Genomic DNA, 57,671 nt, shown 5'->3' with positions numbered 1-57,671 from the left:
GGGCGCTCGAGGACGAACTCGGCGTCGAGCTGTTCAAGCGAACCGCGCGCGGCGCCGAACTCACCGTTGCCGGCGAGGTGTTCGCGGAAGAGGCGCGGCGCGTGCTCGACGACGCCGAGCGTGCTGCCCGTGCGGCGAAGCGGGCGGCACGCGGCGAAATCGGGCAGCTGCGCGTCGGCTTCACCGGGACGGCGGCGTTCAATTCGAAAGTCGCCGACCTGATCCGCCGCTTTCGCGAGGCGTTTCCGGATACCGAGCTGACGCTGCTGGAGGCGACCTCCGGCGTGCTGTTCGACGCGCTCGAAGCTGGCCGGCTCGACGTCGGGATCGTGCGTCCGGAGCGCCGCATCGCCGATACGCTGCACGCCGCGGACTGGGACGAGGAGCCGATGTTCGTCGCGCTGCCGGTCGCGCATCGGCTCGCGCGGCGCCGTCGGATCGAGCTTGCCGAACTCGCCGACGAGGCGTTCGTGCAGGTGCCGCGCGAAGCGGGCAGCGCGCTGTTCGACGACATCGTCGCCGCCTGCAATGCCGCCGGCTTCCAGCCGCGCATGGCGCAGCCGGCACCGCAGATCGCGTCGGCGGTGACGCTCGTCGCGGCCGGGCTCGGCGTGTCGATCGTGCCGATGGCGATCACGCAGGTGCAGGTCGCGGGCGTCGTCTATCGGCCGGTGGCCGGCGACGGCCTGCGCGCGCGGCTCGCGATCGCCTCGCGGCGCGACGCGCAGTCGCCGGTGGTGCGCAACTTTCTCGCGTTGGCGTGGTAGCCGGCGTGCCGCGACGCGCGGGCCGAATTGGCATCGACTCGCGGCTGCCTGCACGCCGTGCACCGTGCGGTGAATATGCCGATTGACGAACCGGCGAGTTTGTCCGGAACGAACGCTGTCGCGGTTGCGGCGCGGCGCGCGTGGTAGGCATCCGGGTTTCGATGCGTAGGTCCGCGACGCGGCGTGGACTATAAATGGAGACGTGTACCGGTGCTTGTCGGGCGTACGCGCGTGCCGCGCGGCTCCGCGCCGCGATCGCCCGGGGGAGGTGCACCGTGGTTCGCCAGACGCTTGCTCGCGCCGTGCTTCACGGCGCGTTGATCGGCGCCGTATTCGCGTGGTCGTGCGCGCCGTCGCCGCTCGTTGCCGGGACCGTCGCGCCGCCGCGCACGCCGCCCGGCATGAAGGTCAGGACGGCCGCGCCGCCGTATTCGATGCCGGTCGATTTCCCCGCGATCGTCGATCGCTACGGGCCGGCCGTCGTGACCGTCTCGACGGCCGCGGCGGAGCCGCAATCCGGCGGCCCGTCGTTCATGGAACTCGATCCCGACGATCCGCTTGCCGCATTCTTTCGCCGCGCAGCGCCGCCGCCGGCCGCGCCACGCGCGCAGACGCCGGCGCAGCCTTCCGATGCGTTGCCGCGCGCGATCGCCGGCAGCGGGTCGGGTTTCATCGTGAGCGCCGACGGGCTGATCCTGACGTCCGCGCACGTGGTGGCCGATGCGACCGACGTGACGGTGCGGCTGGCCGATCGCCGGATGCTCAAGGGCACGGTGCTGGCCGTCGATCCGCAGAGCGACGTCGCGGTGCTGCACGTCGACGCGACGAAGCTGCCGGTCGTGCGTCTCGGCGACTCGTCGCGGGTGCGCGCCGGCGAACCGGTGATGACGATCGGCGCGCCGGACGGCGCGGGCAATACGGTCACGGCCGGCATCGTCAGCGCGACGTCGCATCTGTTGCCGGACGGCGGCGCGTTTCCGTTCTTCCAGACCGACATCGCGGTGAACCACGACAACTCCGGCGGCCCGGTGTTCAACCGCGCGGGCGACGTGATCGGGATCGCGATGCAGGTCTACACGGACGCCGATCGCTACGCGAGCACGACGTTCGCGATTCCGATCGCGCTCGCCGTGAAGGTGCGCGCGCAAGTACAGGCGCAGATGCGCAGCAATGCGCAGGCGCAGCGCGCGGCGTCGGGGGATGGGGCGGGCAATGGGTCGGCTAATGGATCGGCTAATGCACTGGGTGTGGACGTGCAGGATGTCGGCGTCGGACTCGCGGCCGCGTTCGGGTTGCCGCGCGCGGCGGGCGCGCTCGTGAACACCGTCGATCCCGGCTCACCGGCCGCGTTGGCCGGCGTGAAGCCGGGCGACGTGATCGTGAAGTTCGGCGACCGGCCGATCGGCCGCGCGGCGGAGTTGAACGATCTGGCCGCGGCGTTGCCGGCGGGCGGGAAGGCGACGCTGCGGGCGATCCGCAATCGCGTGCCGAAGACGCTGGTGGTCACGGGCGCGGCCACGGGCGCCGACGACGCGATCGACGATGCGGCGTCGGCAGGCGTGCCAGGTGCTACGGGGCCGGTCGCCGCCGCCGGTGCGACGGCGCTGACGGTGGCCGCCGCGCGGCCGGCCGACGGCGGCGATCGGCTCGGACTGACGATGCATCCGCTGAGCGACGCGGAACGCCGATCGACCGGGCTCGCCGTCGGAATGATGGTGGATGCGGTGCACGGGCCGGCTGCGCGCGCCGGCATCCGGCCCGGCGACGTGGTGCTCGAACTCAACGATACGTTGCTCGAAACGCCGGAAGACGTGCCGGCGCTGGAAGCGCACGGCGGCAACGCGATCGCGGTGCTGATCCAGCGCGACAACGCGCGCAGATTCGTGTCGGTGCGGGCGCGGTAGTGCGTTGACCGCCAAGCGGTCGAGCAACTAACATCGTTCGACATCGCTGCCCGCGATTCGGGCATTCGGAGCCATACGGAATGAACGCGGCAATCTTTTTCGTAGTAGTACACAGGCGCAGGGTCCGGTAGCGACATCGCGCCGGCACCCATGCGCCCCCGACTTGCTCGGGGGCTTTTTTTGGCATCGCGCACGGCCGCACGGCGCATGTGCGGGAGGGCATCCACTTGCAACCAGACCTGTCGAATGCTTCGGCCGCCGCGGCGCCGCGATATGCGACGTTGATCGCGCTGTGCGTGCTCTCGGTGCTGCCGTTGAGCTTGTTTCTGCCGTCGTTGCCCGCGATCGCGCGCGAACTGCGCGCCGACTACGCGCTGGTCGCCCTTTCCGTCGCCGGCTACGCGGCCGTCGCCGCAGCGCTGGAGTTCGTCATGGGGCCGCTGTCCGACCGGTTCGGGCGCCGGCCCATCGTGCTGCTGAGCGTAGGGGCGTTCACGCTCGGCTCGCTCGGTTGTGCGCTCGCAACCGACATTCGCGTGTTTCTCGCTTGCCGTCTGCTGCAGGCCGCGATTACGTCCGTCTACCCGGTGTCGATGGCGACGATTCGCGACACCGGCGGGGGCGAGCATGCGGCCGGGCGGATCGGCTATGCGGCGATGGCGGCGGCGTTCGCGCCGATGATCGGGCCGACGCTGGGCGGCGTGCTCGATCAGACCGTCGGCTGGCGCGCGAGCTTCGGGCTGCTCGCCGCAGCCGGCATTGCGCTGCTCGGCTGGTGTGCGGCCGATCTCGTCGAGACGCATTCGCCCCACGTCCGGACGCTCGCGCAACAGCTGCGCGCGTATCCGGCACTGCTGCGCGCGCGTCGGTTCTGGGCCTATGCGCTTTGCATGGCGTTTTCCACCGGCGCGTTCTATGCGTTCCTGGCCGGTGCGCCGCTCGCCGCCAAAGTGGTGTTCGGTATCCCGCCCGTGCAAATCGGCTTGTGCATGGGTGTGGTCACGGCCGGCTTCATATGCGGCAGCTTCGTCGCTGCGCGACGCGCACACCGGCATGCGCTTGCGACGACGATCCTGTGCGGGCGCGCGGTCGCCTGCATGGGGCCGGCGATCGCGCTTGCATTGTTGCTCGGCGGCGTGACGCATCCGCTTGCATGGTTCGGCCCGTGCGTCTTGATCGGCGTCGGAAACGGGCTGTCGAATCCGGCGGCGCACGCGGGCGCGATGGCGGTACGGCCGGATCTGGCGGGCAGCGCATCGGGGCTGGCCGGCGCCGCGACCATCGCCGGCGGCGCCGCGCTCGCGTCGTTGACCGGCGCCGTCCTGACCACCGGCAATGCGGCGTATGCGCCGCTCGCGATGATGTCGCTGTCGACGCTCATCGCGTTGGCGGCGGCAATGTGCATCCGGGCCTTCGATGCCCGCGCGTGAGTCATGTGCGCCGCCGCGCGCGGCCGGCGCGCCGATCGGGCGCAATGTGCGCGCCGTGCCGACCGGAGCCAAACGACGCGACGCGCAGCCGTTCCCGCCGGCGCCCGCGCATTGCCACTACAGCCGTTACGGCTTCGCGCCGACCACGAACTCGAACGTCGCGACGCCGTCCACCCCGCCCGTCACGCGATCGCCCGGCTGCAGCGCGCCCACGCCGGCCGGCGTGCCGGTGAAGATCAGGTCGCCGGCCTTCAACGCGACCGAGCGCGACACGTAGGCGATCACGTCGGGCACGGCCCAGATCATGTCGGCGAGATCGCCTTGCTGACGCGTGTCGCCGTTCACCGCGAGCCAGATCCGTCCGCTCGCCGGGTGGCCGGTCGCGCTCGCGGCGCGCAGCGGGCTCATCGGCCCCGACGCGTCGAAGCCCTTCGCCCAGTCCCACGGGCGGCCCAGCTTCTTGGCTTCGGCCTGCAGGTCGCGACGCGTGAGGTCGACGCCGACGCCGTAACCCCACACGTGCGACAGCGCGTCGGCCGGCTCGATCGAGCGGCCGTCCTTGCCGATCGCGACGACCAGCTCGATCTCGTGATGGAGGTCGTTCGTCAGCGGCGGATACGGGACGGTGCCGGCGGCCGGCACGACCGCATCGGCCGGCTTCGTGAAGAAGAACGGCGGTTCGCGGTCGGGATCGGCGCCCATTTCCCGCGCGTGGTCGGCGTAGTTGCGGCCCACGCAGAACACGCGGCGTACCGGAAAGCGCGCGGACGATTGATCGACTTCGACGGAAGGACGCTCGGGAGCGTCGATGACGTATGCGGACATCGGATGGCCTCGTTCGAATGGAAGACGGATACCGGCCGCCACCCGACGGCGGCGGCCCGGCATGCCTGCAACGATACCGGAGCGCCGCGCGCCGAGATGCGACGCAACTGCGCTTTAACCGGACAAATCTACGCGTCCGCGGCCGGCGCCGCGTCGGTTGCATCGGCCGCATCGGCCGCGCCGACTGCATCGGGCAGCGCGGCGTTCGCGTCGCGGTACGCCTTCGGCGACACGCCGACGCGCGCGCGAAAGCGCCGCGCGAAATACCCTTCGTCGCGGAAGCCGACTGCACGGGCGATGTCCGCGATGCGCCGGCTCGTATGCGCGAGCAGCGATTGCGCGAGCGCGATCCGGCGCTCGGTCACCAGATCGGTGAAGGTGCTGCCGGTCTCCTTGCGCACCAGATGCGCGAGGTAGTTCGGCGACAGGAACGCGGCCTCGGCGGTGGCCGCAAGCGTCAGATCTTCGCGCGTGAGGTTGGCGCGCACATGGCGCAGCACGCGTGCGAGCGCGTCGCGCCGGCCCGCGCGCTGGGCGCCGCGCTGCGCGAGCTTGTCGAGCGCGCCGGCGTACTGCGTGCAGACGAGCCCGATCAGCTGCAGCAGATAGCCGCGCAGCAGCGTGGTCGACCCGAAGGTGCGGACCCGGTCGGCGTCGAGCATGCACAGCGCGAGGCGGCGTGCTTCGTCGAACGCGTCGCCGGTCAGGATGAAGTCGAGATGCTCCTGGAAGCGAAACGGCGTCAGTTCGGGGACGCGGTGCGCGGGCACGTCCTCGAGATCGAGCGGATCGACGTCGAGATCGGTGCGCAGGAACGCCTGGCTGAAGTTGATCACGATGAAGTGAGCGCCTTCCGGATGCGGAATCAGGTGTTCGCGATGCGGCAGCACGAACGCGAGCGCGCCGCGCGGAAACGGCCGCGTGACGCCGCCGATCCGCTGCTCGGTGTCGCCGCCGAGATTGAACTGGATCTGGAAGTAGGTGTGCCGGTGCGGTTCGGTGATCGCCTGGCGCGACGCCTGGTCGCGGATGTAGAAATCGAGCCGGTCGCTGCGTTCGGGCATCCCGTACAGGCGCGGCGGGGCGGAGGAGGGCATGAAGAATTCGGCTGGTCGAGACGCGGTTGAGCCGCGATGGTACAGCGAACCGGGCGCCGCCGGAATCGGCGGGCGCCGGGCGATGGTCGCGTGGGGCGGCTCGACGCTTCGCGCCTCGCTGCACCGGATCGGCTATGCGTCCGGATGGAAGCCGAGATAGCGCACGCGCGGGCCGGCAAGCGCGGCGGCGCTGCGGCTCGCCCCGCCCACCGCCGCGAGCGCGTCGATCGTGGCGGTGCGATTCGACGTCAGCGTCCACTCTGTCGCTTGCGCGTCGTCGGCGGCCGGCGCCGCGCGCACGGCCGTCAGCGCGGCGAGCAGCGCATCCGCGGGCGGCGCATGAACCGCGAAGCCCTCGTTCGCGACGGCCGCCGTATCGATGCCGAGCATCTCGCACAGCCGCGCCCGCAGCGGCGTCTCGGTCTCGCTGGCCGTTCGCGAACGTGCGACGTGCTCGGCCGTTGCCGCGTCGACGAGCGTGCCGCCGCGCAGCAGCGGCGCCTGCTGCCATGCGTCCGACGGGCATTGCTTGCCGGGCGGCGCGAGCGGCACGAACGGGTTGACTTCGGCCGGGTAGATGCGGCATACGAGCGGCCGATCGTCGTAGATCCCGCAGCGGAGGTCGTCGCGCAGGTTGGGGCACGGCCCGGCATGCGATGCGACGAGCACGGCCGTCACACGCAGCGGCAGCGTGCCGCTCGAGGCGGGCGTCGAGCGCGCCCGCTTGTACGCGGCGAACGCGTTGCCGGCCTCGGGCTCCTCGAGCCACGGCATCGCGTCGCACAGCAGTTCGACGTGGCCGCCGCGGCGCAGCCACGCGATCGCTTCGTCGATCGTCAACGGAATGCGCAGGTCGCGGCAGCAGCCGCCGCAGCCGGTGCACGCGAAATCGAGGTCGGCCGGCGTGTCGTTCATGCGCATGTGTCGGGTGCCGCGTTCAAGCGGGAAAGGATGGCGCCGCAGCCGGCGGCCCGGTTCATGCGTCGCGCGCCAGCAGCGGCGCGACGCGCCGGCGCAGCTCGGGCACGACCTCGGCGTCGAACCACGGATGATGCTTGAACCATCCCTGGTTGCGCGGCGACGGATGCGGCAGCGGCAGCACACCGGGCCCGTAGTCGCGCCACGCTTGCACGGTGTCGGTCAGCGTCGCCTTGCGCGCGTCGCGCAGAAAATGTCGCTGCGCATACTGGCCGATCAGCAGCGTCAGCCGGATCGACGGCAATTCGGCCAGCAGCCGGTCGAGCCACAGCGCCGCGCATTCCGGCCGCGGCGGGTTGTCGCCGCTCGCGCCGCGGCCGGGATAGCAGAACCCCATCGGCACGATCGCGAAGCGCGTCTCGTCGTAGAACGTGTCGGCATCGACGCCGAGCCAGTCGCGCAGCCGCTTGCCGCTCGCGTCGTCCCACGGGATGCCGCTCGCATGGACGCGCGCGCCGGGAGCCTGGCCGACGATCAGCACGCGCGCGTCGCGATGGGCGCGCAGCACCGGGCGCGGCCCGAGCGGCAGCTCGGCTTCGCATGTGCGGCACGCGCGGATTTCGGTGAGCAGCACGTCGAGCGACGTGCGCGTTCGTTTCGGCATCGATTCGGTAACGGGGACGGAGTGGCGATACGGGTACAGCGGTACGGGCATTGGGCGCCCGCGCATTGCGCTGGGCGGCGGGCCGGCCGCCGCCGCATCTCCGGGGAGGGAGTCAGCGGCCGGCCGTACCGTCTTCGGCGACGGCAGCATCATACAACGCCGTCTGCGCGATCGCCGCGGCGATCTGCGCGTCGTCCTGCGTGCCCTCGAGCATGCCCCAGCGCCGGTATTGCGACAGGAACCACCGCGCCTCCTGCGGATCCGGCCGGTTCACGCCGCCGCCATCGTGGAAACGGATCGGCAGCGGCGGCTGCGCGAACGGGCCGGCGCCGTAGTCGCCGAGCAGGCGCGGCGCGATCAGGCGGGCCGGCACGCCGAGCGCGTCGGGCGACGCGAGCCAGTCGGCGGCGTCGCGGCGGTGCGCCGGGTCGTCGAGCCACGCGCACGCATCGACGACGGTGCGGATCAGCGCGCGCGCGGTCGCCGGATACAGCGCGACGAAATCGCGCCGCGTCGCCAGCACCTTCTCCGGATGATCGGGCCAGATCTCGCTGGTGACGGCGACGGTGCGGCCCGCGCCGCAAGCCTCGGCCACCGCGTGCCACGGCTCGCCGGCGCAGAAGCCGTCGAGTTCGCCGCCCGCGAGCGCCGCGACCATCTCGGGCGGCGGGATCACGACGCTGCGCACGTCGCGCAGCGGATCGACGCCGTGCGACGCGAGCCAGTGGTTCAGCCACATCGCGTGCGTGCCGGTCGGGAAGGTCTGCGCGAGCAGCGGCTTGCGGCCGAGCGTCGCGAACGCGGCGCGGACGTCGCCGCTGGCGCGGTAGGCGTCGGCGAGGCCGCGCGCGAACGTGATCGCCTGGCCGTTGCGGTTCAGCACCATCAGCGCGGCCATGTCGGCCTGCGGGCCGCCGATGCCGAGCTGCAGCCCGCAGACGAGCCCGTACAGCGCGTGCGCGGCGTCGAGTTCGCCGCTCAGCAGCTTGTCGCGCACGGCGGCCCACGACGGCTGGCGGTGCAGCTCGAGCGTCAGCCCGTGGCGCGCGCCGAGATTCAGGCGCTGCGCGACGATCAGCGGGGCCGCATCGCTCAACGCGACGAAACCGAGACGAAGATGCGCGCGTTCGGGCGCGGCGGGAATCGGAGGGTTCATGGTGGTCATTGTGAAGGCGCGTCGAGCAGTTGCCGCGCGACGTCGACGATGCGCAGCCCCTGATCCATCGCGCGCTTGCGCAGCTGCGCGTAAGCATCGTGTTCGGACAGGCTGCGCCTGTCCATCAGCAGGCGTTTCGCGCGATCGATCAGCTTGCGTTCGGCCAGCTCGCGCTCGACGTCGGCGAGCCGGCGACGCAGCGCATCGTCGTGGGAGAAGCGCGCGAGCGCGACTTCGAGAATCGGCGCGAGGCGCTCGGCCGACAGCCCTTCGACCAGATAGGCGCTGACGCCGGCGCCGACGGCCGCATGAATCAGCGCCTGATCGGCGTCGTGGCTGAACATCAGCACGGGGCGCGGCGCGGTCGCATGCATCACGGCCAGTTGCTCGAGCGTGTCGCGCGACGGCGAATCGGTATCGATGATCACGACGTCGGGGCGCTGCTCCTCCACGGCGGCGGGTAGGCGCGCCGGCGTCGCGACGTCGTTGAGCATCTCGTAGCCGAGGCGTGCGAGCGCGTCGCCGAGCTCGCCGATCGGCTTGTCGGTATCGGTGACGAGCAGCACGCGCAGGCGGGCGGGCGGAACGGACGAACTCATGACGCGAACGGGGACGGACGGGCTTCGGTACAACGGTTGAACGGATCGGCCGACGTCCGCGCGGAGCTTGCCGCAGCGGACGCGTCGAGCACGTCGGGCAAGCCGCACCGGCAGCCGGCGCGAGCGCGCCTGCCGTGAGCGCAATGGTGATGCGGACGATGCCGCGCGGCGCAGCCCATCACGCGGCCCACGACATCGGTGCGGCTGCGGTGTCGGGATCGGTGTCGGTGCGCTGCGCGCACGCTGCACCGATCGCGCCGCCCACGAGGATCACGGCCGGGCTGCCGAGCCGCGCGTCGTCGATGCCGCGCGCGAGGCTGCCGAGCGTGCCGGTCCAGCGGCGTTCGTGCGGCGTGCCGGCCCATTGCACGGCGGCGGCCGGCGTCGCGGCGGGCAGCGCGGCGAGCAGGCCCGTCGCGATGCTGTCGACGCGGCTCATGCCCATATAGATCGCGAGCGTGGTGCCGGTGGCCGCCAGCGCGGCCCAGTCGGGCTCGCCGTGATCCTGGCGGTGCGCCGTGACGAACGTGACGCCCTGGCAATGTTCGCGATGCGTGAGCGAGATGCCGAGGCTCGCGGCGGCCGCGAACCCCGACGAGATGCCGTTGACGATCTCGACCGGGATCGCGGCGGCGCGCAGCGTCGCGAGCTCCTCGCCGGCGCGGCCGAACAGCAGTGCGTCGCCGCCTTTCACGCGCACGACGTGCGCGCCGCGCAGCGCGTAGCGACGCATCAGTTTCTCGATGAACGCCTGCGGCGTGGAGCGGCAGCCGCCGCGCTTGCCGACGCGGATCACGCGCGCCTGCGGCGCAAGCTCGACGATGCCCGGCGCGACGAGATCGTCGAGCAGCAGCACGTCGGCGGCGGCCAGCGCCTTCGCGGCCTTCAGGGTGAGCAGATCGGGGTCGCCGGGGCCGGCGCCCAGCAGCGTGACTTTTCCAGTCGTCATGTCGTGTTCCTGTGCCGCATGCGGCGGCGATAACGCGTTGTTGCTCGCGGCAGCGGGCGGTCGAGGCGACCACGGCGTCCCGCCGTGCCGAGCACGGGCTGGACGCCGTTGTCCACGTCGGTTCTGCCGGCCCCGCCTGGATCGGCCGGGACGGCATGGGGAAAGACCGCCCACCGGCGCCGTTGCCGGTGTCGATAACGGATTCAGCAATAAACGGGCCAAGCGTCGCGTCGCGGCCCGCGCCCGCGGCGACGTGCGGCGCACGACGCCGCCGCGGCACGCGAACGCATGCACTCGCATGCGGCGGCGCCGCGCATGCGATGCCCGCACGACGTGCATCGCGACGCACCGGCACGCACCGCGACGTCGCACGGCGATAGTGCTGCAGCGCACCACATCTGTGCCGCGATGCCTCCCGACGTATCGCGGCCGATTCCGCGCAAGACGGCCGACGGCGCCCGGCGAGCCTTGTACGACAGGGCGCTCGCGGAGATTTCGCGTTGCATGGCACGCCGCTTGCGTTAGCTGGCTCGGGCGAATCAATGGCGATTCGTCCGCAGTACCGAATACTGACGCGCCCGGCAACGGGCTTCATGGGCAACGGCGTCCTACACATCGGGTCTCGACGAGATCGGATGTGCAGGACGCCGTTTTTCGTTTGGCGGATGACATGACCGACAAAGCTACCCGTATCGATCTCTTCAGCTTCCGCAGCGCGCCGATGCGTGCGTTCCACATGACGTGGATGGCGTTTTTCGTGTGCTTCTTCGCGTGGTTCGCGTGTGCGCCGTTGATGCCGCTGATCTCGCGCGAATTCCATCTCACCGCGGCGCAGGTCGCGAACATCAACATCGCCGCGGTGGCCGCGACCATCGCGGTGCGCCTGCTGGTCGGCCCGCTGTGCGACCGCTTCGGCCCACGCCGCGTGTACGTCGGCCTGCTGCTGCTCGGCGCGATCCCCGTGTTCGCGGTGTCGTTCGTGCACGACTACCTGTCGTTCCTGATCTGCCGGCTCGGCATCGGCGCGATCGGCGCCGGCTTCGTGATCACGCAGTACCACACGTCGGTGATGTTCGCGCCGAACGTGGTCGGCACCGCGAACGCGACGACGGCCGGCTGGGGCAACGCGGGCGCAGGCGCGACGCAGGCGATGATGCCGCTGCTCGTCGCGGCCGGCCTGCTGCTCGGCTTCGGCGACGACGCGTCGTGGCGCATCGCGCTCGTCGTGCCGGGCATCGCGATGCTCGCGATGGCGTGGGCGTACTGGCGCTTCACGCAGGACTGCCCGCAAGGCGACTTCGTCGCGCTGCGCAAGCAGGGCGTGACGGTCGACAGCGGCAAGAAGGGCGGCTGGGCGAGCTTCTTCGCCGCGTGCGGCAACTATCGCGTGTGGATGCTGTTCGTCACCTACGGCGCGTGTTTCGGCGTCGAGGTGTTCATCCACAACATCGCCGCGCTGTACTACGTCGACCACTTCAAGCTGTCGCTGAAGGACGCCGGCTTCGCGGTCGGCCTGTTCGGGCTGCTCGCGCTGTTCGCCCGCGCGCTCGGCGGCTGGCTGTCGGACCGGATCGCCGCGCGGCGCAGCCTCGACGTGCGCGCGACGCTGCTGTGCGCGCTGATCATCGGCGAAGGGCTCGGGCTCTTGTGGTTCTCGCATGCGCAAGGCATCGGCATGGCGCTCGTCGCGATGCTGACGTTCGGCCTCTTCACGCACATGGCATGCGGCGCGACCTATGCGCTCGTGCCGTTCATTGACCGCCGCGCGCTCGGCGGCGTCGCGGGGATCGTCGGCGCGGGCGGCAACGTCGGCGCGGTGGCCGCGGCGTTCCTGCTGAAGGGCGTCGGCGACGTGCAGCACGCGCTGAGCCTGCTCGGGCTCGTCGTCACCGCGACGGCGCTGTGCGCGATGGCCGTGCGCTTCAGCGCAGAACACAAGGCACGCGAGGCCGAGCTGCGCGACCGCGCGCTGGCCACCGCGAATGCCGCGAACTGATCGACCGAGGGAAACGTCATCATGAAACTGATCGTCATCGGCCACGGGATGGTCGGCCACAAGCTGCTCGAATGCCTCGCCGCGCAAGCGGACGCGGCCGGCACGCTGCAGGTCACGGTGCTCGGCGAGGAGCCGCGCCCGGCTTACGACCGCGTGCACCTGTCGGAATTCTTCGCGGGCAAGTCGGCCGACGACCTGTCGCTGGTCGAGCCCGGCTTCTTCGAACGGCATCGGCAGTTCGACCTGCGGCTGAACGCGCGCGTCGCGTCGATCGACCGCGCCGCGCATACGGTCACGCTCGCATCCGGCGCAACGCTCGCGTACGACAAGCTGGTGCTCGCGACCGGCTCGCGGCCGTTCGTGCCGCCGGTGCCCGGCCACGAGCGTGACGGCTGCTTCGTGTACCGGACCATCGAGGATCTCGAAGCGATGCAGGCGCGCGGCGCGCACGCGACGCGCGGCGTGGTGGTCGGCGGCGGGCTGCTCGGCCTCGAATGCGCGAAGGCGTTGCGCGACATGGGGCTCGACACGCACGTCGTCGAATTCGCGCCGCGGCTGATGGCGGTGCAGGTCGACGACGGCGGCGGCCGGATGCTGCGCGCGAAGATCGAGTCGCTCGGCGTGACCGTGCATACGGGCAAGAACACGCTGGAGATCGTCGACGGCGAGCAGCACGCGCACCGGATGGCGTTCGCCGACGGCTCGCATCTCGATGCCGACATGATCGTGTTCTCGGCCGGCATCCGCGCGCGCGACGAACTCGCGCGCGCGTGCGGCCTCGAGATCGGCCCGCGCGGCGGCGTCGCGATCGACGACGCATGCCGCACGAGCGACGCCGACATCTATGCGATCGGCGAGTGCGCGGCGTGGAACGGCATGGTGTACGGCCTCGTCGCGCCCGGCTACGACATGGCGCGCGTGGTGGCGAAGCAGCTGGGCGGCAAGATGACCGATGCGGCCGATGCCGCATTCGCTGGCGCCGACATGAGCACCAAGCTGAAGCTGATGGGCGTCGACGTGGCGAGCATCGGCGACGCGCACGGCGCGACGGCCGGCAGCCGCACCTACCAGTACGCGGACGAGCGCCGCCAGGTCTACAAGAAGCTGGTGGTGTCCGACTGCGGCAAGTTCCTGCACGGCGCGGTGATGGTGGGCGACGCGACCGAATACGGCACGCTTCTGCAGATGATGCTGAACCGCATCGAGCTGCCGGCGCAGCCGGAGTTCCTGATCCTGCCGTCGTCGGACGGCGCGGCGAAGCCCGCGCTCGGCGTCGACGCGCTGCCGGACGGCGCGCAGATCTGCTCGTGCAACAACGTGTCGAAGTCGCAGATCTGCGCGGCGGTGGCCGACGGCGCGACGAGCCTCGGCGCGCTGAAGTCGTGCACGGGCGCGGGCACGTCGTGCGGCGGCTGCGTGCCGCTCGTCACGCAGATCATGAAGGCCGAGATGAAGAAGCAGGGCCTCGCGGTCAACAATCATCTGTGCGAGCACTTCGCGCATTCGCGCCAGGAGCTGTTCCATCTGATCCGCGTCGAGCGCATCACGACGTTCGACGAACTGCTGCACAAGCACGGTCGCGGCCTCGGCTGCGACGTGTGCAAGCCGGCCGTCGCCGGCATCCTCGCATCGTGCTTCAACGAGTTCGTGCTGAAGAAGGAGCATGCGGGGCTGCAGGACTCGAACGACTACTACCTCGCGAACATCCAGCGCGACGGCACGTACTCGGTCGTGCCGCGCATGGCGGGCGGCGAGGTGACGCCGGAAGGGCTGATCGCCGTTGGCCAGGTCGCGAAGAAGTACGGCCTGTACACCAAGATCACCGGCGGCCAGCGCGTCGACCTGTTCGGCGCGCGCGTCGAACAGCTGCCGTCGATCTGGGAGGAACTGATCGCGGCCGGCTTCGAATCGGGCCACGCATACGGCAAGGCGGTGCGCACGGTGAAGTCGTGCGTCGGCTCGACGTGGTGTCGCTACGGCGTCGACGATTCGGTCGGCCTCGCCATCGACATCGAAAACCGCTACAAGGGCCTGCGCGCGCCGCACAAGATCAAGTTCGGCGTATCGGGCTGCACGCGCGAATGCGCGGAAGCGCAGGGCAAGGACGTCGGCATCATCGCGACCGAGAAGGGCTGGAACCTGTACGTATGCGGCAACGGTGGGATGAAGCCGCGCCATGCCGAGCTGCTCGCGTCCGACCTCGATCGCGCCACGCTGATCCGCTACATCGACCGCTTCCTGATGTTCTACGTGCGCACCGCCGACCGGCTGCAGCGCACCAGCGTGTGGCGCGACAACCTCGAAGGCGGGCTCGACTACCTGATCGATGTGGTCGTGCACGACCGGCTCGGGATCGCGGCCGAGCTCGAGGCCGACATGCAGCACGTGGTCGACACCTACGAATGCGAATGGAAGAAGGCCGTCACCGATCCCGAGACGCGCAAGCGCTTCCGCCACTTCGTGAACAGCGATGCGCCCGACACGACCATCGCGTTCGTCGAGACGCGCGGCCAGATCCGCCCCGCGACGCCCGACGAGCGCCCCGGCGGCAAGCCGGTCGCGATCCCGGTCGTCGCGGAACCCGCCACCGTCTGAGCTGGCCGACGCCAGCGCCTCATTCAAGGAGCCCATCATGAACGATCGTCTTCCGCTGTCCTGGACCCGCGTATGCCCGCTCGACGACATCGTGCCGAACACGGGCGTATGCGCGCTCGTCAACGGCGAGCAGGTCGCCGTGTTCCACGTCGCGCACGCCGAAGCCGGCGGCGTGTTCGCGATCGACAACGTCGATCCGGTGTCGCAGGCCGCGGTGATGTCGCGCGGGTTGATCGGCAGCCTAGGCGAGCGCATCGTCGTCGCGTCGCCGTTGTACAAGCAGCATTTCGATCTGCGGACCGGCGAATGCCTCGAAGCACCCGACAAATCGGTGAGCGCCTATCCGTCGCGGGTCGAGGACGGTTTCGTGTGGATCGCCGCCTGAACGTCACGGAGCACGCATGAGCGCCACCCCCGTCAAGAGCGTGTGCCCGTACTGCGGCGTCGGCTGCGGCATGGTGCTGCACGTCGAGGATGACGAAGTCGTCAAGGTGTCCGGCGACTCCGAGCATCCGACCAACTTCGGGCGGCTGTGCACGAAGGGCTCGTCCGCGCACGTCGCGCTGCGCCGCTCCGGGCGGCTCGATCGCGCGTTCGTGCGGCGCGCCCGCGAGGACGACCTCGTCCCGTTGCCGGCCCGCGACGCGATCGCCGAGACGGCGCGCCGGCTGCGCGCGGTGCTCGACGCGCACGGGCCGGACGCGCTGTCATTCTATGTGTCGGGGCAGATGTCGATCGAGGCGCAGTACCTCGTGAACAAGCTCGCGAAGGGCTTCGTCGGCACCAACAACATCGAGTCGAACTCGCGGCTGTGCATGGCGAGCGCGAGCACCGGCTACAAGCAGTCGCTGGGCGCGGACGGTCCGCCCGGTTCGTACCAGGATTTCGATCGCGCGAACCTGTTCTTCGTGATCGGCGCGAACATGGCCGACTGCCATCCGATCCTGTTCCTGCGGATGATGGATCGCGTGAAGGCCGGCGCGAAGCTGATCGTCGTCGATCCGCGCCGCACCGGCACGGCCGACAAGGCCGACCTGTTCCTGCAGATCCGGCCCGGCACCGATCTCGCGCTGCTCAACGGGCTGCTGCATCTGCTGCACGCGAACGGCCGCACCGACGCCGCGTTCATCGACGCGCATACCGAGGGCTGGGACGCGATGCCCGCGTTCCTCGCCGACTACACGCCGGAGCGCGTCGCCGAGATCACCGGCCTTGCGCCGGACGACCTCCGCACGGCCGCGCAGTGGATCGGCGATGCGCCGGAATGGACGAGCTGCTGGACGATGGGGCTCAACCAGAGCACGCACGGCGTGTGGAACACCAATGCGATCTGCAACCTGCATCTCGCGACCGGCAAGATCTGCCGGCCCGGCAGCGGGCCGTTCTCGCTGACCGGCCAGCCGAACGCGATGGGCGGCCGCGAGATGGGCTACATGGGCGCCGGCCTGCCGGGCCAGCGCTCGGTGGCGTCCGACGACGACCGCCGGTTCGTCGAAAACCTGTGGCGCGTGCCGGCCGGCACGCTGCGCCAGGAGACCGGCAGCGGCACGGTCGACCTGTTCGAGCGGATGGCGGCCGGCGACATCAAGGCGTGCTGGATCATCTGCACGAACCCGGTCGCGACGGTGCCGAACCGGCAGAACGTGATCGCGGGGCTGCAGGCGGCGGAGCTGGTGATCGCGCAGGACGCGTTCCTCGACACCGAAACCAACCGTTATGCGGACATCCTGCTGCCCGGCGCGCTGTGGGCCGAGGGCGACGGCGTGATGGTCAACTCCGAGCGCAACCTGACGCTGATGCGCGCGGCGGTGGCGGCGCCGGGCGACGCGCTGCCGGACTGGCGCATCGTCGCGGAAGTCGCGCGCGCGATGGGCTTCGGCGCTGCGTTCGACTATGCGTCGGCGGCCGACGTGTTCGACGAGATCGTGCGGTTCTCGAACCCGGCGACCGGCTACGACCTGCGCGGCGCGAGCCATGCGGCGCTGCGCGACGGGCCGGTGCAATGGCCGGTTGCACCGGGCGCCGCGCGCGAGCGGCATCCGATCCGCTATCTGAACGACGGCGTGAGCCAGACGCTGCGGCCGGCGGCCGACGGCGGCGCCGCGCCGCGCATCGCGTTCCCGACGCCGTCGGGCCGCGCGCGCTTCTTCGCGCGACCGCACGTCGCGCCGGCCGAGCTACCCGACGCTACCTTCCCGATCGTGCTGAACACCGGCCGCCTGCAGCATCAGTGGCACACGATGACGAAGACGGGCAAGGTCGCGATGCTGAACAAGCTGAACCCGCGTCCGTTCGTCGAACTTCATCCGGACGATGCGCGCGCGCTCGGCATCGCCGCGAAGGACAGCGTCGAGATCCGCTCGGCGCGCGGCCGCGCGGTGCTGCCGGCCGTCGTGACCGAACGCGTGCTGCGCGGCAACTGCTTCGCGCCGATGCACTGGAACGACGTGTACGGCGACGAGCTGTGCATCAACGCGGTGACGAACGACGCGATCGACGCGGAATCGCAGCAACCCGAACTGAAATACTGCGCGGTCGCATTGACGCGCGCGGACACCAACGCGTTCGCGCCCGCCGACGACGACACGGCGCGCCTCGATGCGGCCGCAGCCGATGCCGCCCACGCAGCCGCCGCAGCCGATGCTCAGGCTGCGCCGGTATCGCTCGCGGCTTCACAGGAATCCGACATGGCAGACCTCGACACTTTCGCGGCGGCGCTCGGCGTGGCCGATCTCGCGCCGCCGCCGCTCTCCGACGCGGAGCGCCTGTACGTGGCCGGCCTCGTCGGCGGGCTGCGGGCGAGCGCGGGCCGCCGCGACGGCGGCGTGCCGGTGCTGCCGGCCGGCGCGCCGCTCACGCCGCCGGTGCGCTACTGGCTCGACGGGATGCTCGCGGGGCTGTTCAGCCGCTCGGCGCCCGCACCCGCGACGGAACGCGCGGCGCCCGCGCTGCCGGCCGACGCGGCCGCGCCGGGCGGCGTGCGCATCGTGCGCACGCGGCCGAAGGTGACGCTGCTGTGGGCGTCGCAGACCGGCAACATCGAATCGTTGACCGAGGATTACGCGACGCAACTGATGAACGCCGGCTTCGAGATCCGCACCGCGTGCATGTCCGATTACCCGGTCGCGTCGCTGGCGAGCGCGCAGTATGTGCTGCTGATGACCAGCACGTTCGGCGACGGCGACGCGCCCGACAACGGCAGCGAGTTCTGGGATGCACTGCAGGCGGCCGGCGCCCCGCGCGTGGAAGGCATGCAGTTCGCGGTCCTCGCGTTCGGCGATCGCAACTACGACCAGTTTTGCGGCCACGGCCGCCGGCTCGACGCGCGGCTCGCGGAACTCGGCGCGACGCGGCTGTGTGCGCGCGTCGATTGCGACGTCGAGTTCCAGCGCGACGCGGACCAATGGCTCGAGCGCGTGGTGGCGCGGATCAAGGAGGCCGACGCGGCGCTGCACGCGGTGCCGAGCGCCGGCGCGAGCGCGTCGGGGCTGCTGCCGAGCAAGGCGCATCCGGCGCCGTCGAAGCTCGTCGCGAACCTGCGGCTGAACCGGCCGGGCGCGGCGAAGGACACGCGCTACGTGTCGCTGTCGACCGAAGGCGCGAACCTCGAATACGAGGCCGGCGACGCGCTCGGCGTGTGGCCGACCAACTGCCCGGAACTGGTGGACGAGCTGCTGGCCGTCACCGCGTTGAAGGCCGACACGCCGGTGTCGGTGGCGGGCGTCGGCGACGTGCGCCTGGCCGATGCGCTGGCGCGCCACTTCGACATCACGCGCCCGCATCCGGACACGCTCGCGTTCATCGCGTCGCGCAGCGCGAACGGCGCGCTCAAGGCGCTGCTCGGCGACGATCGCAAGGCGGACCTCAAGCAGTGGTTGTGGGGACAACAGCTGGCCGATGTGCTGCACGAGTTTCCGGTCGAGCTGTCGGGCATGGAACTGGTCGGCATGCTCAAGCGCCTGCAGCCGCGGCTGTATTCGATCGCGTCGAGCCCGAGCGCGCATCGCGGCGAGATCCATCTGACGGTGTCGGCCGTGCGCTATCACAACGGCCGGCGCGCGCGCAAAGGCGTCGCGTCGACGTTCCTCGCCGATCGCGCGGACGACGGCCGCGTGCCCGTGTTCGTGCAGAAGTCCGCGCATTTCCGGCCGCCGGTCAACGGCGACGTGCCGGTCGTGATGGTCGGCCCCGGCACCGGCGTCGCGCCGTTCCGCGGCTTCCTGCACGAGCGGCAGGCGCGCGGCGCGCGCGGGCGCAACTGGCTGTTCTTCGGCGAGCAGCACGCGCAGACCGACTTCTATTACGGCGACGAGCTGAGCGCGATGCGCGACAGCGGCTTCCTCACGCGGCTCGATCTGGCGTTCTCGCGCGACCAGGCCGACAAGATCTACGTGCAGGACCGGATGCGCGAACACGGCGCGGAGCTGTACAGCTGGCTCGAGGACGGCGCGCATTTCTACGTGTGCGGCGACGCCGCGCGGATGGCCAAGGACGTCGATACCGCGCTGAAGGCAGTGGTGGCCGAACACGGCGGAATGTCGGACGAAGCCGCGAACGACTACGTCGCGCGGCTCGCGAAGGCGCGGCGGTACGTGCGGGACGTGTATTGAGCGGGTGGGGCGGCCGTCGCGCTTCTCCATCCGCGGCGGCCACGTCGAGCGCCGTCGGTCATGCGAGCCGCTTCGACGTGACCGTCGGCGTCGGCCGCCTGCGCTGAAGGGTGCGCCGGCTGGCGCCGAATACGCGCTGCGTCGTGCCGAGCGCTTCGCGCCCCGTTTTCCGCCGGCCGCGTCGCCGCACCGACGCCGCTCGCGGACCCAGCCGCCGGCAAGAATCTCCCGCCGCACACCCCTCCCGGTATTCTCCTGATGAAAACCCCCGCCGCTTCCCGGTATGATTCGCAGCGCGCATTCTTTTTACGGATTTTTGATGCGCGCGGCGTGTCCAACCCGCCCGACGCCAAATCGAAACATTCTGTAATGTAAATTCCGTATACTCGTAATTTCTGACCCAGGCGTCGCCTGCCATCGTCTCAGGCGGACCGCCCATGCAGAACAACCAGCCAGATTCGTCGCCGCCCGGCCGTCCCGCGCCGCGACTTGCTATGCACCACCACTGAACAACCTATGTCTTCCCGCCACCCTGGGCCGCCCGGCCGTGCCGCGGCGGCGATCGCCCGTGTCTCGGCGCTGTTGCGCAACGAGCGCGTGCTGTCCCCGCTGCTCGCGCTCGGCATCGGCCTGCTGCTGATCGTGGTCTTCCAGCACCTGTCGCAATCCGTCGACTATCGGTCGGTGATCCGTCAACTGCGTCAAATGTCCGCCCGCGAATGGGGCGCGTCGCTGGCCGCGACGGCATTCAGCTATCTCGCGCTCGTCGCGCGGGACGCGGTCGGCCTGCGCTACGTCGGCGCCGCGGTGCCGCGTGCGGCGCTGTGGACCGGCGCGATCGCCGGCTCCGCGCTCGGCAATGCGACCGGCTTCGGCGCGCTGACGGGCGGCGCGGTGCGCGCGCGCGTGTACGGCGTGTCGGGCGTCACGCCCGCGCAGATCGGTCGCATGACGGTCTTCACCAGCGGCACGCTCGCGCTCGCGCTGGTGCTGATGACGGCACTCGGGATGGTCTGCGTGCCGCAGACGCTCGCCGCGATGCTGCACGTCGCGCCGGCCGTGCCGACGTGGAGCGGCGCGGCGCTGCTCGCGGCGCTGGCTGCGATGACCGCGATGTGCGGCCGCACCGCGCGACCGGTCGTCACGCGCTTCAAATGGCTGTCGTTCGACGTGCCGGCGCGGCGCGACCTCGTCGCGCAGGTCGTGTATGCGGTGCTCGACGTCGTGGCCGCGGGCCTGACGCTGTGGGTGCTGCTGCCGGCCGCGCCGGTCGGCTTCCCGACCTTCATCACCGTGTACGCGGCCGCGCTGCTGCTCGGCATGATCGGCCACACGCCGGGCGGGATCGGCGTGTTCGAGGCCGCGATGGTCTTCACGCTGGGCCGCGAAGTGCCCGCCCATGCGATGGTCGCCGCGCTGATCGCGTACCGCGCGATCTACTTCGGCGTGCCGCTCGTGTTGTCGGCCGGCCTGCTGGCCGGTTTCGAAGGCCGCGCGCTGCGCCACCGGCTCGTGTCGCGGCAGGCCGCGCGCGTGTCGCAGCTCGCGCCGCTGTTCCTGAGCCTCGTGACGTTCGCGGTCGGCGGGATGCTGGTGATCTCGAGCGCGACCCCGGCGTTCTGGCATCGGATCGCGATCCTGCGCAACATCGTGCCGCTGTGGGTGCTCGAGGGTTCGCAGGTGATCTGCAGCGTGCTGGGCGTCGCGTTGCTGTTCGTCGCGCGCGGGCTGCTGCGCCGGCTCGACGGCGCATGGTGGATGACCTTCGCGCTGACGCTCGCGAGCCTCGCGCTGTCGCTCGCGAAGGGGCTCGCCTTCGTCGAAGCCGGCGTGCTCGGCACGCTGCTCGTGCTGCTGCTGGTGAGCCGCCGCCGCTTCAACCGGCATTCGTCGCTGCTGGCCGAACGCTTCACGGTGAGCTGGTTCGTGTCGGTGACGATGGTGCTGATCCTCGCCGTGTGGGTGCTGTGCTTCGCGTTCCGCGACGTGCCGTACACGCGCGACCTGTGGTCGCATTTCTCGTTCGACGCGCGCGCGCCGCGCGCGTTGCGGGCGACGCTCGCGGCCGGCGTGTTCGTCGCGATGTTCGCGTTGTGGCAACTGCTGCGCCCGGCGCCCGGCCGCTTCGTGAAGCCGGCCGCGCAGGACCTGCTCGACGCCGAGCAGATCATCCGCGCGCAGGAATGCAGCGACGCGGGCCTCGCGCTGATGGGCGACAAGTCGTTCCTGTTCTCCGAATCGCGCCGCGCGTTCCTGATGTATGCGAAGAACGGCCGTACCTGGGCCGCGCTGCACGACCCGGTCGGGCCGCGCGAGGAATGGCCGGCGCTGATCAGCAAGTTCATCGCGCTCGCACACGCGCACAGCGGCCGCGCCGCGTTCTACCAGGTGCGCGCCAACGCGCTGCCGCTGTATCTCGACGCGGGCCTCACGCTGATGAAGCTCGGCGAGGAAGCACACATCGCGCTCGACCGGTTCGACCTGAAGGGCTCGAACCGCTCGCACCTGCGCTATGCGCTGCGCCGCGGCGAGAAGGACGCGCTGTCGGTCGAGGTGATCGCGCCGCACGACGTGCCTGCCGCGCTGCCGGCGCTGCGCGACATCTCCGACGGCTGGCTCGACAGCCGCGACGCACGCGAGAAGAGCTTCTCGGTGGCCGCGTTCCACGACGGCTATCTGGCCACGCAGTCGGTGATGCTGGTGCGCCAGGCCGACAAGCCGATCGCATTCGTCACGTTCATGACGACCGACCTCAACACCGAGGCGACCGTCGGCGTGATGCGCCATCTGCCGGAGGCGTCGCCGTATGCGATGGAGTATCTGTTTACGCAGCTCGCGCTGCATCTGAAGGAAGCGGGTTTCCTCAAGCTGAGCCTCGGCATCGCGCCGTTCTCGGGCATGGGGGCGGCGAAGATGCCGTCGCCGTGGCACCGGTTCGGACTGATGGTGTGGCGCTTCGGCGGCCGCTTCTACAACTTCCGCGGCTTGCGTGCGTTCAAGAGCAAGTTCGAGCCGCACTGGGAGCCGCGCTATCTGGCGGCCTCGGGCTCGGTCGGCGTGTTCGTCACGCTCGCGGATCTGTCCCTGCTGGCTGGAGGTCGGCGTTCATGATGTTGAAGAAGGGTATCGCGCAGACGGCAATCGTCTGCGTGGCAATGATGCTGGCCGGCGCCGCGAGCGCCGCACAACCTGTCGCGGCGAAGCCGGAAACCGTCTCCGGCGGCCGTTACGGCCCGGTGACCGTCACGAAGCCGAGCGGCCCGCTGCGCGGCTTCGTCGTGCTGTTCTCGCGCGAGCGCGGCTGGGGCGCGGCCGACCAGCAGGCGGCCGATGCGCTCGCGCAAGCGGGCGCGATGACGGTCGGCGTGGATTCGGAGCGCTACGCGGCCAATCTCGCCGCGAAGCAGGAGACCTGTCACCACCTCGACGGCGACGCCGAGGCGGTCAGCCACCAGCTCGAGCGCCTCGCGCAATCGGCACGCTATTACACGCCGATCGTCGCGGGCGTCGGGCAGGGCGGCGCGATCGCCCGGCAGATCCTGTCGATGGCGCCGGAGAACACCATCGCCGGCGTCGTGTCGGTCGAGCCGGCCGCGAAGCTCGATGTGCGCTTCAAGCCGTGCCCGCCCGATCCGACGATCGTGCGGCGCGCGATGCCGGGCTTCGTCGAAACGGCCGCCGCCGGCGACACCGCGAAGCTCGTGTCGCTCGTCACGGCCCATCTGCACGACACCAGCAGCAGCGATGAACTCGACGTCTCGGACCTGCCGCTCGTCGAGCTGCCGGCCAAGGGCGGCAGCGATCGCCTCGCGATCGTGATCTCGGGCGACGGCGGCTGGCGCGATCTCGACAAGACGATCGCCGAGGCGCTGCAGCGCGACGGCGTGTCGGTGGTCGGCATCGACAGCCTGCGCTATTTCTGGAGCGAGAAGCCGCCCGCGCAGGTGAGCCGCGACCTCGCGCGCGTGATGCGCACCTACACGGCGCGCTGGCATGCGAGCCGCGTCGCGCTGGTCGGCTACTCGTTCGGCGCGGACGTGATGCCGTTCGCCTACAACCGGCTGCCGGCCGAGCTGCGCGAGAAGGTCGCGGTGATGGCGTTGCTCGGCTTCGCGCCGGCCGCGGATTTCCAGATCCGCGTGACGGGCTGGCTCGGGATGCCGGCGAGCGACAAGGCGCTGAAGGTCGCGCCGGAAATCGCGAAGGTGCCGCCGCAGCTCGTGCAGTGCTTCTACGGCGCCGAAGAGAAGGACACGATGTGCCCGGCGCTCGTCAATACCGGCGCCGACGTGATCAAGACCGGCGGCGATCATCACTTCGGCCACGACTACATCGCGCTCGAGAAGAAGATCCTCGGCGGGTTCGGCAAGCCGGTGCCGGCGCGCTGATCGGCGGCGCCCGCGTCGCGGCGGGCGCGGCACGCAGGATGCGCGGAACGGGCGGCCTGAGGGTCGCCCGTTTTCATTGGTGGGCGGGGTGGCCGCCGTGCTCACGCGTCGAGGGAGCGAAGGGCTTGCACCGCACCGCACCGCGTACGTGCGCCGCCTGCACTGCGTGCGCGTGACGCTCAGCCGGCCTTGCGCACCGACGGTTCGGCGACGAGCTCGCCGAGCACGCGAATCGCGCGCTCGATGTCGCTGCTCCACGGATGGCCGAAATTCACGCGCACGCAGCGCTCGAAGCCGTGCGCGGCCGAGAACAGCGGCCCCGGCGCGAAGCTGATGCCGCGCGCGATCGCCTGCCGATGCAGCTCCATCGCGTCGATCGCGTCGGGAAACGACAGCCACAGAAAATAGCCGCCGTCGGGCCGCGTCCATTCGACGCCGGCCGGCAGCCAGCGCCGCAGTGCATCGTCCATGCGCGCGAGCTGCGCGTGCAGCGCGCCGCGCAGCTTGCGCAGATGACGATCGTAGCCGCCGTGCTCCAGATAGTTCGCGATGCCGGCCTGCGCCGGAATGCTGGCCGACAGCGTGGTCATCAGCTTGAGCCGCTGCACCCGTTGCGCGAAGCGGCCGGCCGCGGCCCAGCCGATCCGGTAGCCGGGCGCGAGCGTCTTCGAGAACGAGCTGCAATGCATCACGAGGCCGTGCCGGTCGAACGCACGCGCGGGCAGCGGATAGTCGGGGCCGAAATGCAGCTCGCCGTACACGTCGTCTTCGATCAGCGGCACGTCGCGCGCGGCGAGCATGTCGACCAGCGCGCGCTTTTTGTCTGCTGACAGCGTGACGCCGGTCGGGTTCTGGAAATTGGTCATGAACCAGCACGCGCGGATGTCGTGCTGGGCGAGCGCGTTCGCGAGCGCGTCGAGATCGAGGCCCGTGCGCGGATCGACCGGAATCTCGACCGCGCGCAGGTCGAGCCGCTCGATCGCCTGCAGCGCCGCATAGAAGCCGGGCGATTCGACGGCCACCACGTCGCCGGGCCGCGTGACGGCCATCAGGCACAGGTTCAGCGCCTCGAGCGCGCCGTTCGTGACGACGATCTCGTCCACGGGCTGCGCGATGCCGGTCGCGAGATAGCGCCGCGCGATTTGCCGGCGCAGCGCCTCGTTGCCGGGCGGCAGATCGACGACCGTGCTCCACGGACTCACGAGCCGCGTGGCCTGCGCCAGCGACTTCGCGAGGCGCGGCAGCGGGAACAGTTGCGGCGCCGGAAACGCGGAGCCGAGCGGCACGATGCCGGGCTGCGTCGCGGCGTCGAGCACCGAGAACACCAGATCGCTGATATCGACCTTGCGCGTGGCGCCCGCGCGCTGCGCGCCGTCTTGCGCGGGCGGCTGCGCTGCGGCGGCCGCACCGGGCGCGACGTAATAACCGGAACGTTCACGCGCGCGAATCAAGCCCCACTGCTCGAGCAGGTAATACGCGCGGAACACCGTCGACTGGCTCACGCCGTGCTGCGCGATGATCTGGCGCAGCGACGGCAGGCGCGTGCCGGCCGCGAGGTTGCCGTCGCGGATTTCGTCGGCGATCGTATGGGCGAGGGTTTCGTAGCGTTTCATCGGTACGGGCGCGGGCAGGGTGTCGCCGTGCAGGTGCGCCGACGCGGCGCGGCATCGGCGCGCCATTGTCCGATGCGCGGCCGGAAAAGGAAAGCGCGCGCGCAGCCGCGTCCGTCGTTCCCGCGAAGCCCGACTGCACACCGCTTGCGTACGGCTTGTTCCGATTGCATACGCATTGTTTTTATGGTCTTGTGGCACGATAGGCATCGACTCTAAAAAGGACAGTCGGATGCATTCGGGGAACGCGGGCGGGGACCGATTGATCAGGGGAATCGGCGTGGGTCAGCACGTGCGTCTGCACGCGAGCCGGGTCGTGTGCCGGCTGTTCGTCACGGCGCTGCTGTGCGTGCCGGGCGCTCGCGCATCCGCGGCCTCGGCCGAAGCGGCCGGCGACAACGTGCTGCGTGTGCTCGCGTGGCCGGGCTATGCCGACAACGATGTCGTCAATGCCTTCGAGACGCAATTCCATGCGCGCGTCGAAGTGACCTTCGTCGATTCGGACGAGGCGCTGTGGAGCCACATGCACCGCGCGTCGCCGCCGCCGTACGACGTGCTGGCGGCGAACACCGCCGAGATCCAGCGTTACGTGCGCGACGGCCTGCTCGCGCCGATCGAGCTTTCGCAGATCCCGAACCGGCGGCGGCAACTGCCGGATTTCCAGCAGCTCGACACGATCGGCGGGCTCGTCAGCAACGGCTTCGCTTATGCGATTCCGTTCACCTATTCGTCGATGGGCCTGATCTACGACCGCAAGCAGGTGCCGGTCGCGCCGCACTCGATGCTGGCGCTGTGGGACGCGCGTTACCGCGGCAAGGTGCTCGATTTCAACAGCGCGCAGCACAATTTTTCGTTCGCCGCGCTTGCCCTCGGCTATCCCGAGCCGTTTCGCCTGACGCCCGCGCAAACGCTTGCCGTCGCACGCAAGCTGGTCGACCTGCGGCGCAACCTGCTCACCTACTACACGCTGCCCGAAGAAGCGACCGCGCTGTTCGTCGCGCATCGTGCGGCGCTGATGTTCGGCAACTACGGGACGCAGCAGGTCGAGCAGCTGCGTCGCGCGGGCGCGGACGTCGGCTACGTGATTCCGGACGAAGGCGCGCTCGCCTGGCTCGATTGCTGGGGCGTCACGCGCGGCGTGCAGCATCGCGCGCTCGCGTTCGCCTGGATCAACTACATGCTGGAGCCGGCGGTCGGCACGCTGCTGACCGAGCGCCAGGGGCTCGCCAACACGCTGCAGCCGACGCCCGGTCTCGACGCCGGGCACCAGCATCTGGTGTGGCTGCAGCCGGTGGAGGACATCGCGCGGCGCGAGGCATTGTGGAGCCGCATCGTGTCGGGCGATCGCCCGGAGCGGTTCGACAAATGATCAGGCTCGGGCTCACGTCGAAGCTGTCGGTGCTGTTCGCGTGCATCGGCGTGATCGCGGCCGGCACGACCGGCTACTACGCCTATCGCGCGAACCGGACGATGCTCGTGCTCGAGGCGCAGCACAGCCTGCTGATGTCGACGCACCTGCTCGGGAAGCGCTTCACGACCGCGCTGTCCGACGTCGCCGACGATGCGCTCGTGCTCGCGCAGCTGCCTTCGTCCGCGCGCGTCGCGCTCGGCACGGACCCCGACCGCGCGCCGCGCACGCGGCTCGAGCAGGTGTACGTCAGTTTCATGCGCAACCATCCCGAGTATCTGCAGATCCGGCTGATCGCGCGCACGGATTTCGGGCTGGAGCGGCTTCGCGTCGACCGCGACGCGCACGGCGTGGTCGTGTTGCCGGAGACGATGTTTCAGGAGAAGGGCCAGTTTTCATACGTCTTCGACACGCTCGCGACGGCGCCCGGCCACATCTACCTGTCGCCGATCGGGATCGATCACGAGAACGGTTCGCACGAAGCCGAAGGGTTGCCGATGCTGCGGGTGGGCACGCCGGTGGTCGACGTGCACGGCCGGATCGTCGGCGCGCTGGTGATCGACGTCGAGCTGTCGCGCATGTTCGAACGGCTGGAGCGCGACCTGCCGCAGGACTACGCGGTGTACATGGCGAACGAGTGGGGCGACTTCATCGTGCATCCCGATCCGTCGCAGACCTTCGGCTTCGATCGCGGCCGGCGCGTGCTGATGCAGGACAGCTTTCCAGCCACGCGGCTGCTGTTCGGCGGGGTGCGCACGAACGTGACGCTCGACGGGCTCGCCGAGCCCGACACGCTGCCGGGCGAGATGGCGGCGTTCGTGCGCACGCCGTTCGGCAACGCCGAAGGCAACCGCTTCGTCGTGCTGGGCGCCTCGCGCCCGCTCGCCGACGTGCTGACGCCGGCCGGGATTCTCGGTGAGCGGATCGTCCGGATGGTGCTGCTGATGAGCGTCGCCGCGGTGATTCTCGCGATCCTGTTCGCGCGCGCGATCACGCGGCCGCTGCAGATGCTCGCGCGCGCGGCGACCCACGTGTTCGACGAGCGGGCCACCGAGCGGCTGCCCGTGGCGCGCGCCGACGAGATCGGCGTGCTCGCGCGCTGCTTCGACAGCATGCGCGTCGAGATCCGCACGCAGGTTGCGATGTTGCGCGCGAAGCAGCAGGAGCTCGCGCATCTGGCCGGTCACGATCCGTTGACCGGACTGCCGAACCGCCTGCTGTTCATGGAGCGCCTCGAGGAGGCGATCGGGCACGCGGCCGCGACGCGCGACGGGCTCGCGGTGATGTTCGTCGATCTCGACCGCTTCAAGCAGATCAACGACCAGCACGGGCACGCGGCCGGCGACCGCGCGCTCGTTGCCGTCGCGACGCGGCTGACTCAGGTGCTGCGCACCGGCGACATGGCGGCGCGGCTCGGCGGCGACGAATTCATCGTGCTGATCGCCGACGTGCGCTCGCCGACGGTCATCGACGAGATCGCGTCGCGTATCCAGATCGTGATGGCGCAGGAGATGGAGTTCGGCGACCGGCAGCTGGCGGTGGGCGCGAGCATCGGCGTCAGCGAGTATCCGGCCGACGGCACATCGGCCGAGGAACTGCTGGTGAAGGCCGACGCGGCGATGTACGCGGCGAAGGCGTCGGCGCAGAGCGCATGCGTGCGGTATCAGACCTTGCTGGGCAGCGGAGGCGCCGCCGACGGCGCGCAGCGCGCGGCGGCCGAGGACGGCTGCTGAGCGCGGTCCCCGGGCAGTGGAAGCCCGACGATGAAACGGCGCGAGCCCGTCTCGCGACGGGCTCGCCGGATCTGCGTCGGCCGCGCGATGCGCGCGGCGGCACGCTTAGTGGCCGAAATAGACCGAGTCGTGTGCCGGGCGCACCTTGACTGCCGCCGGTGCGCCGCCTTCGACTACCGCAGCCGGCTGTGCGCCGTAGCCGCTGTCGTCGACCGCATGTACGCGGGCTTGCGCGGCCTGGATGTCGGCAGGATAGTGCGGGCTCGACTGGCTCGGCGTGTAGCCTGCGTGTTCGAGTTGAACCAGTTCGTTGCGCAACTGCGCACGGGTGACGGTGCTTTGCGCGTATGCGCCGACCGAAGCGGACAGGGCGACAGCGGCAACGACTGCGGAAACGAGCGACTTCATGATGACCTCCGATGTTCTATTGAGTTCGCCGGCGACACCGTGTCGTGAGCGATTGATTACATCGTAGGCGTCGGAAGATTCAGGGTAAACGCGGGTTTCGACGAAAGATTCTTTTGGTGAGGGCAATAATCGCGGGCGCAAACGAAGGCGAAACGGGATTCGTCCCCGCATGCATCCCACGCGGGTCGACGGTGGACGGCGGAGGCCAGCGGCCCGTTTCAGACGCCGTCCGCGTCGTCGATTTCCTTGCGCTCGCGGCGTTCCTCGTTGCCGCGGCGCGCGCGCAGACGCTGGCGCGACAGGACCGCGATCACCTGCTGGGTCGGCGCGTCCGACGGCAGTTCGTTGCGGATGCGATCTGGCACCATCGGCAAGCCCGCGCGCTGCCGGCGTAGTGCCTTCGCGATCGCGAGGCGACACTCGTCGCCGTGGCAATCCCATTCATCGCGGATTCGGTGGCAGTAACGGCATGGTTCCATGCCGGACAGTCTAACGCGTGTTGCGGATCGAGGCCGGATGGCGGTAGCGCGGCAATCCGGATCTCGCGCGTGCGGCGATCCAATGAACCGCGCGGCGCGCGGCGGCCGTCATTTTCCGTCGACGCGCGCGCGATCGGCATGAGCCGTCGGCGCAGCGGCAGGCCGCAGCACGGCCGATTTCCAGATCATCTGCGCGGCGGCGGCCAGCACGAACAGCAGGACGACCGTGCGAAACACGCGCGGCGACATCCTGTCGCGCAGCGGCCGGACGAGCCACATGCCGGCGATCGCGGGAACGCTGGCCGCGGTCGAGATCGCGAGGTCCGCGCCGCTCGCATGCGCGGCGCCGCTGAACGTCGTGATCAGCGTGACGATCGACACGACGAGGATGATCGCGATCTGCTTCGTGAACGCGCGGCCGGTCGCGCCCGCCGAAATGAGGTACGTGGCGAGCAGCGGGCCGGGCACCGACGCGATGCTCTCCATCAGCGCGGCGCCGAAACCCAGCACGAAGCCGACCGGCCGTTGCCATGCGGGCGGCAGCGTCAGCTTCGGCGCGCTCAGCATCAGCGCGGCGGCGACGATCAGCAGCAGGCCCGATGCGGCCTGCGCGTGACGCGCGTTCATCGCCAGCAGGATGACGACGCCGACGATGTTGCCGAGTACCGTGCCGACGATCGGCGCGGCGATCTTGCGCGCGGTGGCCAGCAGTTGGCCGCCTTCCAGCGCCTGCGGGATGTTGCCCAGAATGATCGGCATCGACAGCAGCAGCACCGCATCGCGAATCGGCAGGAACTGGCTGAGGATCGGCATCGCCACCAGCGGCACGCCGATGCCCGTGATGCCCTTGACCATGCCGCCCAGCAGCAGCGCAACCGCGATGCCGGCCAGATCGGGCAGCGAGAGCCCGTGCAGGGCGGATACCAGCACACCTTCCGTCAGATTCATGTCGATTGCCGACGCGTGCGCGCGTGCACGCGGTTGTCGTGTTGTCGTGTTGTCGGGTTGTCGGATCGAGCCGGGCCGTGCTGTTGCAGCGCGCGGCCCGATGCGACGCCGCATGTTACCCGAGCCGCGCCGGCATCGCGCACATGCTGCAGCGCCGCTTCGATCCGGTTCATGCGAATCAACCGTATCATGCAGACGGTTCACGCATCGAAACAAGGAAACCAGATGACGCTTGCGCAGTTGCAGGCGCTGGCGGCCGTCGTCGAACTCGGTTCGCTGACGGCCGCGGCCGAGCGGCTCAGCCGCAGTCAGTCCGCGATCAGCCACGCGCTGACCGAGCTCGAGGACCTCACCGGCGTCAAGCTGTTGTTGCGCGACCGCCAGCCGGTCGTGCTGACCGCTTCCGGCGAACGCCTGTGGCCGTACGTGCAGAACGTCGTCCGCGACGCGCATACGCTGCGCCAGCAGTTCGCGCTGTCGCGCGGCAAGCTCGAAGGCCGGCTGGTGGTCGCGTCGCTGCCGAGCGTGTCGCTTGCCTTCGTCGTGCCGGCGCTGGAGGCGTTGAAAGCCGCGCACGCGGGCGTGACCGCGGTGCTGCTCGAAGGCACCGATGCGGAGGTCGAAGGCTGGATCGACGATGGGACGGCCGACATCGGCGTGGTCGCCGGCGCGAAGACGTTCCCGAACACGCTGCCGCTGCTCGACGAGGAGTTCGTCGCGGTGACGGCGCCCGACCTGTTCGAAGGCCGCCACAGCGTGTCGCCGAAGCGGCTCGCCGCGCTGCCCTTCATCTTCTCGAAGGCCGGCTGCGGGCCGGTGATCGCGGATTACTTCGCGCGCAACGGCGCGTCGCTGCGCGCGGCGTTCAACGTGGTCGAGATGCGCACGATCCTGTCGATGGCGGAAGCCGGGATGGGCGTCTCGATCGTTCCGCGCATCACGCTCACGTACTCGCGCTTCGGCGGTCGCGTGCTCGAGCTGTCGCCGCGGCTGCACCGGTCCGTGCGCTTGGCGTGGAAGGCGGCCGGCAACGCGGTCGTCGACGAATTCGTGGGGCTGGTCGACGCGCAGCGTGCCAGGACCGGGAAGACCGTCCGTACGCGGGCGAAGAAGGCGAAGTAGGGCGCCGGCCCGCGCGATGCAGACTGCTCATCAGAGGCTTGCAGTTTATTCATGCCGACGCAGGCCGACATGCACTACATTGTTCGACGTTCACCCGTCACCCGATATCGCGCAAGGAGCCCGCCGTGCCGACGCTGCCCACCCTGATTGCGTTTGGACTCGTATCGCTCGGCATGGCGCTCACGCCCGGCCCGAACATGCTGTACCTCATCTCGCGCTCGATCTGCCAGGGCCGCCGCGCCGGGCTCGTGTCGCTCGGCGGCGTCGCGCTGGGCTTCGTGTTCTACATGTTCTGCGCGGCATTCGGCATCACCGCGCTGTTGCTGACGGTGCCGTACGCGTATGACGCGCTGCGTTTCTGCGGCGCCGCATACCTGCTGTATCTCGCGTGGCAGGCGCTGCGGCCCGGCGGTCGCTCCGCGTTCGAGGTCCGGCAACTGCCGCACGACAGCGGCGCGCGACTCTTCGCAATGGGCTTCGTCACGAACCTGGCGAACCCCAAGATCGCGGTGATGTACCTATCGCTGCTGCCGCAGTTCATTTCGCCCGCATACGGCAGTGTGCTCGCGCAATCGCTGGCGCTGGGCTGCGTGCAGATCACGGTGAGCGTCAGCATCAACGCGCTGATTGCCTGCATGGCCGGCTCGATCGCCGGCTTCCTCGCCGGCCGGCCGCTGTGGGCGCGCACGCAACGCTGGCTGATGGGCACCGTGCTGGCCGGCCTCGCCGTGCGTATCGCGGTCGAATCGCGCAACTAGCGCGCGGCACGGTGCGTGACGATCGGCATCGCGCGGATCGTCACGCCGTGCCGATGAGTCATCGCGCGTATGCCGCGCGACCGTCCGCAGCGTCGGCGCGAGGCCGCAGCGCCGCGCTGCGCGGCGTGCGGCCACCGGATCAATGCTCGCGGCGCTGCTTGCGCAACTCGATCGTCTCGAACAGCTCGTACTGCGGGCTCGGGTGCTGGTCCGCACCGGGCGCATGGTAGTAGCGCATCGTGATCGTCGTGTGGCCGCCGGGCTTGCCCGGATCGTGGTCGAACACCGCGATCCCGTAACCGGTGCCCGTATCGCGTCGCGCCGACCAGATCGCGTCCTCGAGCGCGTCGGCGGGCTTGCGCACGAACGTGTTCGGCGCCGTGCCGGGCACCGGCCGGTTCGGTTTCGTGAAGACCTTCGCCTGCGCGTAGCCGGTCGCCGGGTTTTCTCCGTACACGTCGAGCGGCGCGCTGGTGCCGCCGCCGCCGAGGATCAGATGGATCGTGCCGGCGCTCGTGTCGAACGTGGTGCGGTCCGGGTCGGCCGGGCCGACCGGGCGCGGCTGCAGCGTTTCGACCACTTCGCCGGTCGAGGCGTCGACCCCCGCGCGGTGATTGCAGCCGCGCACCGGGTAGCTGCGCTCGTAGTCGTGATCGTGGCCGCACAGCACCAGATCGACGCCGTAGCGGTCGAACAGCGGCAGCCACGCTTCGCGGATGCCCTTGTCGGAGCCGTTGCCCGTCTTCGACGAACTCAGTGCGTCCTGATGCATCTGCACGACGATCCAGTCGATGTCGTCGTCGTGCGCCGCGTGGCGCAGCGTGTGCTCGAGCCAGCGCGTCTGCTCGCCGTTGCTGTAGCCGCGCACGTAGAACGACGTGCCCGGCTCGATCGGCGCGTGGCCGGTGCTCGCGGCCGGCACCAGCGGCGCGGGGCCGGCGACGAAGGCGGCGGCGTCCTGGTAGACGACGTCGTCGGCGTCGAGCGAGATGAACAGGACCGAGCTCACGCGGAAGCTGTACCAGCGGCCCGGAAAGCGCGTGCCGTTCTCGGGCAGCTGGTAGCGCGCGAGATACGAGTCGAGCCCTTGCGGGCCGTTGTTGAACTCGATCTCGTGATTGCCGGGGCACGGCATCCACGGCCGGTTCGCGGCCGACGACTGGTTGTTGTTGCCGAAGTCGCGCCATACCTCGGGCTGGTGCGCGGGGTTCAGGTTCGCGTAGCAGAGGTCGCCGTTCAGCAGGTGGAACAGCGGCTGGAATTGCTCGACGGCCTGCACCGCGAAGCGGCTCTGCGGCGACGACAGCACCCACGCGCCGTTCGGCGTCGCGAGGTCGCCGTAGCTCGTGAAGCGGAACGGCGCGCGCCCGCGCGGAGCGGTTGCGAACGTCGCGGCGAACGGCTGCGCGGCGTTGCTGTCGTTGTCGGCGGTGAGCTCGTAGCGATAGCGCGTGTTCGGCTTGAGCCCATGCACGCGCGCGTGGTAGGTGAACACCGTTTCGCCGTTCAGGCCGTCGGTGTAGATGCGTTGCACGCCGTGCACGGTGCGTGCCGGTTCGCCGTCGGCGACGATGCATGCGCGCGGGTTGACGGCCGGCGCGAGCGACGCCCACGAGATCGCGACTTCGGAGCTCGGGTCGTTGCCCCACGTCAGATGCACCTGCTCGGGGGTGCCGTCCGGCGTCGCGGCGGCCGCGCGTGCAGCGCCGAGGCCGCTCGCCGCGGTGGCGAGGCTGGAGACGCCGGCCAGTTTCAGGAAGCCGCGACGCGACACGGAAGCGGCCGGCTCGTTCGACGCGTTCGATTCGTTCGACTCGGCGGTGAAGGTGTCCTGGTTCGACATGATCGGATTTTCGTTGGATGACACGCGCAAGGCGGAACCGTCCGGCCGTGCGCATGCACGCCCGGAGGAGCGGCCGGAAACGAGCGGGAATCCGGTGCCACGCATTGTCGAAGCGCAGTTTTGCCGCGGTGTGACAGACGACTTTCGACACGTGGACGGGATGCTTCGGATGGCAGCGTCGCGCGTGCCGGTCGCCGGAGGTTCAACGGCGGTGTCGCGATCAGTTTTCCTGCTTGCAGCGTTGGACGGCGGTGCGGTCGCGTCGGTCGATTCGGTCACTTCCGCAGATGGACGGTGCTGCGACGCCTTTCATTAAGCCGTCAATTTCATTACGTTCTGGCGTGCGATGAACGGCTGCGCTCGCTTTGGCTCGGGGGCGAGCCGGAACGCGCGATAGGCGGCCAGATCGTCGTGCGAACCGACGTCTTGCGACGCCGAAGCCGGCTGCGCCGCTGACCATTTGCGGCACGACTCAGCCGCGCCGTCGCTCACGCGGACGGCCGCGATGCGGCGGGCGTCGGCGACGCGCCGGCGTCGATGCGACGGAACACGACCGACGACAGCAGCGTAACCGTGCCCATGCAGACGAACGACAGCATGAAACCGCTCGCCATCGCGCCCGATTGCCGCGCGAACAGGTTCACCAGCCCGCCGCCGATCGACACGCCGAGCGCCATCGCGAGCATCTGCATCATCGTGAACAGGCTGTTGCCGCTGCTCGCGTCGGCGTGCGACAGCCCCTTGAGCGTCACCGCGTTCATCGCGGCGAACTGCATCGAGTTGGCCGCGCCGAACACGATCAGCAGCGCGATCTCCAGCGCCGGCGCCGGCTGCGCGCACACCAGCGCGAATCCGGCGATCGCCGTGCCGACGATTGCCGTGTTCACGACGAGGAACGCCGAATAGCCGAACCGTTTCGCGAGCGGCGCGATCCAGCGCTTCGCGATCACGCCGGCGATCGCGGCCGGCAACATCATCGTGCCTGACTGCAGCGGCGTGTAGCCGAGCTGCACCTGCATCAGCAGCGGCAGCATGAACGGCACCGCGCTCGTGCCGATCCGGCACAGCAGGTTGCCGAGCAGCCCTGCGCCGAAATTCGGCTCGCGAAACAGGCCGAGCCGGAACAGCGGCTGCACGCGGCGGCGCGCGTGCGGCAGATAGGCGAGCGCGCTCGCCGCGCCGAGCGCGGCAAGGCCGGCGGCCCACGCGGCGCGGTGTGCGGCCATCGGCGGATCGATCGCGAGCGACAGCGCGATCATCGCGGCCGACAGCAGTGCACAGCCGGCGAAGTCGAAGCGCGGCGGTCGGGCCGCCCGATCGTGCGGCAGAAAGCGCTGCACCATGACGAAACCGAGCATGCCGACCGGTACGTTGACGATGAACACCCAGTGCCATGAGATCGCCTGCGTGAGCCAGCCGCCGAGCGTCGGCCCGACGATCGGCCCGAGTTGCGCGGCGGTCGACACGAACGCGATCGCCGCGACGTACCGCTCGCCCGGCACGCGCCGCAACACGGCGAGCCGCCCGATCGGCAGCAGCATCGAGCCGCCGACGCCTTGCACGGCGCGTGCGAGCACGAGCTGGCCGAGCGAGTGCGACGCGGCGCAGGCGACCGATGCGAGCGAGAACATCAGGATCGCGACCGAGAACACGCGTCGCGTGCCGAACCGGTCGGCGAGCCAGCCCGACGCGGGCGTGAGCATCGCCATCGTCAGCGTGTACGCGACCACGACCGGCTGCATCGCCAGCGGCGATGCGTGCAGGCTGTGCGCGATCGACGGCAGGGCGGTGTTGACGATCGTCGTGTCGAGCGACTGCATGAAGAACGCGGCGGCGACGATCCACAGCAGCGCGGCGTGTGAGGGTTCGCGGGACATGAAGGAATTGGGCGAGCGATGGCCGGCGACGCGCAGGTTGGCGCGGCCGCGGCGGGCGCGTCGGCGCGTGCGCCGGTTGACGAGACCACGATGGTACCGATTCCGGACGGCGCCGGAAAGCCGCGGCGATCATGCGGTGCACATGAGCGCTGGGTGGATGCTGGTCGATCGCGCCGTGCGGTTCGCGGCATGCGCGGTGGTGGACGATCCGAATGTCGCCGGCCGCCGCCGCGCGGTTGCGGGCCGGCCGGCGTAGAGCGCACGACGTGCGCGGGCGCGAACGGGCGTCGGACGCGCAAGCCCGACCCGCAGCCTCACTTCGGCAATGCCGGATCTGCGTCGCTCCGACGGGCGGGCCTGGCACCGGATGCGTACCCGTGCATGCCGATTCGTTTCCCGCAGACTGGTTGCGTGCGCATCGTCCGCGCGATTCGTTTCCGCTTCGCCCCGAGCCATCGCCCGTTGTCACATCGATGAAACGCTTTTCCCCGACGAATGCTGCCGCGCGAGCTTGTCTTCGCGCGTTGCAGTACGAGCCACGGCCGCTGCACCGCGCCGCCGCCCGTGACTGGCCGGAAACGGATGCGTTCCTGCAACATTTCCATCGGCTGCGCTGCCGAACGACAGCCTACGTTCAACGGCGATGCTTGCGCCGCAACGGTCTGCGCCGCCTGGCACGTGCCTTGCGATGATGCCCGTGCCGCTCGACACCGCGACAGATGGCAACGACGAATCGCGGGAGCGGCGCAAAACGACATCGAAATATCGGGGTATCGGATCGAGCCGCAGGATCGCGGCGGTTCGTGTCGGACGCAGGTTGCGTCGTATCGGCGACATGAACGGGCTACAGGTTCGCTCCGTCAAACAGCAAGCTTGCTTGCGGGATGTCGTGCCGGGGAGGCCCGCTGCGGGTGGCGCATGGCGCTGCACGCAGCGGGTCGGCGCGCTTCGAGGAAGCTGGCGCACGCGCGCGGAAAGCGGATTCTTCACAACCGAAGCGCTGCGCTCAGCACGGAGCCGACGCGGGCCGTTACCGTTCGCGCGTATTGTGAGCGAGCCCATCGCGGGTAGCCATGGACCATGCCGCCCGTGTCGAGCCGCGTGCGACGCGGTGTCAGCGCGCCTGCGCGGCGCCGAGCCCGAGAAACGGAAACGGCCTGGCCGGACGGAACGCGGCGGAAACCTCCCCACTGAACGTATTGCGCTGCTCTTTGCCGAGGTCGAGGCGCTTGACCGGCGCACCGGCGGCGAAGTCGACTTTCTTGAGATCGATCCAGAAGGTGTTCGGCGTCAGCGCCGATTCGAAGAAATAGAGCATGCGCTTGTGGTCGGCAACGGTGCGCCACCGCGTCGACGAGATGTTCGGCTCGTCCGGTGTCGTGATGCCGTACGGGACCGACACGTTGCGGATCACGCTGAACACGCTCGCGAGTGCGATGCCCGGATCTTCGCTCTTGGGTATCGCGTCGATGTAAAACGACGCGCGCGCAAACCGGTCGGCCGCGCGATTGGTCCCCGGTAACCAGACCGTGCCGCCGATCTGCTTCCAGTAGGCGTTCAGCGCGAGCTGCGCATCGAACGTCGGCGAGTTCGTCATGACCTGATACTGCCGGCCGTGATGGATGACCTGCCGGCCGTCGATGTACTCGACGATCGCGCTGTCGCCGGTGGCGTCCGACATCGACAGGTGCAGGGTGGCGAGCCGCTGTTCTCCAGGGACGTTGTCGGTGACGATCGTGAACGGCTCCTTCTCGAGCGCGCTGACCGCTTCGGCAACGGTCGCGAAGTTGTCGAGCACGTACTGCGCCCATGCCGCAATGGTCAGGCCCGGTTTGGAATTCCGGTCGAACGCCGGGTATTTCGATTCGACGAGCCAGAGCAACTCGGCCGCGAGCCCCTTCTCGTTCATCCCGTCGGTGGTCGACACGTCGTAGCCCGTCGCGACGACGCTGCCGTATCGGGCCACCCATTTCAGCGAGTTCGGCCCGGCCTCGCCGCTGCGCTCGATGCCGCGCGGCAGGATGTAGAGGTTCGTGGCGATGTCCTGTTTCCAGTCCATCGAGCGGGCCGTGATGACGTCGTCGTCCGCACCCAGATACACGACCCGCGTGCAGGCGGGCGATGAAACGGGCGTGGCGGCGAACGTCGCGGCGGCGGCGATGCAGGGCAAGACCGAACGAAGCGGGCGGCGCATGGTGGCTCCTGTTGTGGTTATGAGACCCGGGAAGCTCGACGCCCGGTGCGTGCCGCTCGGATTCGGCGCGCATCGGGTGGCACGAGTGTAATCGATGCGATGTGGTCGCGCGGCCGATGCGAGCGCAGCGCGCGCGGGATCGCGAGTCGCCGCGGTTGCGTCGCGCGTTCGGCCCGGGCCCGCACGCCGCTGCCACCGAAAAGCGAGGCGCGTACCCCGCGTCACCACGCGGCCGACGCCTGTCGGGCAACGCGCAAGCACGCGTCTCGCCCGCCGGTCTCACCGAAAGAGCTTGACGTATCGCTCACTACCGCGTAGTGTCTGAGGCCGAAGTCTTCAAGAAGTCCGATTGCTCATCATTGGCCGCGCGATGTCGTGCGGTGCACGTTGGTCTCTCCCTCTTTGATTCTTTCTGTGCCCGTCACGGGCGCATGTCTTTTCATTTGTGTTAAGGAAGTATTTGTGGATACCGGTACCGTCAAGTGGTTCAACGAAACCAAGGGCTTTGGTTTCATCTCCCCGGATAACGGCGGCGACGATCTGTTCGCCCATTTCTCGGAAATTCGCGGCACGGGCTTCAAGACCCTCGCCGAAGGCCAGAAGGTCAGCTACGAAGTGAAGCGCGGCCCGAAGGGTCTGCAAGCATCGAGCATCACGCCGCAGTAAGCCGTGTCGGCAGCGGTCGCCCCAGGGCGGCCGCCGCGCCACGGATCGCGCACGGACGCCGGCTCGCGCCGGCGTGCTGCGCATTCGACGCACACGACCGATGCATCGCGAAATCGCGCGATGCATCGGTCGTGTGCTTCCTTCATCCTTCGCATGTCGATACGACGTGCGATCCAATGCCCTCGCGATGCGTTCGCCGCGTCGCGAGCGGCCGTGCTGCAACCCGAGTAGACCGTCGCCACGCTGCACGCGGCGCGGTCCTGACTTCGCGCGGTGCTGCTCGCATCACCGCCATCGACCGCCCGATCATCGCATCGCACCGGGCTCTGCTTGCAGGACGGGCGCGTCGCCCGTCCGAACGACTGGAATCCCGGCATCCGCCGGCTGCCGTCCCGTTACCGGGTACGGCGCCGACGAACGCGCAGCCGTCGCGGTCATTCACCTTGTCTGGAGGAATTGGTTTGGCAAAAGAAGAACTGCTGGAACTCGACGGGATCGTCGACGAAGTGCTGCCGGACAGCAAATACCGTGTGACGCTCGAAAACGGCGTCGTGGTCGGCGCATACGCGTCGGGGCGCATGCGCAAGAATCACATCCGCATTCTCGCCGGCGACCGTGTCACGCTGGAACTGTCGGTGTACGACCTGACGAAGGGGCGCATCAACTTCCGTCACAAGGACGCGAATTCGCCGCGTCCGCCGCGCGCCGGTCAAGCGCGCCGCTAAGTCGTAACGGTCGGGCGCGCCACGCTGCTCCGACCGCAATTACGTCCGGTCGCGACTAGCGGCCGGGCCACCGGGCCGCAGGCGGGCAGCGGGACGAGCCGCGCGATTCGCGTCGTGCACCCGATCGAATGCCCGCGTGTGGCCGTATGTGGGCCGTAGTGGGCCGCAGGTCGCGCGCTGCTCCGCGCGCGGACGTCGCCCCGTACACTCATCGGCATGCGCGGTCGCGCTGCACGCCATAGCGGCGCCGCGACCCTCCGTAACGCGCTCCACGGCATCACGCCGCCCGCTCCACACCCCGCACAGCAATTGCCGATCCGGCCGCGCCCGCAAGCTGCACCGCGGCGCCGACCAGCATCGCCACGCGCAAGCCTGCGACGCCGCCATGCGCGACCGCGAACAGCGTGCCGAGCACCGCGATCCCGAGCGTCGCGCCGGTCATCCGCGCGACGTTGACGAGCGCACTCGCGGTGCCCGAGCGCGCCGCGTCCACCGCACCCACGGCGACGGTCATCAGCGGGCCTGTCGCGATCCCCATCCCGAGCCCTGTCAGCGCCAGGCCGATTTCGGCGCCGAGCAGCTGCGGCGACGCGGCCGACGCGCCGATCGCCGCGAGCCCGCATGCGATCACCGCGACGCCGCCTGCCGTCGTCGTCCGTGTGCCGATGCGTTCCGACAAGCGCCCCGAGCACGGCGACACGGCGACGAACACCAGCGCCATCGGCAGCAGCGCGAGACCGGCCCCGGTCGAATCGAGGCGGCCGGTGCTCTGCCACATCAACGGCAGCAGAAACAGTACGCCGTACATGCCGAACGTCATTCCGGTGGTCGCGGCGATCGCGCCGCGAAACGCACCGGCGCGGAACAGGTCGAGCGGCACCAGCGCGGCGTCGCCGTGGCGCCGTTCGATCGCGACGAAGCCGATGAACGACGCGATCGCGACACAGCCCGCGATCGTGCTGCCGATCCGCGCATCGCGAAACACGATCGCCGCATACGCGAGCGAGCCCAGCGCGAGCGCACCCGTCACTTGCGCGCCGCCGTCGAAGTGCCGGCCGCGCGAATCCGACGACTCGGGCACGGCGCGAATCGCGAGCAGAATCGCCGCGACGCTCAGCGGCACGACCACGAAGAAGATGCTGCGCCATCCGAAATGTCGGATCAGCACGCCGCCGAGGGTCGGGCCGATCGCCATCGCCACGCCGTTGCAGGCGGCCCATACGCCCAGCGCGCGGCCGCGCTCCACCGGACCGCGCCACACGACGCGAACGATCGCGAGCGACGCCGGCAGCAGCAGCGCAGCGCCGACGCCGGCCAGCGCACGCGCGGCGATCAGCACCGCGACCGACGGTGCGAGCGCGCACAACAGCGACGCGACGCTAAACACCGCCGCGCCCGCGATGAAGATCCGCCGCCGACCGTAAAGGTCGGCCAGCAGCCCGCCGCTCAACAGCAGCACCGCGTAGGTGAGGTTGTAGCTGTCGACGACCCATTGCAGCGCGCCGACGCCCGCGTGGAAATACGCGCCGATCGCGCGCGTCGCGAGATTGACGACGGCCGTATCGACCTGCGCCACCAGCACGGCGATGCACAGGGTCACGAGCGTCACGCCGCGGCGCGTGGCAACGCGGCCGGCAGCAGCGGTGCGTTTTCCGGTATCGGGCATGGGGCCTTCCTCGACGGGAAATCACGTGAGCGTAGCGACCGCCTGCTGCCAGCATGGTGTCAGCAGGCCGGTGCGGAGCGCGTGAAAACGGTGTGCACGCCCGGGCAAACCGCGTGCCCGCCGCACGTCGCTGCATGGCAGCATCGCGCGCCAGGGAAACGGTGCATCGACTTCGATTTCCACGGCTGCCGGCAATGCTGCGAGAGGGCGTCGCGCCACGCGTCCATTACCGTTGCCGAGTTCTCGCGCGTTCGAGCGAAGATCGTCTCGGGGTATATGCCGATGGCGAACGGCCGCGGTGCACGCGGATCGAGACGTCCGTCTCCGATCGATTGCCAGCCGCGACGCCGCTGTCATAAGATCGTCGTCAGATCAGCCACCGCCTCCGGCGCCGAATGAAAACGACCTTACGTCTGCGCGTCGCCGTCATCGCTTCGGCCTTCGCCATTTATCACGTGTTCATGCACGTTCAGTGGATTGTCAGCGGTTGCATCGAATTTCTTGGCAGCCGCCGTTGCAGCTTCGAGAACGACTCGAACTTCGAACGGATGATGAACGTCGACCTGCTGCTGACCTGCGCATGGACCGCCGGCGCGGCGATGGCGTGGCTCGCCGTCGCACGCGCGCGGAGGAAAGCCGGTTAACCGGCGCGTCCTCCGGCCGCTCACTGCGGGCGCGCCGAGACCGGCCGGTCGTGCAGAATCGCGAGCGACAGCGCGGCGAGCGCGCAGCTCGAGATCAGCATCAGCAACACGCCTTTGCCCGCGTGAACCATCACCCAGCCGCCGATCGACGGAAAGCCGAACGTGCCGACGAAGTACGCGGCGACGAACCACGTCAGCACGCCGTGCTGTTGCTCGGCCGCGCATCCTTCCAGCGCCTGCGCCTGAATCACCGGATACGCAAGACCATATCCCGCGCCGAGCAGCCCCGCGGCGAGCGACTGGAGCGACGGGTGAGCGGATGCGCCGAACATCGCGAGCGCACCGAGCAGCATCATCGCGAGGAGGCTCTTCGTCGCGGTGTCGGCGTTTGCGTGACGGGCCCAACGCCCGAGCAGCCAGCGCGCGGTCAACACCGCCATCGTATAAACGCTGAAGAATGTGCCGGCGCGCGCGTGCGGGTCCGGCATCAGCGACATCTGGAACGTCATCAGGCCGGCGAACACGCAGGTGCCGAGCGCGATCATCGCGATCGGCGCGGCAGCGCGCGTGCGCGATATCGCGCGAAGTTCGCGTACCCAACGGCCGCCGCGTACGGCGGCGGGCGGCCGAGGATGCAGGCGTCCGAATGCTTCGAGCAGCAGCGCGCCGAGCACGCACAGCGCGCCCACCGCATAGAGCGTGTCGTCGATCGACCAGTGGAGTGCGCGCATTGCATATGCCGCGAAAGCCGGCGCTGCGCCGACGCCGGTCATCTGGAACGTCGCCGACCGAAAGAACCATTCGGTTCGGGCCGCGCCGGCGATCCGCTCGACCAGCATCATCGGTGCGGCGAGGTGAAACGCGCCCCAGCCGAAGCCGACCAGGAACCCGGACGGAAGATCGATGTACGGCGCACGCCCGACCAGCGCGAAGCCCGCGACGCCCGCGCCGATGCACAGCGCGCACAGCGCGGCGAGCCGCGCGGCGCCGAGCAGGCGCGCACACCAGCCGACTACCGCGAGGCCGGCGAAGGTGCCGACGGTCGCGGCGGCGAGCGCCGCGCCGGTGTCGAGATCGCTGCCGCCCATCTCGTGAAACCGCATCGACAGCAGGAAGGTCGCTCCGTAGCCGCCCGCGGTGAGCAGGGTGCCGATGAGAAACAGCAACGCACTTTGCAAGCGCATGACGGCATCCTGGACGGCGACGGTCGGACGATCGTCGACAGCGTGACAGTATGAACCGGGAACGCCGCGCGGTGCCCGCATTCGCGACGTTGCAGCCGGGCGTCGGCATTCGTCGGACATGGCGCGCAGGTATCCGAGGCGCATCCGGGCACGTATGTGTCGCGCTGCGCGTCCGTCGTCGGGCCGGTGCTGCGGTGCGGCTCGCGCGTCCTTTGCTTTCGCCTATCCGGTGCACTAGATTCGAAGCATCACGTACCGTCGACCGCGCGAGGTGAGCCATGACGCCGTGGGAGATTCGGGGAACCGAGCTGATGAACTGCAATTGTTCATACGGTTGTCCCTGCCAGTTCAATTCGCTGCCGACCCATGGCCGCTGCGAAGCGATGGGTGCGATTGCGATCGACAGCGGCTACTACGGCGACGTGGTGCTCGACGGCGTGCGCATCGCGGTCGTATTTCAGTGGCCGGGGCCGATTCACGAAGGGCGCGGCCGCTGCCAGCCGATCGTCGACGCGCGTGCGAGCCCCGCACAGTGCGACGCCGTGCTGAAGATCATGACCGGTCAGGATACCGATCCGTTCGCGACGATGTTCGCGGTGTTCGCGGCAACGCTCGAGCAGGCGTTCGAGCCGATCTTCGCGAAGATCGATTTCGACGTCGACGTCGATGCGCGCCGTGGGCGCATCAGTGTCGAAGGCGTGTTCGACGTGGTCGGCGAACCGATCCGCAATCCGGTGACGGGCGCCGAGCACCGCGCACGGATCGATCTGCCGCACGGCTTCGAATACGAACTGGCCGAAATCGGCTCGGGCACCGGCCGCTCGCACGGGCACATCGCGCTGGACCTCGAGCGCAGCTATGCGCAGTTCGCGCGGCTGCATCTGAACAACCACGGGGTGGTCCGGCATCGCGCCAGCGCATGATCCCGGTCGACGAGCTATTCGGGCGCGAGCGCGTGGTCACGCTGCTCGGCATGGCCGCGCTCGTCGCCGCCTGCTGGAGCTATCTGTGGACCGGCGCGGGGACCGGCATGTCGGCGCTCGACATGACGGCGGTCGCATTGTTTCCGCATCGACTGGCCGGCGGCATCGGCCGCATGGATCCGTCGGCGGCGACCGTGATCCTGATGTGGTGGGTGATGATGATCGCGATGATGACGCCCGGCGCCGTGCCGCTCGTGCTGCTGTACCGGCGCGTGCTGCGGCAAAGCGGCGGGCGGCGGGACGGCTCGGCGTGGTCGTCCGCGTGCCTGTTGGCCGGCTATCTCGCCGCGTGGTTCGCGTTCTCGGTCGCAGCGGCGACGCTGCAGATGCTGTTGCAGCCGGCCGGGTTGATCTCCGGCCTGATGCTGTGGTCGAAGAGCGCCGCGCTCTCGGCGATCGTGCTGGCGCTGGCCGGCGCGTATCAGTTCTCGCCGCTCAAGCGCGCGTGCTTGCGGCAATGCCGCTCGCCCGTACGCTTTCTTGCGACCCACTGGCGGCCGGGGATGTGGGGCGTGTTCGTGCTCGGCATGCGTCACGGCGCGTATTGCGTCGGCTGTTGCTGGATGTTGATGACGCTGCTGTTCGTCGGCGGCGTGATGAACGTCGTGTGGATCGTCACGCTGTCGCTCGTCGTGCTCGTCGAAAAGGTGCTGCCCGGCGGCGAGCGCGCCGGCCGCGCGCTCGGGGCGGTGTTGATCGGGTGGGCGATCGCGACGCTGCTGGTGTGAGGCGCGCGGCGGGCGTTGGCGACGCGCTGCGCGCGTTGCGATGAAACGCCGATGCACGGGCGGCCGCTGTGGGCGCGATGCCTCTCGCATCTCACAGCTCACATCGCGCGACTTGCCCCCACGTTCCCCCACGCCTGCCGAAACCGCTTCACCGCCTCGCCGGAAAATCGCTCGCGACGGCCGGCCGCGCGAGCCCGCGCGCCGGCAACGGCGTCGACATCACGATCGACGTGCGCGTTTCCCCATACAGATTGACGCGCTCGATCAACTGTTCGAGATGCGCCATGCTGACCGCGACGAAGCGCATCACGTACGAGTCGGCGCCGGTCACGTGATGGCACTCGACCACTTCGGGGATCGTCTCCAGCAGCTTCAGGAATTTCGCCTTCGCCGGCTGCGGCACGGTGATGCCGATCAGCGCGCTGACCGGATAGCCGGCGGCGGCCGGATCGATGCGCGCCGTGTAGCCGCCGATCACACCGGTCGACTCGAGACGCTTCACGCGCTCCGTCACCGCCGGCACGGACAGGTGAACCTGCCGCGCGAGTTCCGTATAGCTGATGCGGCCGTTGGCCTGCAGCAGCGCGATCAGCTTCCAGTCGAGTTCGTCCATCGCGTCGGAGTTTTTAAGGTGAAAGCGCCATTTTTCCTTAAAAACCGGCTTCAGCGGCGATCGGATTTTCCATACGATGCTTTCTCCAGTCATCACACATCGCCGGGAGCCGGTCATGCTGTTCATCAAGTCCGTCGTGATCGGGTTGTCGATCGCGCTGCCGGTCGGCCCGATCGGCATGCTGTGCATCCAGCGCAGCCTGAGCCGGGGCTTTCAAGCGGGGTTCGCGACGGGCCTGGGCGCCGCATGCGCCGACGCGCTCTACGGACTGCTCGGCGCGCTCGGTGTGGCCGGCGTCGTCACCGCGTTTCCGATGCTGACCGTCGTGCTGAAGATCGGCGGCGGCGCGTTTCTCATGTGGCTGGCCTGGACCATCGCGCGGCAGGGAGCGCCTGCGCCGGCCGCGCGCGCCGAACTGCCGCGCACGACCGCGCTGCGCGATTTCGTCACGACCTTCGGCCTGACGCTGTCCAACCCGATGACGATCCTGTCGTTCGTCGGAATCTTCGCGGCGCTCGGCCCGCTGGCCGGCGCGCACGACAGCGGAATGCGCGCGACGGTCGCGATGATGGTGGGCGGCGTGTTCGTCGGTTCGGCGGCGTGGTGGCTGTGCCTGAGCGGCACGAGCGCCGCGCTGCGCACCAGGATGCCGCCGGCGCTCATGTACGCACTCGCGCGCGTGTCCGCGGTCGTGATCGCGGGATTTGGCGCGATCCAGCTGATCGCAGGCGTGCGTGGCGTCGCAGGGGCGTGACGCGCATCGCGGCGCGACCGCGTATGCACGAGGACTCGATGCGGCACCGCCCGCGCGGGCCAGTGCCGTACCCGGCGCGATCAGAACGTATAGCTGATCTTGCCGAACGCAGTGCGGCCCAACGTGTTGTAGCCGTAGGCGGTCATGTACTGGCGGTCGAACAGGTTCGACAACGTGGCCGACACCGTCAGATGCGCGTTGACCTTGTACGACGCGCGCAGGTTCACGCTCAGGTACGACGGCAGATAGGTCGTGTTGGCCGGGTCGTCGAACGTCGTGCCGCCGTAGCTAAGCGTGGCGCCGGTACTCAACGCATGCAGGCGCAATTCGTCCCACGTGTGGTCGACGCTCGCGCTGAAGGTCTGGCGCGGCCGGCGGCTCAGCCAGCTTTCGTTGGTCACGTCCTGCGGATTCAGGATGCCCACCGCGATGCTGACCGGCGTCGACCGGCCGATCGTCCCCTTGTACGACAGGTCGATGCCGCGGATATGCGCGCGGCCGATGTTCATCGGCGAGAACGTCGCCGGGTTGTACGCGATCAGGTTGTTGACGCGCGTGTCGTAAATCGCAGCGCTGAACGTGCCGTATGCCGTATTCGCATCGAGCGCCGCCTCGACCGAATCGCTGCGTTCGGGGTTCAGGTTCGGATTGCCGTAACCGGGGTAGTACAGGTCGTTGAACGACGGCAGGCGGAACGCATTGCCGTACGAGACGCGCGCCGCATACACCGGCGTGATCGCCCACGACAGCGCGACGTTACCCGTGTTCACCGCCTTGCCCATGATGATCTCGTGCCGGCCCGCGACGAACATCGTCACGCTGCCGAGCGTCGCCGACTGATGCAGCGAAAACGCCGAGTCGTTGCGCGTCGGTATGCCGTCCGGCAGGTCGGCAGGCAGGAACGCCTGCTCGCGCGTGAAGTCGTAGGCCAGCTTCGTCTCGCCCGACAGCGGCAGCCCGAACAGCCGGAAGCCGTGCTCCTGATGCGTGAGCGACGTCGACACGCTGATGCGCTGCGAATCGATCTGGTCGGTCGGGATGGTCGGATCGTTCGCATACAGGAACTGCCGGTCGCTCGCATAACCGAACGACTGCGCGAACTGCGTGTCGCGCGTGATGTCGAGATGGAACGCGACGCCGGTCGTCAGCTGATGGTCGAGTTGGCGATTCGCGAAGCCTGCGTTGTCGTAGGACAGGTCGGAGCGGTGATACAGCGCGAACGTCGAGACCGACCAGTTGCCGCGTGCATAGCCGAGACGCGCATCGAGATCCTGCGCGTGATACGGATTGCGTCCGGCCTCGTGGTACGGCAGCACTGGCTGCGTGGCGTCGATGCCGGCGGTGTTGTAGTCGTGCAGGCCGAGCGAGTAGGTGAGGCCGCCGAGCGCGGCGAGCGGGCCGGTGGACGGCACGGTGCCGGACGTGCGCAGCTGCGTATCGAAGGTCTTGTTCGAGCCGCCGCCGAACGACACGCTCGTCTGGTTCGGCTGACCCGCGGCGCGGCGCGTGAACAGCTGCACGACGCCGCCCATCGCGTTCGCGCCGAACGACGCGGCGGCCGGCCCGGAGATCACCTCGACGCGCTCGAACGCTTCGGTCGGCAGGTCAGCCCACGGCGCGATGCCGGTGGTCGGCGAGCCGATCGGGATGCCGTCGATGAACACCGCGACCTGGCTCGCCGACGAGCCGCGGATGCTGACCGACGCGGACGAGCCGGGGCCGCCGTTGGACGACACCGTCACACCGGGCAGCGTCGCGAGCGCCTGCGTGATGCTCGGCTCGCTGGGCGACAGCCGCTCGAGGTCGGCGCGCGTGAGCACCTGCGTCGTCGCATAGCGCTGGTCGAACGACTCGGGCAGGCGCCGCGTGTCGGTCACGGCGATGGTCGGCAGCTCCGTGCCGGCCGCGGGCGGCGACGCTTCGGCAGGCGCCGTGTCGCCGGCCGCGTGCGCGAGCGGGCAGAGCAGCGCCGATGCGGCGGACGTGGCGAGAAGGTGGCGAAGATTCATGATGCGGCGAGCGTGGTCGTGTTGCAGATGCGGCGTGCGCGCGAGCCGGCGCCGCGCACGCAGGCGGTGCAGCGGCGCGATGCTTCCGGCGCGGAAGCGAGGGCGGTAAGAATGAACATGCGAAGCGTTCAGAGGTCGGGGCCGTCCATGCAACGGGGCGACCGCCAACGGCGGTGCCGGCGCATCGGGACACCCCGCCCGGTGCGGCTGCTGGACCTCGGGTCGATGGCAGGTCTCCTGGCTTGCGGGTCGTCATCCGCGCCGGCCTTCCCGGTTTCCCAGTGGCGCGTGGTGGCGCGGATTCGCCGCTTACAGTTGCGGGGGCAGCCGCAGATTGGAGGCTCGGCCTCTGCTGCGTTCCCTTTTGATCCCGTCTCCGGGAACCATCGGTGCGCAAGCGTAAGGGCGAGCACGCCGGCACGTCAATCGTCGAATCGCGCAGGGGTGCGAAAAAACGTCACCGCGCGTCGAATGCTCGCGGATGGCGTGTCGCGGGCGCAACGGAGCGTATTTCACATCTGACGAAAGCGGCTGGCCGTGGCGGGGCGATATGAGGCTGGAACGCGCGCGTCCTCGTCGTTCGAACGAGGCGGTGGGGTGTTGCGCCGGGAGCGCGCGCCGCAGCCGCCGGCGCGCGCCCCCGGCGATTTCATGCGGCGGGACTGGAAACCAGTGCGGCGAAGTTCGCGAGGTCGACGTTGCCGCCGCTGATCACGATGCCGACGCGCTTGCCCGCGAGTTCGTCCTTCATCTTGCGTGCGGCCGCGAGCGACAGGCAGCCGGTCGGCTCGACGATGAGCTTCATCCGGGTTGCGAAGAACCGCATGCTGTCGACCAGTTCGGCGTCGGTCGCTGTCAGGATGTCGTCGACGTCGCGCCGCAGGATCTGGAACGTCAGGTTGCCCAGATGCTGCGTCTGCGCGCCGTCGGCGATCGTGCGCGGCGTGTCGATGTGCACGATCGCGCCGCTGCGGAACGATTGCTGGCCGTCGTTGCCGGCTTCGGGCTCGACGCCGTACAGCTTCGCTTGCGGCGACAGCGCACGCGTCGCGAGCGCGGTGCCGGACAGCAGGCCGCCGCCGCCGAGCGGCGCGAACACCGCGTCCAGCGGCCCGACTTCGTCGAACAGCTCCTTCGCCGCCGTGCCCTGGCCGGCGATCACGTCCGCATGGTCGTACGGCGGGATCAGCGTGAGCCCGTGCTTCTCCGCCAGCTCGCGGCCGATCTGCTCGCGGTCTTCCGTATAGCGGTCGTAGGTCACGACGTTGCCGCCGTAGCCGCGCGTGGCGGCCATCTTCGCGGCCGGCGCGTCCTGCGGCATCACGATCGTCGCCGGGATGCCGAGCATGCGCGCCGACAGCGCGATCGCCTGCGCGTGGTTACCCGACGAGAAGGTGACGACGCCGTTGCGGCGCTGCGTGGCGTCGAAGCGCGACAGCGCGTTGAACGCGCCGCGGAACTTGAACGCACCCATGCGCTGCAGGTTCTCGCACTTGAAGAACACTTGCGCGCCGAGCGCGTCGTCGAGCGTGCTCGACGTCATCACGGGCGTGCGGTGCGCGTGGCCCTGCAGGCGCGCGGCGGCGGCCGCGACGTCGTCGTAGGTGGGAAGGGTCGGATTGGTCATCGGTGGCTCTCGTCGATAGGGCGATCATCGGGGCGGGCGTGCCCGTCATTTTGCATCGTTGTATACGGTGGCGCGCGATACGCCGAGGTGCTGCGCGACGATTTCCATCGCGCGGCGCACCTCGAGAAAGCCGTCTGCCTTCAGCATCTGCATCAGCTCGCGCCGCTGGTCGGTCTTCAGTTCGCGCGGCGTGGACGCGAGACGCGTCGCGAACGCATCGATGCGCTGCCGGATCGCGTCGGCGCCGGCCGGATCGAGCGTGTCGGCGACCGGCGCGCCTTCGACGCTGCAGAACTGGTTCAGCATCCCCTGGAAGCCGCGGAACAGCGTGACGTCCGCGTTCAGGCACAGCGCGGCCACGTAATGGCCGCTCGAATCCTTGATGCCGATCGACGTGCTTTTCGCGGTGCGGCCGTCGGCGAAGCGGTTCGCGTAGTTCGCGAGCACCTGCGGGAAGTCGTCGTCCGCGATGCGCGCGAGGCCGAGTTCGGTCGCGGGATCGCCGACCGCGCGGCCCGACAGGTTGTTGTGGATCGCGAGGATCGCGTGCTCGGGCGTGCGCAGGTCGTGCACGACGACCTCGGTGAACGGCGCGAACATCGCGCCGAGCCCTTCGGCGATGCGCAGCACCTGTTCGATCAGCGATGCCTGTTCCAGCTGCGGCGTCGGGCGGGAACGGTTCATCGCGCGGCTTCGAGCGCAGGTGCGTCGGTGGTCTCGGGACGCGTGATGTCGGCGAGCAGCGGTCGGGCGATCCGCACGTAATCGGACGCGTCGAGCACGATCGAGCGGTCGAGGCGTCCGGCGTTGAACGCGATCGCGTCGTTGCGTTCGACCAGCGCCGGATCGACGACGAGCGTCACGCTCGCGTCAAACACGAACGGCGGCACGGCGCCCATCACGCAGCCGGTGACGGCGGCCGCGCGCTCCGGCGGCGCCAGCGTCGCCTTGCGACGGCCGAGCGCGTCGGCGACCTTGCGGAAGTCGATCTTCAGATGACCGGGGATCACTGCCAGCGCGGTCGCATCGCCGCCATCCTTGAACGTGCAGAGCATCGCCTTCGCGCCCTGTTCGGGACGCGTGCCGCGAATCGCGGCGATCACGTCGGATTTGCCCTCTGCGGGGTGCTCGAGCACGCGGAACCGCGCACCGTTGCTGGTCAGCAGCTCGCACAGCCCGTTGAAGACGGGGTATTCGGTCATGTCGTGGCAGGCCGTAAGAGTGCGCGCGTAGCGCGGTCGAAATAGATGAATCATCCAAGTATAGACGTTTTGTCGCGCCGCAGACAGAAAAGGGCGTTGGGCGCACGGCAGGCAAGGCGCGCGCACCGTGTACCGAAAGGCCATTTCATGTTGCGAAATGGCGTGGGCGCTTTCGTGCCGCCTGTCTTTCCGTGCCTTGAAAAAGTGTTTTGCATCGCAAAAACTCGGACCTATCTCATTGAAAATTAACAGAAATTTATATCTTATGTCTTATATAAGAGTTGGCCGAAAGCGCGCCGTGCAGCGGTACTATTAAGTCCATGCAGTTCGCTTCGTCAGACGCGGCGGACACGCGGAACCCTTTACTCAAATGCGCTTCGTTCCCAGGAGATTGACATGTCCCAATATCAAGACGACATCAAGGCAGTGGCTGGCTTGAAGGAAAACCACGGCAGCGCGTGGAATGCCATCAATCCCGAGTATGCCGCTCGCATGCGCGCCCAGAACAAGTTCAAGACGGGCCTCGACATCGCCAAGTACACCGCGAAGATCATGCGCGCCGACATGGCTGCGTACGACGCGGATCCGTCCAAGTACACGCAGTCGCTCGGTTGCTGGCACGGCTTCATCGGCCAGCAGAAGATGATTTCCATCAAGAAGCACTTCAACAGCACCGAACGCCGCTACCTGTACCTGTCGGGCTGGATGGTCGCTGCGCTGCGCTCGGAGTTCGGCCCGCTGCCGGACCAGTCGATGCACGAAAAGACGTCGGTCAGCGCGCTGATCCGCGAGCTGTACACGTTCCTGCGCCAGGCCGACGCCCGTGAGCTCGGCGGCCTGTTCCGCGAGCTGGATGCCGCGAAGGACGCCGCTGCGAAGGCCGCGATCCAGCAAAAGATCGACAACCACGTGACGCACGTCGTGCCGATCATCGCCGACATCGACGCCGGTTTCGGCAACGCTGAAGCGACCTATCTGCTGGCCAAGCAGTTCATCGAAGCGGGCGCATGCTGCATCCAGATCGAGAACCAGGTGTCGGACGAGAAGCAGTGCGGCCACCAGGACGGCAAGGTCACGGTGCCGCACGAGGACTTCCTCGCGAAGATCCGCGCGATCCGCTACGCATTCCTGGAGCTGGGCGTGGATGACGGCATCATCGTCGCGCGCACCGACTCGCTCGGCGCCGGCCTGACCAAGCAGATCGCCGTGACGAACGCGCCGGGCGACCTGGGCGACCAGTACAACTCGTTCCTCGACTGCGAAGAACTGTCGGGAGACCAGCTCGGCAACGGCGACGTCGTGATCAAGCGCGACGGCAAGCTGCTGCGTCCGAAGCGCCTGCCGAGCAACCTGTTCCAGTTCCGCGCCGGCACGGGTGAAGCACGTTGCGTGCTGGATTGCATCACGTCGCTGCAGAACGGCGCCGACCTGCTGTGGATCGAGACCGAAAAGCCGCACATCGCGCAGATCGCCGGCATGGTCAACGAAATCCGCAAGGTGATCCCGAACGCGAAGCTGGTGTACAACAACAGCCCGTCGTTCAACTGGACGCTGAACTTCCGTCAGCAGGTGTACGACGCGCTGAAGGCCGAAGGCAAGGACGTGTCGGCATACGACCGTGCGCAACTGATGAGTGTCGAATACGACGACACCGAACTGGCGAAGCTCGCGGACGACAAGATCCGCACGTTCCAGGCCGATGCGTCGCGTGAAGCCGGCATCTTCCATCACCTGATCACGCTGCCGACGTACCACACGGCCGCATTGTCGACCGACAACCTCGCGAAGGAATACTTCGGCGAACAAGGCATGCTCGGCTACGTGGCCGGCGTGCAGCGCAAGGAAATCCGCCAGGGCATCGCGTGCGTGAAGCACCAGAACATGTCGGGTTCGGACATCGGCGACGATCACAAGGAATACTTCAGCGGTGAAGCCGCGCTGAAGGCAGCGGGCAAGGACAACACGATGAACCAGTTCTCGTAATCGTCATAGCCGCGGCACACGACGCCAACCCGTTGTTCACGGGTTGGCGTTTTTTTTCAGTCGCGCTCGGTCGTGAGGCAGTCGCAGCTCACCGTCGTAGCGGCCGTCGCACGTGTTCGCCCGAATTGCAGAAAGCGCGGTTTTGAGCGGTGCGTAGGCAGCGCGCTCGCAACAGATGTTTGTGTGCGCAACCTGATTCAGGGTTTGCCTGAGTAGCGAAAACACGGATCCGCGCAACGTGCGCTTGCGTACGTGGGCCACGCGAGGCGCCGACCAAAATTGCCGCTGGCGCGCAACCCTTGCACTGCAAAGCGCCGGGCCGTTTCGTCCGCGCGGAGCATGCAGCGAACCAGTAAAACAACCCGTCCGCAAGCGACATGCCCGACCCATCGTCACGGTTGTTTCTTGTTGCAACGCAACGCCCGCGCAATATCGGCGATGGTATGCTGGCCTGCATGGAGTTGGACGGCAGGTTGTTCGCATGGCGAAACTCGCGTTCGTACACTCACGCGATCGTTCAGATAGTTCACATACTCTCGCCCGCATCGCGGCATCGACGCGCGCTCCGCTCGCGCGTCGATGCCGCGATGCGTGTCGCTTCAGTCTGCACGCCCACCGCAATCCCGATCTCGCGGGCTCGCCCCGCATCCTGTATCCCCGTCCAATAATCTGGAGACACCCCGATGTCGCAAAACTCATTGGCCGAAGCGACGCACGGCCCGCTGATCGCTCCTCCGGCATTCGTCAAACATCGCAAGCTGATCGACTGGGTGTCGCGCATCGCGGCGCTCACGGAACCCGAGCGCGTCGTGTGGTGCGACGGCTCGCAGCAGGAATACGACGCGCTGTGTCAGGCGATGGTCGATCAGGGCACGCTCAAGCGTCTGAATCCGGCGAAGCGGCCGAACTCGTATCTCGCGCAATCCGATCCGTCGGACGTTGCACGCGTCGAGGATCGCACCTTCATCTGCACGGACTCGCCCGACGACGTGGGGCCGACCAACAACTGGATCGCGCCGGATGAAATGCGCGAGACGCTGAACGGCCTGTTTCGCGGCGCGATGCGCGGCCGCACGCTGTACGTGGTGCCGTTCTCGATGGGCCCGCTCGGCTCGCCGATCGCGCACGTCGGCGTCGAGCTGTCCGACAGCCCGTACGTGGTGGCCAACATGCGGATCATGACGCGCATGGGGCGCGACGTGTACGACGTGCTCGGCGAGGACGGCGCGTTCGTGCCGTGCGTGCACAGCGTCGGTCATCCGCTCGAAGCAGGGCAGCAGGACGTGCCGTGGCCGTGCAACCCGGTCAAGTACATCGTGCATTTTCCCGAGACGCGCGAGATCTGGAGCTTCGGCTCCGGCTACGGCGGCAACGCGCTGCTCGGCAAGAAGTGCTTCGCGTTGCGCATCGCGTCGACGATGGGCCGCGACCAGGGCTGGCTCGCCGAACACATGCTGATCCTCGGCGTGACGTCGCCGGCCGGCAAGAAGTATCACGTCGCGGCGGCATTCCCGTCCGCGTGCGGCAAGACCAACTTCGCGATGCTGATTCCGCCGAAGGGCTTCGACGGCTGGAAGGTCACGACGATCGGCGACGACATCGCATGGCTGAAGCCGGGTCGCGACGGCCGCCTGTATGCGATCAATCCGGAAGCCGGCTTCTTCGGCGTCGCGCCGGGCACCGGCGTGAAGACGAATCCGAATGCGATCTCGACGCTCACGGAGAACGTCATCTTCACGAACGTCGCACTGACCGAGGACGGCGACGTGTGGTGGGAGGGGCTGACCGACACGCCGCCCGCCAAGCTGATCGACTGGCAGGGCAACGCGTGGACGCCCGAGCTCGGCAAGGAAACGGGCCGCAAGGCGGCGCACCCGAACTCGCGCTTCACCGCGCCCGCGTCGCAATGCCCGTCGATCGACGCGGACTGGGAAGATCCGGCCGGCGTGGCGATCGACGCGTTCATCTTCGGCGGGCGTCGTTCGACGGCCGTGCCGCTCGTGACGGAAGCGCGCGACTGGATCGAAGGCGTATACATGGCCGCGACGATGGGCTCGGAAACGACTGCGGCGGCGGCGGGCCAGCAAGGCGTCGTGCGACGCGATCCGTTCGCGATGCTGCCGTTCTGCGGCTACAACATGAGCGATTACTTTGCGCACTGGCTGAAGCTCGGCAAGCAGCTCGAAGCGAGCGGCGCGACGCTGCCGAAGATCTACTGCGTGAACTGGTTCCGCAAGGACGCGAACGGCAAGTTCGTGTGGCCGGGCTTCGGCGAGAACATGCGCGTGCTGAGGTGGATGATCGAGCGCCTCGAAGGCAACGGCGGCGGCGAGGATCACGTGTTCGGCGTGACGCCCGCGTATGACGACCTGCACTGGGACGGGCTCGACTTCACGCGCGAGCAGTTCGATGCGGCGACGTCGATCGACGCAGCCGAGTGGCGCGACGAGCTGAAGCTGCACGCCGCGCTGTTCGAAACGCTGAAGTTGCGCCTGCCCGCCGAGCTGACGGAGACGATGAAGAAGATCGAGCAGCGTATCGGCAACTGAAGCGCGGTGTCTGCATGACGTGCCGCGCCGGCATGCGTTGCCGGCGCGGGACGTTTTCGTTGGTGCGCGCTGCCCGTGCGTCGACGCGCAGCATCGCACTGCATCGTGCGGCTGCTACAGCGGTCGCAAGCCGCACGTCGTCGCTTCGACGAACCTCAGTGGGCCGTCAACCGAAATCGAGCGCGTTCGTCAGATCGCCCGGCGGCGGCGCGCCGCGCGAGGCGAACGCACGGTCGCGCGCGGCGACGCCGTCGAGCGGCGCGAGCCCATGCACGCGGCCGATGAAGCGCAGGATCGAGTTCGTGTCGTACATCGTGTGATCGACGTGGCCCTTCTTCGCGAACGGCGAGATCACCAGCGTGGGAATCCGCGAGCCCGGCCCCCAGCGATCGCCCACCGGCGGCGCGACGTGATCCCACCAGCCGCCGTTCTCGTCGTGCGTCATTACGATCACCGTGTTCGCCCACTGCGGGCTACGGCGGATGTGCTCGATCACGTTCGCGATGTGGCGATCGCCCGATTCGACGTCCGCGTAGCCGGCGTGCATGTTGAGGTTGCCTTGCGGCTTGTAGAACGTCACGGCCGGCAGCTTGCCCGCGTCGACCGCGGCGAGGAAGTGATTGGTCGAAGGATCGTCGCCGACGCCCGCGTCGCGCAGATGCTTGCGGCGCGCATCGGTGCCCGGCGCGTAGTTCGCAAAGTAGTTGAACGGCTGGTGGTGATACTGGAAGTCGGGCACGCTCCCCGTGTCGCGATGCTCGAGCGCGTATTGCCACGCGCCGCTGTACCAGGCCCAGTCGACGTTCTTCTCCGACAGACGATCGCCGATCGTCGCGTGAGCCTGCGGCGGCATCACGCGATGGTCTGCCGGGTCCGCATACGCGGCATTGCCGGGGTCCGCCGGCGGCACGTAGCTCGGCTGGTACGGCGGGGCCATCGTATTGACGCCGTAGCCGTCGGGGGTGAGGGCGCCGTCGGCTGCGAACTTCGGCGGGCCGTCGAGCGCCGACGCGGGCGAATTGGCGGCCAGCGCGAGGCGCGTGCCGGCCGGATCGTCGCCGTCCACCTTCGACAGCAGCTTCGTCGCCTGCGGATGCTTGTGTGCGTCGGGGTAGACCGGCGGCTGCGCGGAAATCAGGAACATGTGGTTGAGCCACGATCCGCCGAATGCCGCCATGAAGAAGTTGTCGCACAGCGTGTACTGCCGCGCGAGGTTCCACAGGCGCAGCGTGTCGGCGGAGTTGCGGTAGTGGCCCATCACGAGGCCGCCCGAATCGGCCCATGCGGCGAACTGGTTGTTGCGGCCGCCGGCGATCTGCATCTGGTTCTGATAGAAGCGGTGCCACAGGTCGCGCGTGATCACGCCGTTGGGTAGCGGCTTGCCTTGCGCATCGGCGAGCCGGAACGGCGCGTTCGGCAGCTTGTCGATGTCGCGTTCGGCAATCACGTAACGCTTGCCGTCGACTTCCTGCGCCTGCGGCACGAGCCCGCCCCAGATTTTCGGGAGCACGGGCAGCGGCGTCTTACCGTCGCGGTCGAGTTGCTGTGCCTGCTCGGGCTTCACCGCGCTCAGCGGATACTGCACGCCCGGGAAATCGCCGTACAGATTCGCGAAGCTGCGGTTCTCGGCAAAGATCACGACGATGTGACGCACGTGTCGGCGCAGTGTTTCGTCGAGCTGCAGGTCGGCGGCCGTGCGCGGCGCACGTCCCGACGTGATCTCGCAGCCGCCTAGCGCGACGCCCGCACCGAGCGTGGCGAGGCCACCGAGCACACGGCGGCGCTCGGCATCAACGGGAAGATCGTCGGGGCGGTCGGGGGTGTCGGTCACGTCGTGGTCTCCTCGAATGGGCGATGGTCGTTCGATGTGGGGCGCGCTGGGTGGTGCGTGCTGGCGCGCGCGCAGGTGCACGAGAGCCGGCGTCGTGCGGGCTCACGGCGGTAAGCTTCGCGCTGTCACGAAAATGTCATGCACGCGACTATAGCGCGGTCGGCTGGGGCGATGAAAGGGATTTGTCGGAGCTATGCGCGACGATGGGCGCGGGGGCGGGAATCGAGGG

General features: G+C 69.1%; 46 protein-coding genes and 1 riboswitch (1 of these 47 running past the window's edge). Of the genes, 22 read left to right on the top strand and 24 right to left on the bottom strand.

What is annotated here, in order from left to right:
- The 3 genes from C3Y15_RS20000 to C3Y15_RS19990 all read left to right on the top strand — a co-directional run.
- Positions 1-767, top strand: partial view of a LysR family transcriptional regulator gene (locus C3Y15_RS20000; RefSeq protein ID WP_046426409.1) — the 3' portion only. Its footprint begins 109 nt before the window's first position; 767 of the gene's 876 nt are visible here — the last part of the coding sequence; its start codon lies beyond the left edge, outside the window; its stop codon occupies positions 765-767.
- Between the two features lie 275 nt (positions 768-1,042).
- Entirely contained in the window at positions 1,043-2,671 is a 1,629-nt protein-coding gene (locus tag C3Y15_RS19995; protein WP_124260088.1) for a trypsin-like peptidase domain-containing protein, read from the top strand.
- A 227-nt stretch (positions 2,672-2,898) separates the two neighbouring features.
- On the top strand, positions 2,899-4,101 hold the full coding sequence (locus tag C3Y15_RS19990; protein WP_069246477.1) for an MFS transporter: 1,203 nt from the start codon (positions 2,899-2,901) through the stop codon (positions 4,099-4,101).
- A gap of 126 nt (positions 4,102-4,227) precedes the next feature.
- Here C3Y15_RS19990 and C3Y15_RS19985 read toward each other — a convergent pair whose 3' ends face one another.
- From C3Y15_RS19985 to cobA, 7 genes are all read right to left on the bottom strand, one after another.
- Positions 4,228-4,926, bottom strand: a complete 699-nt coding sequence (locus tag C3Y15_RS19985) for a fumarylacetoacetate hydrolase family protein (RefSeq protein WP_011882330.1) — start codon at positions 4,924-4,926, stop codon at positions 4,228-4,230.
- A gap of 128 nt (positions 4,927-5,054) precedes the next feature.
- Positions 5,055-6,023, bottom strand: coding sequence for a helix-turn-helix transcriptional regulator (locus C3Y15_RS19980; protein WP_014724805.1), 969 nt, complete (start codon positions 6,021-6,023; stop codon positions 5,055-5,057).
- A 132-nt stretch (positions 6,024-6,155) separates the two neighbouring features.
- A complete protein-coding gene (locus tag C3Y15_RS19975) occupies positions 6,156-6,938 on the bottom strand; it encodes a YkgJ family cysteine cluster protein (RefSeq protein ID WP_069240630.1) in 783 nt (260 codons plus the stop codon).
- Between the two features lie 61 nt (positions 6,939-6,999).
- Positions 7,000-7,605 carry a uracil-DNA glycosylase family protein gene (locus C3Y15_RS19970; protein WP_059464085.1) on the bottom strand — a complete coding sequence of 202 codons (606 nt, stop codon included), beginning with the start codon at positions 7,603-7,605 and terminating at the stop codon, positions 7,000-7,002.
- A gap of 112 nt (positions 7,606-7,717) precedes the next feature.
- Positions 7,718-8,761: a CmpA/NrtA family ABC transporter substrate-binding protein gene (locus C3Y15_RS19965; RefSeq protein ID WP_011882326.1), complete on the bottom strand. Its 1,044-nt coding sequence runs from the start codon at positions 8,759-8,761 to the stop codon at positions 7,718-7,720.
- Between the two features lie 5 nt (positions 8,762-8,766).
- Positions 8,767-9,360: an ANTAR domain-containing protein gene (locus C3Y15_RS19960; RefSeq protein WP_011882325.1), complete on the bottom strand. Its 594-nt coding sequence runs from the start codon at positions 9,358-9,360 to the stop codon at positions 8,767-8,769.
- 178 nt (positions 9,361-9,538) lie between these two features.
- A complete protein-coding gene (gene cobA / locus C3Y15_RS19955) occupies positions 9,539-10,309 on the bottom strand; it encodes a uroporphyrinogen-III C-methyltransferase (protein ID WP_014724809.1) in 771 nt (256 codons plus the stop codon).
- A 670-nt stretch (positions 10,310-10,979) separates the two neighbouring features.
- Between cobA and C3Y15_RS19950 the strand changes: the two genes are divergently transcribed.
- From C3Y15_RS19950 to C3Y15_RS19925, 6 genes are all read left to right on the top strand, one after another.
- Complete coding sequence (locus C3Y15_RS19950; protein ID WP_011882322.1) at positions 10,980-12,305, top strand: MFS transporter; 1,326 nt, start codon at positions 10,980-10,982, stop codon at positions 12,303-12,305.
- Positions 12,306-12,326: 21 nt separating this feature from the next.
- Positions 12,327-14,900: a nitrite reductase large subunit NirB gene (gene nirB / locus C3Y15_RS19945; protein WP_069246478.1), complete on the top strand. Its 2,574-nt coding sequence runs from the start codon at positions 12,327-12,329 to the stop codon at positions 14,898-14,900.
- A 37-nt stretch (positions 14,901-14,937) separates the two neighbouring features.
- Complete coding sequence (nirD, locus tag C3Y15_RS19940; RefSeq protein ID WP_014724812.1) at positions 14,938-15,285, top strand: nitrite reductase small subunit NirD; 348 nt, start codon at positions 14,938-14,940, stop codon at positions 15,283-15,285.
- Between the two features lie 16 nt (positions 15,286-15,301).
- A complete protein-coding gene (locus tag C3Y15_RS19935) occupies positions 15,302-19,510 on the top strand; it encodes a bifunctional nitrate reductase/sulfite reductase flavoprotein subunit alpha (protein ID WP_069246479.1) in 4,209 nt (1,402 codons plus the stop codon).
- Between the two features lie 516 nt (positions 19,511-20,026).
- Positions 20,027-22,621, top strand: coding sequence for a bifunctional lysylphosphatidylglycerol flippase/synthetase MprF (gene mprF, locus C3Y15_RS19930; RefSeq protein ID WP_011882318.1), 2,595 nt, complete (start codon positions 20,027-20,029; stop codon positions 22,619-22,621).
- Complete coding sequence (locus C3Y15_RS19925; RefSeq protein ID WP_069246480.1) at positions 22,618-23,898, top strand: AcvB/VirJ family lysyl-phosphatidylglycerol hydrolase; 1,281 nt, start codon at positions 22,618-22,620, stop codon at positions 23,896-23,898. Before mprF ends, C3Y15_RS19925 begins: the two co-directional genes overlap by 4 nt.
- Before the next feature lie 179 nt (positions 23,899-24,077).
- Here the strand turns inward: C3Y15_RS19925 and C3Y15_RS19920 are convergent, their stop codons facing one another.
- A complete protein-coding gene (locus C3Y15_RS19920) occupies positions 24,078-25,511 on the bottom strand; it encodes a PLP-dependent aminotransferase family protein (RefSeq protein WP_011882316.1) in 1,434 nt (477 codons plus the stop codon).
- A gap of 229 nt (positions 25,512-25,740) precedes the next feature.
- On the opposite strand from C3Y15_RS19920, the gene C3Y15_RS19915 reads away from it, so the two are divergent.
- On the top strand, positions 25,741-26,877 hold the full coding sequence (locus C3Y15_RS19915; protein WP_059474867.1) for an extracellular solute-binding protein: 1,137 nt from the start codon (positions 25,741-25,743) through the stop codon (positions 26,875-26,877).
- Positions 26,874-28,649: a diguanylate cyclase gene (locus C3Y15_RS19910; protein ID WP_046426432.1), complete on the top strand. Its 1,776-nt coding sequence runs from the start codon at positions 26,874-26,876 to the stop codon at positions 28,647-28,649. Before C3Y15_RS19915 ends, C3Y15_RS19910 begins: the two co-directional genes overlap by 4 nt.
- 105 nt (positions 28,650-28,754) lie before the next feature.
- On the opposite strand, the gene C3Y15_RS19905 is transcribed toward C3Y15_RS19910, so the two are convergent.
- The 4 genes from C3Y15_RS19905 to C3Y15_RS31800 form a co-directional block, all read right to left on the bottom strand.
- Entirely contained in the window at positions 28,755-29,057 is a 303-nt protein-coding gene (locus tag C3Y15_RS19905) for a DUF4148 domain-containing protein (protein WP_011882313.1), read from the bottom strand.
- A 218-nt stretch (positions 29,058-29,275) separates the two neighbouring features.
- A complete protein-coding gene (locus C3Y15_RS19900) occupies positions 29,276-29,536 on the bottom strand; it encodes a hypothetical protein (protein WP_059474868.1) in 261 nt (86 codons plus the stop codon).
- 108 nt (positions 29,537-29,644) lie between these two features.
- A complete protein-coding gene (locus C3Y15_RS19895; protein WP_059991572.1) occupies positions 29,645-30,484 on the bottom strand; it encodes a sulfite exporter TauE/SafE family protein in 840 nt (279 codons plus the stop codon).
- Positions 30,481-30,657 (bottom strand): hypothetical protein, encoded by a 177-nt coding sequence (locus tag C3Y15_RS31800; RefSeq protein ID WP_155121975.1) that lies wholly within the window; start codon positions 30,655-30,657, stop codon positions 30,481-30,483. Before C3Y15_RS31800 ends, C3Y15_RS19895 begins: the two co-directional genes overlap by 4 nt.
- Positions 30,658-30,709: 52 nt before the next feature.
- Between C3Y15_RS31800 and C3Y15_RS19890 the strand changes: the two genes are divergently transcribed.
- Positions 30,710-31,606, top strand: a complete 897-nt coding sequence (locus C3Y15_RS19890; protein ID WP_045577946.1) for a LysR family transcriptional regulator — start codon at positions 30,710-30,712, stop codon at positions 31,604-31,606.
- A 125-nt stretch (positions 31,607-31,731) separates the two neighbouring features.
- Positions 31,732-32,364 carry a LysE family translocator gene (locus C3Y15_RS19885; protein WP_045577947.1) on the top strand — a complete coding sequence of 211 codons (633 nt, stop codon included), beginning with the start codon at positions 31,732-31,734 and terminating at the stop codon, positions 32,362-32,364.
- Between the two features lie 139 nt (positions 32,365-32,503).
- On the opposite strand, the gene C3Y15_RS19880 is transcribed toward C3Y15_RS19885, so the two are convergent.
- Positions 32,504-34,207: a metallophosphoesterase family protein gene (locus C3Y15_RS19880; protein WP_059894114.1), complete on the bottom strand. Its 1,704-nt coding sequence runs from the start codon at positions 34,205-34,207 to the stop codon at positions 32,504-32,506.
- Between C3Y15_RS19880 and C3Y15_RS31795 the strand changes: the two genes are divergently transcribed.
- Positions 34,191-34,523, top strand: coding sequence for a hypothetical protein (locus tag C3Y15_RS31795; RefSeq protein ID WP_155121974.1), 333 nt, complete (start codon positions 34,191-34,193; stop codon positions 34,521-34,523). The two genes, C3Y15_RS19880 and C3Y15_RS31795, sit on opposite strands and share 17 nt — an antisense overlap.
- A 172-nt stretch (positions 34,524-34,695) precedes the next feature.
- On the opposite strand, the gene C3Y15_RS19870 is transcribed toward C3Y15_RS31795, so the two are convergent.
- From C3Y15_RS19870 to C3Y15_RS19860, 3 genes are all read right to left on the bottom strand, one after another.
- Positions 34,696-36,084, bottom strand: coding sequence for a DHA2 family efflux MFS transporter permease subunit (locus C3Y15_RS19870; RefSeq protein ID WP_059474870.1), 1,389 nt, complete (start codon positions 36,082-36,084; stop codon positions 34,696-34,698).
- A gap of 465 nt (positions 36,085-36,549) precedes the next feature.
- Entirely contained in the window at positions 36,550-36,921 is a 372-nt protein-coding gene (locus C3Y15_RS19865) for a hypothetical protein (RefSeq protein ID WP_124260087.1), read from the bottom strand.
- Positions 36,922-37,198: 277 nt separating this feature from the next.
- On the bottom strand, positions 37,199-38,278 hold the full coding sequence (locus C3Y15_RS19860) for a linear amide C-N hydrolase (protein WP_059696255.1): 1,080 nt from the start codon (positions 38,276-38,278) through the stop codon (positions 37,199-37,201).
- Positions 38,279-38,740: 462 nt separating this feature from the next.
- Here C3Y15_RS19860 and C3Y15_RS19855 point away from each other — a divergent pair, with 462 nt between their 5' ends.
- Complete coding sequence (locus C3Y15_RS19855; RefSeq protein ID WP_011882304.1) at positions 38,741-38,944, top strand: cold-shock protein; 204 nt, start codon at positions 38,741-38,743, stop codon at positions 38,942-38,944.
- Positions 38,945-39,405: 461 nt separating this feature from the next.
- Positions 39,406-39,669 (top strand): translation initiation factor IF-1, encoded by a 264-nt coding sequence (infA, locus tag C3Y15_RS19850; RefSeq protein WP_011882303.1) that lies wholly within the window; start codon positions 39,406-39,408, stop codon positions 39,667-39,669.
- A 277-nt stretch (positions 39,670-39,946) separates the two neighbouring features.
- Here the strand turns inward: infA and C3Y15_RS19845 are convergent, their stop codons facing one another.
- A complete protein-coding gene (locus C3Y15_RS19845) occupies positions 39,947-41,335 on the bottom strand; it encodes an MFS transporter (RefSeq protein ID WP_069240247.1) in 1,389 nt (462 codons plus the stop codon).
- Between the two features lie 395 nt (positions 41,336-41,730).
- On the opposite strand from C3Y15_RS19845, the gene C3Y15_RS19840 reads away from it, so the two are divergent.
- Entirely contained in the window at positions 41,731-41,979 is a 249-nt protein-coding gene (locus tag C3Y15_RS19840) for a hypothetical protein (RefSeq protein WP_059738457.1), read from the top strand.
- A 20-nt stretch (positions 41,980-41,999) separates the two neighbouring features.
- Here C3Y15_RS19840 and C3Y15_RS19835 read toward each other — a convergent pair whose 3' ends face one another.
- Positions 42,000-43,163, bottom strand: coding sequence for an MFS transporter (locus tag C3Y15_RS19835; RefSeq protein WP_059738459.1), 1,164 nt, complete (start codon positions 43,161-43,163; stop codon positions 42,000-42,002).
- A 278-nt stretch (positions 43,164-43,441) separates the two neighbouring features.
- On the opposite strand from C3Y15_RS19835, the gene C3Y15_RS19830 reads away from it, so the two are divergent.
- Positions 43,442-44,086: a DUF1326 domain-containing protein gene (locus tag C3Y15_RS19830; protein ID WP_011882299.1), complete on the top strand. Its 645-nt coding sequence runs from the start codon at positions 43,442-43,444 to the stop codon at positions 44,084-44,086.
- Positions 44,083-44,874 carry a DUF2182 domain-containing protein gene (locus C3Y15_RS19825; protein ID WP_059460468.1) on the top strand — a complete coding sequence of 264 codons (792 nt, stop codon included), beginning with the start codon at positions 44,083-44,085 and terminating at the stop codon, positions 44,872-44,874. Before C3Y15_RS19830 ends, C3Y15_RS19825 begins: the two co-directional genes overlap by 4 nt.
- A 148-nt stretch (positions 44,875-45,022) precedes the next feature.
- Here C3Y15_RS19825 and C3Y15_RS19820 read toward each other — a convergent pair whose 3' ends face one another.
- Complete coding sequence (locus tag C3Y15_RS19820) at positions 45,023-45,487, bottom strand: Lrp/AsnC family transcriptional regulator (protein ID WP_034195093.1); 465 nt, start codon at positions 45,485-45,487, stop codon at positions 45,023-45,025.
- A gap of 115 nt (positions 45,488-45,602) precedes the next feature.
- Here C3Y15_RS19820 and C3Y15_RS19815 point away from each other — a divergent pair, with 115 nt between their 5' ends.
- Positions 45,603-46,241, top strand: coding sequence for a LysE family transporter (locus C3Y15_RS19815; RefSeq protein ID WP_011882285.1), 639 nt, complete (start codon positions 45,603-45,605; stop codon positions 46,239-46,241).
- Positions 46,242-46,321: 80 nt separating this feature from the next.
- Here the strand turns inward: C3Y15_RS19815 and C3Y15_RS19810 are convergent, their stop codons facing one another.
- The 4 genes from C3Y15_RS19810 to C3Y15_RS19795 all read right to left on the bottom strand — a co-directional run bounded on the left by C3Y15_RS19810 (position 46,322) and on the right by C3Y15_RS19795 (position 51,079).
- Positions 46,322-48,250 (bottom strand): TonB-dependent receptor, encoded by a 1,929-nt coding sequence (locus tag C3Y15_RS19810; RefSeq protein WP_059991578.1) that lies wholly within the window; start codon positions 48,248-48,250, stop codon positions 46,322-46,324.
- Positions 48,251-48,459: 209 nt separating this feature from the next.
- Positions 48,460-48,653, bottom strand: a riboswitch (cobalamin riboswitch).
- Positions 48,654-48,899: 246 nt separating this feature from the next.
- Positions 48,900-49,877 carry a threo-3-hydroxy-L-aspartate ammonia-lyase gene (locus C3Y15_RS19805; protein ID WP_011882283.1) on the bottom strand — a complete coding sequence of 326 codons (978 nt, stop codon included), beginning with the start codon at positions 49,875-49,877 and terminating at the stop codon, positions 48,900-48,902.
- Positions 49,878-49,922: 45 nt separating this feature from the next.
- On the bottom strand, positions 49,923-50,561 hold the full coding sequence (locus C3Y15_RS19800) for a helix-turn-helix transcriptional regulator (protein ID WP_045577953.1): 639 nt from the start codon (positions 50,559-50,561) through the stop codon (positions 49,923-49,925).
- Positions 50,558-51,079 carry a YbaK/prolyl-tRNA synthetase associated domain-containing protein gene (locus C3Y15_RS19795; RefSeq protein ID WP_011882281.1) on the bottom strand — a complete coding sequence of 174 codons (522 nt, stop codon included), beginning with the start codon at positions 51,077-51,079 and terminating at the stop codon, positions 50,558-50,560. The genes C3Y15_RS19800 and C3Y15_RS19795 overlap by 4 nt, the downstream gene beginning before the upstream one ends.
- 396 nt (positions 51,080-51,475) lie before the next feature.
- Between C3Y15_RS19795 and C3Y15_RS19790 the strand changes: the two genes are divergently transcribed.
- Together C3Y15_RS19790 and C3Y15_RS19780 are read left to right on the top strand one after the other, a co-directional pair.
- Positions 51,476-53,062: an isocitrate lyase gene (locus C3Y15_RS19790; protein WP_011882280.1), complete on the top strand. Its 1,587-nt coding sequence runs from the start codon at positions 51,476-51,478 to the stop codon at positions 53,060-53,062.
- A gap of 683 nt (positions 53,063-53,745) precedes the next feature.
- Positions 53,746-55,611: a phosphoenolpyruvate carboxykinase (GTP) gene (locus C3Y15_RS19780; RefSeq protein WP_069246481.1), complete on the top strand. Its 1,866-nt coding sequence runs from the start codon at positions 53,746-53,748 to the stop codon at positions 55,609-55,611.
- 166 nt (positions 55,612-55,777) lie between these two features.
- Here C3Y15_RS19780 and C3Y15_RS19775 read toward each other — a convergent pair whose 3' ends face one another.
- A complete protein-coding gene (locus C3Y15_RS19775) occupies positions 55,778-57,442 on the bottom strand; it encodes an acid phosphatase (protein WP_069246482.1) in 1,665 nt (554 codons plus the stop codon).
- Positions 57,443-57,671: the final 229 nt, after the last annotated feature.

Origin of the sequence: Burkholderia sp. B10 (assembly GCF_004368385.1) — a bacterium.
In the GTDB taxonomy this organism is placed as follows: Bacteria; Pseudomonadota; Gammaproteobacteria; order Burkholderiales; family Burkholderiaceae; genus Burkholderia; species Burkholderia vietnamiensis.
Note: the sequence above shows the minus strand (reverse complement) of the source record. Positions and strands in the feature narration are given on the sequence as shown.

Bases quoted from the DNA above. Each gene is read 5' to 3' on its own strand.
- mprF (WP_011882318.1), top strand. From the start codon at position 20,027: ATGTCTTCCCGCCACCCTGGGCCGCCCGGCCGTGCCGCGGCGGCGATC.
- C3Y15_RS19935 (WP_069246479.1), top strand. From the start codon at position 15,302: ATGAGCGCCACCCCCGTCAAGAGCGTGTGCCCGTACTGCGGCGTCGGC.
- C3Y15_RS19910 (WP_046426432.1), top strand. From the start codon at position 26,874: ATGATCAGGCTCGGGCTCACGTCGAAGCTGTCGGTGCTGTTCGCGTGC.
- C3Y15_RS19880 (WP_059894114.1), bottom strand. From the start codon at position 34,207: ATGTCGAACCAGGACACCTTCACCGCCGAGTCGAACGAATCGAACGCG.
- C3Y15_RS19780 (WP_069246481.1), top strand. From the start codon at position 53,746: ATGTCGCAAAACTCATTGGCCGAAGCGACGCACGGCCCGCTGATCGCT.
- C3Y15_RS19790 (WP_011882280.1), top strand. From the start codon at position 51,476: ATGTCCCAATATCAAGACGACATCAAGGCAGTGGCTGGCTTGAAGGAA.
- C3Y15_RS19895 (WP_059991572.1), bottom strand. From the start codon at position 30,484: ATGAATCTGACGGAAGGTGTGCTGGTATCCGCCCTGCACGGGCTCTCG.
- C3Y15_RS19920 (WP_011882316.1), bottom strand. From the start codon at position 25,511: ATGAAACGCTACGAAACCCTCGCCCATACGATCGCCGACGAAATCCGC.
- C3Y15_RS19865 (WP_124260087.1), bottom strand. From the start codon at position 36,921: ATGTCGCCGATACGACGCAACCTGCGTCCGACACGAACCGCCGCGATC.
- C3Y15_RS19950 (WP_011882322.1), top strand. From the start codon at position 10,980: ATGACCGACAAAGCTACCCGTATCGATCTCTTCAGCTTCCGCAGCGCG.
- C3Y15_RS19985 (WP_011882330.1), bottom strand. From the start codon at position 4,926: ATGTCCGCATACGTCATCGACGCTCCCGAGCGTCCTTCCGTCGAAGTC.
- nirB (WP_069246478.1), top strand. From the start codon at position 12,327: ATGAAACTGATCGTCATCGGCCACGGGATGGTCGGCCACAAGCTGCTC.
- C3Y15_RS19795 (WP_011882281.1), bottom strand. From the start codon at position 51,079: ATGACCGAATACCCCGTCTTCAACGGGCTGTGCGAGCTGCTGACCAGC.
- C3Y15_RS19830 (WP_011882299.1), top strand. From the start codon at position 43,442: ATGACGCCGTGGGAGATTCGGGGAACCGAGCTGATGAACTGCAATTGT.
- C3Y15_RS19825 (WP_059460468.1), top strand. From the start codon at position 44,083: ATGATCCCGGTCGACGAGCTATTCGGGCGCGAGCGCGTGGTCACGCTG.
- C3Y15_RS19900 (WP_059474868.1), bottom strand. From the start codon at position 29,536: ATGGAACCATGCCGTTACTGCCACCGAATCCGCGATGAATGGGATTGC.
- C3Y15_RS19845 (WP_069240247.1), bottom strand. From the start codon at position 41,335: ATGCCCGATACCGGAAAACGCACCGCTGCTGCCGGCCGCGTTGCCACG.
- C3Y15_RS31800 (WP_155121975.1), bottom strand. From the start codon at position 30,657: ATGAACCGGATCGAAGCGGCGCTGCAGCATGTGCGCGATGCCGGCGCG.
- C3Y15_RS19805 (WP_011882283.1), bottom strand. From the start codon at position 49,877: ATGACCAATCCGACCCTTCCCACCTACGACGACGTCGCGGCCGCCGCC.
- C3Y15_RS19980 (WP_014724805.1), bottom strand. From the start codon at position 6,023: ATGCCCTCCTCCGCCCCGCCGCGCCTGTACGGGATGCCCGAACGCAGC.
- C3Y15_RS19840 (WP_059738457.1), top strand. From the start codon at position 41,731: ATGAAAACGACCTTACGTCTGCGCGTCGCCGTCATCGCTTCGGCCTTC.
- C3Y15_RS19965 (WP_011882326.1), bottom strand. From the start codon at position 8,761: ATGAACCCTCCGATTCCCGCCGCGCCCGAACGCGCGCATCTTCGTCTC.
- C3Y15_RS19820 (WP_034195093.1), bottom strand. From the start codon at position 45,487: ATGGACGAACTCGACTGGAAGCTGATCGCGCTGCTGCAGGCCAACGGC.
- C3Y15_RS19890 (WP_045577946.1), top strand. From the start codon at position 30,710: ATGACGCTTGCGCAGTTGCAGGCGCTGGCGGCCGTCGTCGAACTCGGT.
- C3Y15_RS19815 (WP_011882285.1), top strand. From the start codon at position 45,603: ATGCTGTTCATCAAGTCCGTCGTGATCGGGTTGTCGATCGCGCTGCCG.
- C3Y15_RS19925 (WP_069246480.1), top strand. From the start codon at position 22,618: ATGATGTTGAAGAAGGGTATCGCGCAGACGGCAATCGTCTGCGTGGCA.
- C3Y15_RS19960 (WP_011882325.1), bottom strand. From the start codon at position 9,360: ATGAGTTCGTCCGTTCCGCCCGCCCGCCTGCGCGTGCTGCTCGTCACC.
- nirD (WP_014724812.1), top strand. From the start codon at position 14,938: ATGAACGATCGTCTTCCGCTGTCCTGGACCCGCGTATGCCCGCTCGAC.
- C3Y15_RS19975 (WP_069240630.1), bottom strand. From the start codon at position 6,938: ATGAACGACACGCCGGCCGACCTCGATTTCGCGTGCACCGGCTGCGGC.
- C3Y15_RS19810 (WP_059991578.1), bottom strand. From the start codon at position 48,250: ATGAATCTTCGCCACCTTCTCGCCACGTCCGCCGCATCGGCGCTGCTC.
- C3Y15_RS19860 (WP_059696255.1), bottom strand. From the start codon at position 38,278: ATGCGCCGCCCGCTTCGTTCGGTCTTGCCCTGCATCGCCGCCGCCGCG.
- C3Y15_RS19915 (WP_059474867.1), top strand. From the start codon at position 25,741: ATGCATTCGGGGAACGCGGGCGGGGACCGATTGATCAGGGGAATCGGC.
- cobA (WP_014724809.1), bottom strand. From the start codon at position 10,309: ATGACGACTGGAAAAGTCACGCTGCTGGGCGCCGGCCCCGGCGACCCC.
- C3Y15_RS19905 (WP_011882313.1), bottom strand. From the start codon at position 29,057: ATGAAGTCGCTCGTTTCCGCAGTCGTTGCCGCTGTCGCCCTGTCCGCT.
- C3Y15_RS19970 (WP_059464085.1), bottom strand. From the start codon at position 7,605: ATGCCGAAACGAACGCGCACGTCGCTCGACGTGCTGCTCACCGAAATC.
- C3Y15_RS19800 (WP_045577953.1), bottom strand. From the start codon at position 50,561: ATGAACCGTTCCCGCCCGACGCCGCAGCTGGAACAGGCATCGCTGATC.
- C3Y15_RS19870 (WP_059474870.1), bottom strand. From the start codon at position 36,084: ATGTCCCGCGAACCCTCACACGCCGCGCTGCTGTGGATCGTCGCCGCC.
- C3Y15_RS19835 (WP_059738459.1), bottom strand. From the start codon at position 43,163: ATGCGCTTGCAAAGTGCGTTGCTGTTTCTCATCGGCACCCTGCTCACC.